The 57,671-nt window shown below is 44.3% G+C and carries 52 protein-coding genes and 3 tRNA genes (1 of these 55 only partly in view); 30 read left to right on the plus strand and 25 right to left on the minus strand.

Annotated elements, in window-relative coordinates:
- Positions 1–181: 181 nt before the first annotated feature.
- The 8 genes from gspF to RH96_RS00300 form a co-directional block, all read right to left on the minus strand.
- Complete coding sequence (gene gspF, locus RH96_RS00265) at positions 182–1,384, minus strand: type II secretion system inner membrane protein GspF (RefSeq protein WP_010195833.1); 1,203 nt, start codon at positions 1,382–1,384, stop codon at positions 182–184.
- Between the two features lie 91 nt (positions 1,385–1,475).
- Entirely contained in the window at positions 1,476–2,540 is a 1,065-nt protein-coding gene (locus tag RH96_RS00270) for a hypothetical protein (RefSeq protein ID WP_010195835.1), read from the minus strand.
- Between the two features lie 329 nt (positions 2,541–2,869).
- Entirely contained in the window at positions 2,870–3,805 is a 936-nt protein-coding gene (locus RH96_RS00275) for a helix-turn-helix domain-containing protein (protein WP_010195837.1), read from the minus strand.
- A 663-nt stretch (positions 3,806–4,468) separates the two neighbouring features.
- A tRNA-His gene (locus RH96_RS00280) sits at positions 4,469–4,544 on the minus strand.
- A gap of 40 nt (positions 4,545–4,584) precedes the next feature.
- Positions 4,585–4,661, minus strand: a tRNA-Arg gene (locus RH96_RS00285).
- A 109-nt stretch (positions 4,662–4,770) separates the two neighbouring features.
- A tRNA-Pro gene (locus tag RH96_RS00290) sits at positions 4,771–4,847 on the minus strand.
- 228 nt (positions 4,848–5,075) lie between these two features.
- On the minus strand, positions 5,076–6,632 hold the full coding sequence (locus RH96_RS00295; RefSeq protein WP_010195839.1) for an McrC family protein: 1,557 nt from the start codon (positions 6,630–6,632) through the stop codon (positions 5,076–5,078).
- 27 nt (positions 6,633–6,659) lie between these two features.
- Positions 6,660–8,141 (minus strand): McrB family protein, encoded by a 1,482-nt coding sequence (locus RH96_RS00300; protein WP_010195842.1) that lies wholly within the window; start codon positions 8,139–8,141, stop codon positions 6,660–6,662.
- A 352-nt stretch (positions 8,142–8,493) separates the two neighbouring features.
- Here RH96_RS00300 and RH96_RS00305 point away from each other — a divergent pair, with 352 nt between their 5' ends.
- Complete coding sequence (locus tag RH96_RS00305) at positions 8,494–9,219, plus strand: DUF4442 domain-containing protein (RefSeq protein ID WP_010195844.1); 726 nt, start codon at positions 8,494–8,496, stop codon at positions 9,217–9,219.
- A 295-nt stretch (positions 9,220–9,514) separates the two neighbouring features.
- The gene (locus tag RH96_RS00310; RefSeq protein WP_010195847.1) at positions 9,515–10,003 is read left to right on the plus strand and encodes a RidA family protein; all 489 of its coding nucleotides are present in this window, start codon (positions 9,515–9,517) and stop codon (positions 10,001–10,003) included.
- Positions 10,004–10,124: 121 nt separating this feature from the next.
- On the opposite strand, the gene gspE is transcribed toward RH96_RS00310, so the two are convergent.
- On the minus strand, positions 10,125–11,663 hold the full coding sequence (gspE, locus tag RH96_RS00315; RefSeq protein ID WP_026037034.1) for a type II secretion system ATPase GspE: 1,539 nt from the start codon (positions 11,661–11,663) through the stop codon (positions 10,125–10,127).
- Between the two features lie 404 nt (positions 11,664–12,067).
- On the opposite strand from gspE, the gene RH96_RS00320 reads away from it, so the two are divergent.
- Positions 12,068–12,889 carry a thiazole synthase gene (locus RH96_RS00320; RefSeq protein WP_010195851.1) on the plus strand — a complete coding sequence of 274 codons (822 nt, stop codon included), beginning with the start codon at positions 12,068–12,070 and terminating at the stop codon, positions 12,887–12,889.
- A gap of 311 nt (positions 12,890–13,200) precedes the next feature.
- Positions 13,201–14,592, plus strand: a complete 1,392-nt coding sequence (locus RH96_RS00325) for a WS/DGAT/MGAT family O-acyltransferase (protein ID WP_010195853.1) — start codon at positions 13,201–13,203, stop codon at positions 14,590–14,592.
- A gap of 164 nt (positions 14,593–14,756) precedes the next feature.
- Here the strand turns inward: RH96_RS00325 and RH96_RS00330 are convergent, their stop codons facing one another.
- Together RH96_RS00330 and dxs are read right to left on the minus strand one after the other, a co-directional pair.
- Complete coding sequence (locus RH96_RS00330) at positions 14,757–15,584, minus strand: inositol monophosphatase family protein (protein ID WP_010195855.1); 828 nt, start codon at positions 15,582–15,584, stop codon at positions 14,757–14,759.
- A 329-nt stretch (positions 15,585–15,913) separates the two neighbouring features.
- Positions 15,914–18,004: a 1-deoxy-D-xylulose-5-phosphate synthase gene (gene dxs / locus RH96_RS00335; protein ID WP_010195857.1), complete on the minus strand. Its 2,091-nt coding sequence runs from the start codon at positions 18,002–18,004 to the stop codon at positions 15,914–15,916.
- A gap of 529 nt (positions 18,005–18,533) precedes the next feature.
- On the opposite strand from dxs, the gene ribA reads away from it, so the two are divergent.
- The 3 genes from ribA to RH96_RS00350 all read left to right on the plus strand — a co-directional run bounded on the left by ribA (position 18,534) and on the right by RH96_RS00350 (position 21,163).
- A complete protein-coding gene (ribA, locus tag RH96_RS00340) occupies positions 18,534–19,208 on the plus strand; it encodes a GTP cyclohydrolase II (RefSeq protein WP_010195859.1) in 675 nt (224 codons plus the stop codon).
- Between the two features lie 8 nt (positions 19,209–19,216).
- Positions 19,217–20,311, plus strand: a complete 1,095-nt coding sequence (gene hemF / locus RH96_RS00345; RefSeq protein WP_081501559.1) for an oxygen-dependent coproporphyrinogen oxidase — start codon at positions 19,217–19,219, stop codon at positions 20,309–20,311.
- A gap of 375 nt (positions 20,312–20,686) precedes the next feature.
- The gene (locus RH96_RS00350; RefSeq protein ID WP_010195862.1) at positions 20,687–21,163 is read left to right on the plus strand and encodes a c-type cytochrome; all 477 of its coding nucleotides are present in this window, start codon (positions 20,687–20,689) and stop codon (positions 21,161–21,163) included.
- Positions 21,164–21,300: 137 nt separating this feature from the next.
- Here RH96_RS00350 and RH96_RS00355 read toward each other — a convergent pair whose 3' ends face one another.
- From RH96_RS00355 to RH96_RS00365, 3 genes are all read right to left on the minus strand, one after another.
- Positions 21,301–22,290, minus strand: coding sequence for a mechanosensitive ion channel family protein (locus RH96_RS00355; protein WP_010195874.1), 990 nt, complete (start codon positions 22,288–22,290; stop codon positions 21,301–21,303).
- A 70-nt stretch (positions 22,291–22,360) separates the two neighbouring features.
- The gene (gloA, locus tag RH96_RS00360) at positions 22,361–22,939 is read right to left on the minus strand and encodes a lactoylglutathione lyase (RefSeq protein WP_010195877.1); all 579 of its coding nucleotides are present in this window, start codon (positions 22,937–22,939) and stop codon (positions 22,361–22,363) included.
- Positions 22,940–23,182: 243 nt separating this feature from the next.
- Positions 23,183–23,821 carry a carbonic anhydrase gene (locus RH96_RS00365; protein WP_026037038.1) on the minus strand — a complete coding sequence of 213 codons (639 nt, stop codon included), beginning with the start codon at positions 23,819–23,821 and terminating at the stop codon, positions 23,183–23,185.
- A 648-nt stretch (positions 23,822–24,469) separates the two neighbouring features.
- Here RH96_RS00365 and potA point away from each other — a divergent pair.
- From potA to RH96_RS00390, 5 genes are all read left to right on the plus strand, one after another.
- A complete protein-coding gene (gene potA / locus RH96_RS00370) occupies positions 24,470–25,744 on the plus strand; it encodes a spermidine/putrescine ABC transporter ATP-binding protein PotA (RefSeq protein WP_010195880.1) in 1,275 nt (424 codons plus the stop codon).
- Positions 25,744–26,631, plus strand: coding sequence for a spermidine/putrescine ABC transporter permease PotB (gene potB / locus RH96_RS00375; protein WP_010195883.1), 888 nt, complete (start codon positions 25,744–25,746; stop codon positions 26,629–26,631). Before potA ends, potB begins: the two co-directional genes overlap by 1 nt.
- Entirely contained in the window at positions 26,631–27,437 is an 807-nt protein-coding gene (gene potC, locus RH96_RS00380; protein ID WP_010195885.1) for a spermidine/putrescine ABC transporter permease PotC, read from the plus strand. The genes potB and potC overlap by 1 nt, the downstream gene beginning before the upstream one ends.
- 93 nt (positions 27,438–27,530) lie before the next feature.
- Positions 27,531–28,421 carry a LysR family transcriptional regulator gene (locus RH96_RS00385; RefSeq protein WP_010195886.1) on the plus strand — a complete coding sequence of 297 codons (891 nt, stop codon included), beginning with the start codon at positions 27,531–27,533 and terminating at the stop codon, positions 28,419–28,421.
- Between the two features lie 264 nt (positions 28,422–28,685).
- The gene (locus tag RH96_RS00390; RefSeq protein WP_010195888.1) at positions 28,686–29,105 is read left to right on the plus strand and encodes a hypothetical protein; all 420 of its coding nucleotides are present in this window, start codon (positions 28,686–28,688) and stop codon (positions 29,103–29,105) included.
- 129 nt (positions 29,106–29,234) lie between these two features.
- Here the strand turns inward: RH96_RS00390 and crcB are convergent, their stop codons facing one another.
- The 4 genes from crcB to RH96_RS00410 all read right to left on the minus strand — a co-directional run bounded on the left by crcB (position 29,235) and on the right by RH96_RS00410 (position 32,143).
- Positions 29,235–29,606, minus strand: a complete 372-nt coding sequence (crcB, locus tag RH96_RS00395; protein ID WP_010195891.1) for a fluoride efflux transporter CrcB — start codon at positions 29,604–29,606, stop codon at positions 29,235–29,237.
- Positions 29,607–29,661: 55 nt separating this feature from the next.
- Positions 29,662–30,720 (minus strand): tRNA (adenosine(37)-N6)-threonylcarbamoyltransferase complex transferase subunit TsaD, encoded by a 1,059-nt coding sequence (gene tsaD, locus RH96_RS00400; RefSeq protein WP_010195893.1) that lies wholly within the window; start codon positions 30,718–30,720, stop codon positions 29,662–29,664.
- Positions 30,721–31,143: 423 nt separating this feature from the next.
- Complete coding sequence (locus tag RH96_RS00405; protein ID WP_010195895.1) at positions 31,144–31,659, minus strand: c-type cytochrome; 516 nt, start codon at positions 31,657–31,659, stop codon at positions 31,144–31,146.
- Positions 31,660–31,768: 109 nt separating this feature from the next.
- Positions 31,769–32,143, minus strand: a complete 375-nt coding sequence (locus RH96_RS00410) for a hypothetical protein (RefSeq protein WP_010195897.1) — start codon at positions 32,141–32,143, stop codon at positions 31,769–31,771.
- A 700-nt stretch (positions 32,144–32,843) separates the two neighbouring features.
- Here RH96_RS00410 and rpsU point away from each other — a divergent pair.
- Together rpsU and RH96_RS00420 are read left to right on the plus strand one after the other, a co-directional pair.
- Positions 32,844–33,059: a 30S ribosomal protein S21 gene (gene rpsU / locus RH96_RS00415; protein ID WP_010195908.1), complete on the plus strand. Its 216-nt coding sequence runs from the start codon at positions 32,844–32,846 to the stop codon at positions 33,057–33,059.
- A 238-nt stretch (positions 33,060–33,297) separates the two neighbouring features.
- Positions 33,298–33,747: a GatB/YqeY domain-containing protein gene (locus RH96_RS00420; protein WP_010195911.1), complete on the plus strand. Its 450-nt coding sequence runs from the start codon at positions 33,298–33,300 to the stop codon at positions 33,745–33,747.
- Positions 33,748–33,823: 76 nt separating this feature from the next.
- On the opposite strand, the gene RH96_RS00425 is transcribed toward RH96_RS00420, so the two are convergent.
- Positions 33,824–35,383: a M48 family metalloprotease gene (locus RH96_RS00425; RefSeq protein ID WP_037032880.1), complete on the minus strand. Its 1,560-nt coding sequence runs from the start codon at positions 35,381–35,383 to the stop codon at positions 33,824–33,826.
- 636 nt (positions 35,384–36,019) lie between these two features.
- Between RH96_RS00425 and RH96_RS00430 the strand changes: the two genes are divergently transcribed.
- The 4 genes from RH96_RS00430 to thiS all read left to right on the plus strand — a co-directional run bounded on the left by RH96_RS00430 (position 36,020) and on the right by thiS (position 38,464).
- The gene (locus RH96_RS00430; protein WP_010195916.1) at positions 36,020–36,487 is read left to right on the plus strand and encodes a sulfurtransferase TusA family protein; all 468 of its coding nucleotides are present in this window, start codon (positions 36,020–36,022) and stop codon (positions 36,485–36,487) included.
- Between the two features lie 237 nt (positions 36,488–36,724).
- Complete coding sequence (gene rpoH, locus RH96_RS00435; RefSeq protein ID WP_201574459.1) at positions 36,725–37,588, plus strand: RNA polymerase sigma factor RpoH; 864 nt, start codon at positions 36,725–36,727, stop codon at positions 37,586–37,588.
- Positions 37,589–37,653: 65 nt separating this feature from the next.
- Positions 37,654–38,028, plus strand: a complete 375-nt coding sequence (locus RH96_RS00440; protein WP_010195922.1) for a DUF423 domain-containing protein — start codon at positions 37,654–37,656, stop codon at positions 38,026–38,028.
- 235 nt (positions 38,029–38,263) lie between these two features.
- Complete coding sequence (thiS, locus tag RH96_RS00445; protein WP_010195929.1) at positions 38,264–38,464, plus strand: sulfur carrier protein ThiS; 201 nt, start codon at positions 38,264–38,266, stop codon at positions 38,462–38,464.
- A gap of 367 nt (positions 38,465–38,831) precedes the next feature.
- Here the strand turns inward: thiS and hpf are convergent, their stop codons facing one another.
- Both hpf and rpoN read right to left on the minus strand, forming a co-directional pair.
- Positions 38,832–39,212: a ribosome hibernation-promoting factor, HPF/YfiA family gene (gene hpf / locus RH96_RS00450; RefSeq protein ID WP_010195932.1), complete on the minus strand. Its 381-nt coding sequence runs from the start codon at positions 39,210–39,212 to the stop codon at positions 38,832–38,834.
- 360 nt (positions 39,213–39,572) lie between these two features.
- A complete protein-coding gene (gene rpoN / locus RH96_RS00455; protein WP_010195934.1) occupies positions 39,573–41,273 on the minus strand; it encodes an RNA polymerase factor sigma-54 in 1,701 nt (566 codons plus the stop codon).
- Positions 41,274–41,677: 404 nt separating this feature from the next.
- On the opposite strand from rpoN, the gene RH96_RS00460 reads away from it, so the two are divergent.
- The gene (locus RH96_RS00460) at positions 41,678–42,592 is read left to right on the plus strand and encodes a nitrilase-related carbon-nitrogen hydrolase (RefSeq protein WP_010195936.1); all 915 of its coding nucleotides are present in this window, start codon (positions 41,678–41,680) and stop codon (positions 42,590–42,592) included.
- Positions 42,593–42,651: 59 nt separating this feature from the next.
- Here RH96_RS00460 and RH96_RS00465 read toward each other — a convergent pair whose 3' ends face one another.
- The 4 genes from RH96_RS00465 to lptM all read right to left on the minus strand — a co-directional run bounded on the left by RH96_RS00465 (position 42,652) and on the right by lptM (position 46,553).
- On the minus strand, positions 42,652–43,677 hold the full coding sequence (locus tag RH96_RS00465; protein ID WP_010195939.1) for a tyrosine recombinase XerC: 1,026 nt from the start codon (positions 43,675–43,677) through the stop codon (positions 42,652–42,654).
- A gap of 6 nt (positions 43,678–43,683) precedes the next feature.
- Positions 43,684–44,571 (minus strand): diaminopimelate epimerase, encoded by an 888-nt coding sequence (dapF, locus tag RH96_RS00470; RefSeq protein ID WP_010195942.1) that lies wholly within the window; start codon positions 44,569–44,571, stop codon positions 43,684–43,686.
- A 196-nt stretch (positions 44,572–44,767) separates the two neighbouring features.
- On the minus strand, positions 44,768–46,144 hold the full coding sequence (gene lysA / locus RH96_RS00475; RefSeq protein ID WP_010195944.1) for a diaminopimelate decarboxylase: 1,377 nt from the start codon (positions 46,142–46,144) through the stop codon (positions 44,768–44,770).
- 94 nt (positions 46,145–46,238) lie between these two features.
- Entirely contained in the window at positions 46,239–46,553 is a 315-nt protein-coding gene (gene lptM, locus RH96_RS00480) for an LPS translocon maturation chaperone LptM (protein ID WP_010195946.1), read from the minus strand.
- 880 nt (positions 46,554–47,433) lie between these two features.
- Here lptM and RH96_RS00485 point away from each other — a divergent pair.
- From RH96_RS00485 to kbl, 11 genes are all read left to right on the plus strand, one after another.
- Entirely contained in the window at positions 47,434–48,666 is a 1,233-nt protein-coding gene (locus tag RH96_RS00485; RefSeq protein WP_010195949.1) for an acetate/propionate family kinase, read from the plus strand.
- 132 nt (positions 48,667–48,798) lie between these two features.
- Positions 48,799–50,946, plus strand: a complete 2,148-nt coding sequence (gene pta / locus RH96_RS00490) for a phosphate acetyltransferase (RefSeq protein WP_010195951.1) — start codon at positions 48,799–48,801, stop codon at positions 50,944–50,946.
- A gap of 345 nt (positions 50,947–51,291) precedes the next feature.
- Complete coding sequence (locus RH96_RS00495) at positions 51,292–52,227, plus strand: nicotinate-nicotinamide nucleotide adenylyltransferase (protein WP_010195953.1); 936 nt, start codon at positions 51,292–51,294, stop codon at positions 52,225–52,227.
- A 129-nt stretch (positions 52,228–52,356) separates the two neighbouring features.
- Complete coding sequence (rsfS, locus tag RH96_RS00500; protein WP_010195955.1) at positions 52,357–52,770, plus strand: ribosome silencing factor; 414 nt, start codon at positions 52,357–52,359, stop codon at positions 52,768–52,770.
- A gap of 226 nt (positions 52,771–52,996) precedes the next feature.
- Complete coding sequence (locus RH96_RS00505; RefSeq protein WP_010195957.1) at positions 52,997–53,764, plus strand: MOSC domain-containing protein; 768 nt, start codon at positions 52,997–52,999, stop codon at positions 53,762–53,764.
- Between the two features lie 199 nt (positions 53,765–53,963).
- A complete protein-coding gene (locus RH96_RS00510; protein WP_010195960.1) occupies positions 53,964–54,227 on the plus strand; it encodes a HicA protein in 264 nt (87 codons plus the stop codon).
- Entirely contained in the window at positions 54,220–54,705 is a 486-nt protein-coding gene (locus RH96_RS14685) for a type II toxin-antitoxin system HicB family antitoxin (protein ID WP_010195963.1), read from the plus strand. The genes RH96_RS00510 and RH96_RS14685 overlap by 8 nt, the downstream gene beginning before the upstream one ends.
- A gap of 26 nt (positions 54,706–54,731) precedes the next feature.
- Positions 54,732–54,983 carry a hypothetical protein gene (locus RH96_RS00520; protein ID WP_010195965.1) on the plus strand — a complete coding sequence of 84 codons (252 nt, stop codon included), beginning with the start codon at positions 54,732–54,734 and terminating at the stop codon, positions 54,981–54,983.
- Positions 54,984–55,099: 116 nt separating this feature from the next.
- Positions 55,100–55,981 carry an N-acetylmuramoyl-L-alanine amidase gene (locus RH96_RS00525; protein ID WP_010195967.1) on the plus strand — a complete coding sequence of 294 codons (882 nt, stop codon included), beginning with the start codon at positions 55,100–55,102 and terminating at the stop codon, positions 55,979–55,981.
- 44 nt (positions 55,982–56,025) lie between these two features.
- Positions 56,026–56,772 carry a pyridoxine 5'-phosphate synthase gene (locus tag RH96_RS00530; RefSeq protein WP_010195968.1) on the plus strand — a complete coding sequence of 249 codons (747 nt, stop codon included), beginning with the start codon at positions 56,026–56,028 and terminating at the stop codon, positions 56,770–56,772.
- A 235-nt stretch (positions 56,773–57,007) separates the two neighbouring features.
- Positions 57,008–57,671: the 5' portion of a glycine C-acetyltransferase gene (gene kbl / locus RH96_RS00535; RefSeq protein ID WP_010195970.1), read on the plus strand. Its footprint extends 527 nt past the window's final position; only the first 664 of its 1,191 coding nucleotides appear in the window; its start codon is at positions 57,008–57,010; its stop codon lies beyond the right edge, outside the window.

The raw sequence follows: 57,671 nt of genomic DNA on the forward strand, positions 1-57,671 counted from the left end.
GCGCTCATATTGTCATCATAGCCAGTATTCAGTAACGGCTGACATTGATGAGTATAATGTTGACCCGCTTTCACTATAGCGTGGTGCTTGAGTTTGCCATAGCAAAAATGTGGCTCAGTCAACAATATACAACAGTAAGCAAATCTTAAGAAAGCTGGCGCAAGGTTTAGAAAGATATTAGCTAGCCTGCCAAATCATTCATATTCACAATCGGTAGCATCACTGCCATCACAATGATCATGACCACCACACCCATCAACACTAACATCAAAGGCTCAAGTAGTGATAGTAAAGTACTGATAAAGTTGGTGGCTTCCGCTTCTTGCATATTGGCCGCGCGGCTGAGCATGTTTTCAAGCTCGCCTGAGTTCTCGCCACTTTTGATCATCTGCACCATCATCGGCGGAAAGTATGAGGATTTTTCTAGCTGACTGGATAAGCTTGAGCCTTCTGTCACCCTATCGGCAGCAGTGATAATGGTTTTTTGAATATGCAAGTTGGTCGCAACGGCAGCACCAATGTGTAGTGCCTCAATCAGCGGTACACCTGAGCGCACCAATATCGCAAGGGTGCTGGCAAAGCGTGCCGCATTCAGACCTTTTGATAGCCGCGCCAATATCGGCAGTCTCAGCACGACACTATCTATCGTCAGCTTACCTGCTTGTGTCTGGGCAAAGCGATAGAACAAAAACGCCGTTCCTGACAATACTAGTAGCATCAGCCACCACCACTGGGTAATGATGTTCGATAGGCTAAGCACGATTTGGGTAATCAAAGGTAGTGCTTGCTCAGACTGCTCAAAAACCTTGACGATTTTGGGCACCACGAAGCTCATTAGACCCATGATTACCCCGACTGCCATTACCATGAGCACAATCGGATAAACCATCGCGCCTTGGATTTTCTTTTGCAGCGCAAAACGGTTTTCGGTGTAGTCTGCTAGCTGATTCAGGATCAAATCCAAATGACCGGACTTTTCCCCAGCAGCAATGGTAGCGATATATAACGGTGGAAAACTGGCCGCTTGCTGCAACGCACGGGCGAGGCTCAAGCCCTCTAAAACATGCGAACGCACGGCAAGCATTAAGGATTTGATATGGGTTTTTGGCGATTGCTTGGCGACGGCGGCCAGCGTTTCTTCAAGCGGAATACCAGCCGCGAGTAATACTGATAATTGACGGGTGAGGAGCGCCAACTCATAAGCCGATGGTTTTTTATAACGGCTTTTATGTTGATTTTGTCTGTCATTGACCGCACTGACCTCAACGGGTGTCCACTGCTTATCGCGCAGCTGCTGGCGTACTTGTCGCGCAGAATCCCCTTCAAGTAAGCCTTTTTGGACACCGCCGTGGTCGTCGAGCGCTTTATAATGATAAGCGGGCATAGCAGCGGATATCCTAAAGTAGTCAAAAAAGGGTTGGATTAGTGCGTAAATATCAGTGCTTAAATAACGGCTGGCTTAGATAAAAAACCACTTAAAACAGGGGCGTTGAGTCGTTATTATCAGGCATCAAGCCTTGTAATAATAAAACATCCAGATGCTGCTGTTGCAATTTTTTATCAAAATCATTCACTTCAGCGATCAACATTCTCTCAATGCGTTTGTCACTGGCAAAAACACTAAGCCGCGCACAGATGACTGCCAGCTGATAGATACGTTTTTTACAATAACTGTCTAAACCTTGTAGCAACCGCACCATATGCGGGGTTTCAAGGCTGGCATACTCATAATCGGCAACGACCTGCGGACCAAGCGACGTCACGCTATAGCTAACAGATAAATGGGCGCAAAAATAACAACTGAATAAATAGCCGACGACATGACCGATGTAATAGCCACGGTCATAGGTAAAACTACTGACGCCAAAGTGACTGAGTACATAACTATTGAGGCTGGCTTGCTCTAAGATAGGCTTGCCGTGTTTAAGCTTGCCAACCGTCGCGAAACGCAATGGATTGTGACCATCCTGCATGGTTAGCTGCCAGCCCGCTGGCTGCTGTGCGGGCATATGACGCACGATATCTGCGATAATATCATCAACCACATGCAGCTGCTGCCAAAGCCTTTCAAGCGCATCAGTATCCATTAGACCGCGCTTATCAAGCTGCTGGGCGAGTAGATACTGTTGATATTCGGCGAACTGTGCTTTTAGCGTTTGCACCAAATAAGTGGGTCGCGTGGCGGCAGAAGCCATATAAAGTAGACGCGTACGTTCGTGCTGGGCACGATACAGCGCCACACGCTGCTCGGCAATATTGGTTTCGTTGACAGCAGTTCTGTTAGTCTCTGAGTTTTCGATACCTGTGCTGTCAATCCTTGCGCTTTCACTCCCTACATTTTCAGAAGTGGGCAAGGTAAATAATGCCAACAACGCTGCTTTATCAGGCAAAATCGCTACCTTATTTTTTAGCTTATCTTCTGACAGAGGCTGATTGTGTCCGATATCATTTTTATCGATACTGCTGCTATTTTTGGCAAGCGTAGAAGCGCCTTTTTGGTCATACGATTTTGCAGTTGGTTTTGCGGTCGGTTCAGTCATAACACACCATCAGCTTCAAAAATAAACATCGCTTGAGTCACCAGATATCACTGCCAGACAGCAAAATATAAAGCGCTAAAAACAAGTGGTCGCACCTAAGCGACTCATCACTCCATAGTACCTGAACCTAAACGCATTGTCAGCTTTACAACAGCAAAAGACTCTTAATCAAATGACGCCATTTAGGTTTCGTTATCGAGTGAGAATATTCAGTATTCAAGCATATATAAAACAAAAAAAGCGTTAAGGTCGAATATTCAACCTTAACGCTTTACGAGGGTGTTTTTGCGATGGTGTTTTTGCGAGGAGATTAAAGACGCTGTCAGACACTAAGCCAGCAGCTGTCTTTGGTACTGCTGGCGATAGGCTTTTGGCGACACCCCGTAGACGCGCTTAAAGGCTTGGCTAAAGGTCGAGTCCGACGCATAACCGACCAGCTCACTGATACGGCTGATACTGTTTTGCTGCAAACGTAAATAACGGGCGGCCAAACGCAAGCGATAATCGATTAAGTAGGTCAGTGGCGGCATACCGACAGTATCTTTAAAGCGCTGAGCAAAGCTGGAGCGTGACATGCCAGCGACCTCAGCAAGCGTCAGAATCGTCCAATTTTGGCTGGGTGCATTATGCATCACGGCTAGTGCTTTGGTTAAAAACGGATCTTTCATCGCCTTTAACCAATTGTCTGTTGCCTCAGGTATGCTTTCGATATAAACGCGCAAACACTCAATCATCATAATACTTGCCCAATGATTGATCACTGCCGTTTTGCCCATGCGCTCATGCTGAGACTCTAGGGTTAAAAGTTTAATCTCTACATCAATGACCTCAAACCGCCCATCGGTGTCATTATTGATCTCAGGCAATATCGATGGCAACACCGACAATAAAGGATTAACCATCTCTTTGTCGTATTTGCACTCAATCAGTATCAACGACGACTTCTCATCGCCGTCACTTATCATATCAAGCGTATTGTCTTTGCAATTAGTGAGCAGCTCATCCAACGGCTTTGCAGCATCCCCATGATGACTCAGCGCATAACTGACATGTTGATAAGCATTGGGAACCATGATGATGTCGCCAGCATGTGCTTCTCGTAAGCCATTGCCCACATCGATACAAAAGCTACCTGACATCACCAAATAAAATAGAATGGTGTCTTTTCTGGTCAGTGAATACGACCAATTACCAGAACCATTTAAACGATAATATTTTGTTTCAAACAAATGCACATTTTGTAGCAATACACTCAGTGCGTCCATCAATGACTTCCTCAATAATCTATGGCAGTTGATCTTAACCCTGCAAAATAAACCACCTAAGAGATATTACACAAGAGAAATCACTTATCGTGGACTGCGCTTAAAGTTATACGTACGCTACACACATATCGAACCCGAATTTGTAGAAAGACCGTCCTTTATTGCCTCTGTAGAAATATTTAATATTAGCAATATTAATAAGGCTCAGTACTCTAAATTAGCCAGCCTCACCCATACCATCAAATCATTATTCTAAATTTTTAATCAATAGTTTATATTTACTTAATAATGAGCAGTTTACCCTAAAATAAGTAGGGATATATGACTAAATAAAAGCCAAGCCCTATCAAAATTAAGCCCTGTCAAAATTAAGCCTTTAAAATTAAGCCTTGTCAAAACTAAGCTTTGTCAAAATCAACTGTGCTCATAAAATATTGGTGACAAAATACTGATGAGAAAATTAGCGACTAATAAATCCGCTGGTCATTTAAAAACCAACACGGCATGAGTGAAAAGTAAGGGGCGATACGCGATCGTCTAACCAGAAGAAAATGGTCAGAGAGTTGAAAAGATCAAGAAACAAAAAATGCAGACGAAAAAAAATGCCAACGAGGGCAATCAGTATGTATAAATAAGACAAGTAGAAAATAGTACTAAATAAAATGGGGCGACTGATGGGACTCGAACCCACGACAACCGAGATCACAACCCGGGGCTCTACCAACTGAGCTACAACCGCCATAACTATTTGCCAAGGAAGGCAAGATTTGCAGGCTAAATGGTGCGCCTGGCAGGATTCGAACCTGCGGCCACCTCCTTAGAAGGGAGATGCTCTATCCAGCTGAGCTACAGGCGCTCTTAAAGGACTTTTACAAATTTTGATCTGCTTATAATATTAAAAACTTATAACATCAAAAACAATATCATTATACATAAAAAAAAGCCTGTAAGGCTCTTAAAATAGATGGTCGGAGTGATAGGATTCGAACCTACGACCCTCTGGTCCCAAACCAGATGCGCTACCAAACTGCGCCACACTCCGAAATTCTCTATTATCACGATAGTTAAGTTGATTAATTCGTTATCGGCAATGCCGCTAACTGCTTAATGTTCCTCGCTATCGAGGTGCACATATTAAGGGGAAAAGACGATGCTGTCAACACCTATTTTCAATTAATTTATAAATTAACCAAATTTTATTGAAATTGTTTTGAATAGCCGTTTTTCGTTGCGAGTCATGGTTAGTGAAACACAGCAATGATAGCCTCTATCATTCTTGCAGGAGCTTACCGTTCAACGTGCCACTCAAGACATCAAAAGGCACAAGCCACAGCTTTGCCACGTTTGAGGGATTGCTATCCCTATCGCTGCTTCCTTGAACTTGTTGTCTGAGTGCTACCGGTTGCCTGATGTTACCTTGCACCGGATAGACCAACCACACCTGCCCTGCTTGATACGCTTGCGCATAACTGGTCAACTGATAGGCATCACTGGCACTGATCGCCCCTGAATGGCTCAGATGCTTCCATTTTATGTCGATAACATGGCTGTAGTTACGCGTTTTTTTTGCGCTAGCCGTGCCATGGCTATTTTTATAGGGATTTTCCACATAATTTTTATCATGATAAACATCATCGTGATCTGGTGTCTGATAAATAAGTAAATCCGGACGAATAGATAAGCATGCCTGCCCTTCTGCATCATTTAGCCACACGCTTTGTGCTTGATGCAGTGCTTTATAATTTAAATTTAATTGCTCAAACATCGACGCGATACGTAGGCTTGCCCATTGCTCAAAAGCTTGATTCATATCAATCAATAGACACAAACGTGGTCGTGATGAAGATTGATGAGAGGATAAGTTGGTATCAAGACCGCTGCCTGTCTCTATATTTGACTGCTGCAATAGCCAATAAGCCAAATCTAGCAATTGCTGGGCGGCGTTTGCTTGTAGCTGACTCAGGGGTTGCAGCGCTAGTTGGCGCTTTGCTTGCTGATATACCGACTCTAGTTGCTGCCGCTCATGGTAATTAAGCACATGCACTGATTGCCAGAGCTGTATGGATTTTGGTGGCATGGCTGTTTGTAGGAGTGGTGCCAGCCATACCAATGCACTCTTGATCACGCGATTGCTCAGCATGTCTTGACTCAACACACTGCGCTCACAGACGAACTTATGCGGTTGTACGCTATTGCGGCGCAGTTGCTCTTTGATCAACAGCCGACCTTGTAGCGTTGCTTGGTTATCCACCTGAGCCTGATAATGCTGGGTCGGTTGATAATGCGCCAAACGCTGTAAAAACTGGTGTGCGAGCCAATCCGACAACGATGGCGCGCTTAGCGGCAGCGGCGTCACCTGCGCGTTAAATTGACCTAAGTTTTTTGTATTGGGCAGTTTACTATGGTATTGGTTACTGGTATTAATCAAATCGGACAGCATATTTTGTACCCATTGACGGGCTTGTCTGATATCGCTAGCGCTATTTTGATGAGATTTAAAAGACTGCTGCTGTGGCGTGCGACTGGTAGACGCTGAGGCAATCATCTTGGGCAAAATCTCAAGCGTCATACCGCTGGGCAATAACACTATGCCAATATAATGACCGACCTTTAGCTGCCATTGTCCCTGCTTGCGTTTGATAGTAAATACGGCAAACTCTTGCGCCATCAACCACTGAAAATCAGACGCTTGCAAAAAATCATGAACCGTCAAACGCTGATGCTCAAATACCGTCATGATATTGGTATCAAGCGCCTTCATAGTAGTGCTATTAACATTATTGACGCTACCATTCGTAGTGGCGTATGCGACGCTATTGATGAACACTTGGTAACCTTATTAATATAAACGCTATTAATATAAACGCTGGTAGACAGCTAGATTGGTAAACTCGCCTGTCCTTGCGAGAAAATCTTCATTAATCTTGTAGCTACCAGTATGCATCGACTGTCCTAAAAAGGCATTGTGGCCGCTAAATAACTGACTTGGTGTCATAGTATTCGTCTGGTCATTTATTTCGTCATCCAAATGCTGACTAATTGCCGCTTGACTATCTTGTATAAACTGCGCCTTCATCGGCTGCTGCTCATCTCTGAACACGTACTGCAAGATAGCGACTTGCCCGCCCGCCGCTTGTGCCAACTGTGGAATGATTTGTTCAATCAATGCGGTCTGTAGCTGCGCCAAACTCTGTACACCAAACAGAAATGCATGACCCAATTGTGCCTCAATCCCCAACGTTTGGCTAATGCGATTGTTTAGACCTGTCAGCAATTTGGTCAAATCTATGGATGCTGCTGACTGAGTGCTTTCTAAACTTTGATTGGCGTTGCCAAAAGCGGTGATAATCGACAACAGTTCTGGCTTTGGCGGACAGTGAATAAAGCGAAAGCGCCGCCGCAAAGCCATGTCTAATGCCGCTAAAGAATGGTCTTGGGTATTCATCGTGGCGTAGATATCGACATTGGCTGGCACACTAAAAGCGCGCCCAGAGTAGGCCAAATTAACACTCATAGCGTTTGCCGTGCCAGCTCGCTTATCTGCTTCAATTAGGCTGAGTAGCTCACCAAATACCCGTGAGACGTTGGCACGGTTAATCTCATCGATCAGCATGGCATAGCGCCGTTTAGGGTCACGCGCTGCACGCTGACAGAGCTTGAGGAACGCGCCATCTTGAATGGCATAGCTCATCTGTGCTTGGTTATTGACCGTCTGATGAGGACTCGTCTGACCAGATGCCTCCATAACGGGGCGAATACCTTCAACAAATTCTTCATAACCATAGGCCTGATGAAAACTGACCATACTAAAACGCTGGTCACTAAAAGCATGGTGTTGGCTTGCGGTATTATCATGCTGCGCCTGCTGAAACTCCGCTAATTTCTGTGATAAATCCTTTAGTAATGGCATGCTCTCAGGGAGCAAATACCATGCCCCGCTATTGTCTTTATCAAAGTAGGCTTGGCTAGCACGGTTCTTGTACGTAACCGTTTTTGAGCTGGTGGGACTGTGCATTTGCAGCACTGACCATGCCGTGTTACTTAAGTTTTTCTTGCGCGCATTCTGTGCGGCTTTGGCGACAAAAAATTCATGACTGACGATTTCAGGTACTTTTACGAGGTCTTGTTTTTCAGAGTGAAAATCTAAAAACACCAAACATACCACATCACGCCAGCTTAGCGTTTGTAATAACTGTGCCAGCAAATCAGCCGCGTTTGCTCTCGGCAAGTAGTCGGTATATTGCTGAGCAATTTGGAGCAACTGGTAGGTTTTACCAGTACCAGCGACGCCAGTATAAATAATATTGGTCGGCTCATGAATCTCTCTCTCAGGCATAACGTCATCCAGCATCCAAAATGGGTATCAAAAAAATAATAAAATTGTGCTAAAATACCACTATTACAGCATGGTTATTTTTACAGCTAGCAGCTTAATCTAACAGATAGCTTCGTCTAAAAGTATTTCACAAGCTCTCATCACTCCTAATTATCCCTGATTACCCTTAATTATATGGCTACGTTACTGGCATTTTATAAGCGCGGTAGTTCATGCTAATAATAGTAGTGACACTTAGGTTAAGGTAATATGGTCGCAATAGCGGTGACGATAACCTCTACCTCACTTGCCACTATCATGAAAATTTATCATGCTAAAATCTCATCTAACTGACCTAAATAAGGAATTTTGTATGTCAGGATTATTAAAAAGACTCCCTAGTAAGCTGACCAATAAATTGCCAGCCAACAACACTGACAGCACAAGATCGCCAGTCGAAAAACCCAATAGCACTCTTAAGCCCGTAAACAATCAATTCACCAAACTCTTATCGGTGACTAAATATTTACCCGCTGGCGCGCGCTCTACTATTTTATCCAAAGCTTTTGGCAAAGTGGTGCCGTATGTGGGCACGACGGGCGTCTATTATGAAACAGTCGACCCCAATCAAGTCGTGGTCAGCTTGAATAATAACAAAGCCGTGCAAAACCATATTGGCTCTATCCACGCTGTTGCCATCACTTTACTGGCTGAGACCGCAACGGGCTTTATTTTGGGCTTGAATCTACCTTCTGACCGTGTATTACTGATTAAATCTTATTCGATTAATTTTTATCGCCCGATTAAAAAAGGTCAAGTGGCCGCAGTGGCGACCTTGTCTGATGAGCAACGCTTGGACATTTTAAACACGCCAAAAGGCGAGATGGTTATTCCTTGCGTGATCCATGACCGCGAGTCTGACAGTGATCGCGACCCTATCGTCGTTGAAATGCTATGGGCTTGGGTGCCGAAATCAGAGTTAGAAGCACGTCGCCAAGGACAAAACAATAAGTCCAAAACTGAGACTGAGCAATCTAGTGACTCTGTTACTGCTTCCACAACAGACGACACTACAATCGAAAGTGATGATAATGCTTAAAGCAAGCGAGAGCCTAATCGTGACTGCACTATTTGGCTATTTTCTGCTTTACCTATAGTAGACCTCTTGCAAAAGTACCGTTTCCTTGACCTCCGATAACGGAGTATCAAGGGCTAGCAATGACTTATGCAAGAGATCTAGTATCTATAGTGTACGTTTGATTCATAAGCTTATACCATTCACAAAAATAAGCGTAGCCAGAAAGACGAGTGAACGTACTACTTATTGTAGACTAAACGAGTTTGACGCAGCTAATCGTACTTTTTGAGTTTGGTATTATAATAAGGAGACAACGATGTCCACACATAACTATAAGTTTACTACCAACCTATCCAAGGCGCTTTTAGTAGCTGCGTGCTCATTAGGATTTGCCGTTAGTGCCAATGCCGCGCCCACAACTAATAGCGCAAGCATGACTAAATCTAGCCCTGTCTTTTTGGGTGATGGTGGCAACTATCCGTTTTCAGAAGCGGTACGTGTCGGCAACACTTTATACATGTCTGGACAAATCGGTTTTAAAGATGGCAAATTGGTCAAAGGCGGGATCAAAGCGGAAGCAAAACAAGCTTTAGACAACATCCATGCCACGCTACTAAAATACGGCTACCAAAAGTCTGACATCGTCAAATGTATGGCGATGCTGACGGATATGGACGACTTTGATGATTTTAATAAAGTCTATAAAGCTGAATTGGCTAAGCCCTACCCTGTACGCTCCGCGTTCGGTGTCGCAGAGTTGGCCGCTGGTGCTAGCGTTGAAGTCGAGTGCATCGCTGCAAAATAGTAACGCTATTAAAAATAAGCCAAACTGGCTTTTTTCATGACGCGATTATTGAGTCAATTCACCTAACTTTTGACTCAATAACCGTTCTGCTTTATACAGTCACTCTTTATACAATCACGCTTTATACAATCATATCATCAGTGAGTGCGCTTTCTTTGGTCACTCGCAACACTTCTTCTAACGTTGTCCTGCCTGCAATGACTTTACGCAACCCATCAGCACGTATCGATGGTGTCTGCTGGCGTGCGTATTCTTCTAGCTCGTACTCCGCCGTATTACTATGAATCATCCGTCGCAAGGTGTCGTCAACGGGAACGACCTCATATATCGCGGTACGACCTTTAAAACCCGATTGATTACATTTATCGCAGCCCACTGGTTTGGGTAAATTGATGACCTCAGCTGCCAAACCTTCAACACCCAACGGTATGCCAATTTCTGTAAACAATTTTGCCTGTTCGCTATCAGCAGGCTGCCACGTGTGACAATGCGTACACAGCGTACGTACCAAACGCTGGGCGACCACACCGATGAGCGATGAGGATAATAAAAATGGCTCTACACCCATATCTTGCAAGCGTGTCACCGCACCGATGGCAGTATTGGTGTGCAAGGTTGATAATACCAAATGCCCTGTTAACGACGCTTGTACTGCGATTTCAGCGGTCTCTAAATCGCGAATCTCACCAACCATCACCACATCGGGATCTTGACGCAACATCGCGCGCAGACTCTTGGCAAAGGTCATATCAACTTTATTATTGACTTGTGTCTGCCCAATACCATCGAGCTGAAATTCAATCGGATCTTCTGCGGTCAAGATATTACGGGTTTGATCGTTGAGGTCAGTTAAGGCTGAGTATAGCGTGGTGGTTTTACCCGAACCTGTCGGCCCTGTGACCAAAATAATGCCATGGGGACGATGAATTAAGCGTTTGAGCTCGCTATAATCATTATCAGAGAGCCCCAAATAGGTCATGTTAAGGCGACCCGCTTGTTTATCGAGCAGACGCATCACGACCCGCTCACCAAAGCTCGATGGCAAGGTCGATACCCGCACATCTACTTCTCGTCCTGCTAAACGCAAACTGATACGCCCATCTTGTGGTACGCGCTTCTCAGCGATATCGAGCTTTGCCATGACCTTAATACGCGAGACCAATAGCGGTGCCAACTGGCGTTTTGGGGTGATGATTTCTTTTAACTCGCCATCGACGCGAAAGCGCACAACCAGACGTTTTTCAAAGGTTTCGATATGAATATCTGAGGCGTTGAGGCGAATCGCTTCGGACAGCAACGCATTGATCAGCCGAATAATAGGCGCATCGTCTTGCTGATCCATCAAGTCTTCAGTTTCAGGTACGCTATCCGCTAAACTATCGAGGTCAGGATGATCTTCAAGCCCAGCAGCGATATGCTGTGATTCGCCCGTATTGCCTGCATAAGCGGCATTCATGCGTCTTTCAAAGTCATCGGCGCTGACGCTTTCGTAAGTCGGCACACCACGTATGCCCTGCTGCTGTAAAAAACGCACCGCCTCATTAATCGCTGACAACGGCGTGGCTTTGGTCAGCACTAAAGTCGGTGGCAGCTCAGGATCAATAGCAAGAATGACCAAGAGTTGATGGCGTTTGGCAAAACTGTACGGCAGTTGCATCATATAGTCGACCTGATAAATAGACATAACGTCAGAAATAAAAGCCTTTTCATGCTTCACAAAGGCATTGTGCACCTAATTGACTAAAGCAAAAAAGACTGCAAGTAAGCGCGCATGAGTTTGTTATAATAGCATTTTGTTTTGAGCGAGTAGCATTTTATGTGGCTGGCTTATTTGCTAACCGTTTTATACTCAATAAGACTACCATGTGATTTCTTATTTTGCTGACAATGCGTTACTATTAGTTAGTAATTAGCCAGTTAGTAATTAGCCAGTCAGTAATTACTAACTACGAGTTAACGGCTATTAATTAATAACTAGTGATTAACACTCGCTTCTTAACGGCTTACATTGTTAACGCTATTTTTTTGTCCAACCCTGCACCCTCGCTATTAGGATTCTCAGTTATGTCACAGGCTTCCACTGCTACCATCCCTATGCCACTTTCCCAAGACACCTTCACTGTCGGTAGTCGTACATTTTCGTCGCGACTGTTGGTCGGTACAGGCAAATATAAAGATATGACTGAGACAGGGGCTGCCATTGGTGCCTCAGAAGCAGAAATTGTCACCGTCGCCATTCGCCGCACCAACATCGGTCAGAATAGTGACGAGCCCAACTTGCTTGATGTGATCTCCCCTGATAAATACACCATTTTGCCCAACACTGCGGGCTGTTTTGACGCTGAAACCGCGATTCGTACTTGCAAGCTTGCTCGCGAATTATTGGGTGGACACAATCTGGTTAAGCTGGAAGTGTTGGGTGATGAAAAAACCCTTTATCCTAATATCATGGAAACCTTAAAAGCCGCAAGAGTGCTAATTGATGACGGCTTTGAAGTCATGGTTTATACCTCGGACGATCCAATTGTCGCGCAAGAGCTTGAAAGCATGGGCTGCGTGGCGATCATGCCGCTTGGTAGTTTGATTGGCTCGGGTCTTGGTTTGCTCAATCGCCACACCCTTAGTCTCATTATCGAAAATGCAAAAGTGCCCGTGTTGGTTGATGCGGGTGTCGGCACGGCTTCTGACGCAGCGATTGCTATGGAGCTTGGCTGCGATGGCGTGTTGATGAACTCAGCGATTGCCAATGCTCAAAACCCAGTGATGATGGCTCATGCGATGAAGCACGCTGTGTGGGCAGGACGTCAGGCTTTCTTAGCTGGTCGTATGCCGATGCGCAAAATGGCCACTGCCAGCTCACCGCAAACAGGCTATTTTTTCCAGTAGCTGTCGGCTGGGTTGCTGGTTGGCATAGCGTTTTTAATACATATTTTTGATGAAAAACCAGTGATAAACTAATAAGATAGAAACCACATAACGCTGATGGGTGCCATGACATTTTATTAAATCATGGTTTTAGTAGCCATCCAAATAGCCACTTATTGATGATGGTCAGTCCACAATAGTATCGATACAATAAGACTGAGTGTAAGCGATACCTTACTTAGTATGGCTTACGAGGTTGTCGCTGTAGCGATTTTATAATGGGCAGACCATATATCTTTTATTGAAAACTTATCGCCATAAAAGGATTTATTATGCGACTACTCACCGCTGTTGACCAGTTATTCTTACTTCTTGAGTCGCGTAAACAACCCATGCACGTGGGAGGATTGTTCTTATTCGAGTTACCACAGGATGGGCAAAATGAGGATGGTGACTTTGTCAATCAGCTCGTGCAGCAGATGCAAACCGCTACAGTACCCCCAAGCTTTCCTTTCAACCAAGTACTAGACAGACTGTTGTTTTGGAAAGAAGATGAAGAGTTCGATGTGGAGCATCATTTCCGCCATGTCGCGCTGCCCAAGCCCGGGCGTGTTCGTGAACTGCTTATGTATATCTCGAAAGAGCATAGCCGTTTGCTAGATCGCGCCATGCCTTTGTGGGAATGTCATATTATCGAAGGTATTTTGCCTGAATCCGAGGGTAGACCTGAACGTTTTGCCTTATATTTCAAAATCCATCATTCATTAGTCGATGGTGTTGCAGCCATGCGTCTGGTCGAAAAATCCTTATCACAGTCCCCCACTGAGCCTGTCAGTTTACCGATATGGTCATTGATAGCACGTCATCGTAAGTCAGTGGATAAGTTATTACCCGCTGACCGCTCTATAACCAGTATCTTAAAAGAGCAATTATCTACCATTAAGCCCGTCTTTACCGAACTGCTCGACAACTTTAAGCATGGTGATGATGAAGGTTATGTCGGTACCTTTGATGCACCCATGAGTATTCTCAACCAACGTATCTCAGCCTCACGGCGTATTGCCGCTCAATCTTATGATATGCAGCGCTTTCGTGTCATCGCTGATGCATTTGAAGTTAACGTCAATGACGTGGTATTGGCTGTCTGTGCAGGCGCGCTGCGTCGTTACTTGCTCTCCATGAACGCCTTGCCGACTAAGCCATTGATCGGCTTTGTACCTATGTCTTTACGTTGCGATGAAAGTGCATCGGGCAATCAGATTTCATTTTTGATGGCAAATTTGGGCACGCACTTAGACGACCCAGCCAAACGTCTACAATTGATTTATAAGAGTATGAATAGTGGTAAACGTCGCTTTAGGCGCATGAATAAAGCGCAAATTATCAACTATAGCGCGATCGCTTATGCGTGGGAAGGCATCAACGTACTGACGGGTTTATTCCCTAGAAAGCAGGCGTTTAACCTCATTATCTCAAATGTGCCCGGCTCTAAAAAACCATTATATTGGAATGGCGCACCGCTAAAAGCACTATATCCAGCCTCCATTATCGTTGATGGACAAGCGCTGAATATCACGCTTTCTAGCTATCAAGATAAGATCGAATTTTGTATTACTGCTTGTAGCAAGCTGCTACCGCACGTTCAAGACATGCTAGGGTTACTTGAAGAAGAGCTAATCTTATTAGAAGGTATTAGCGAGGCCAAGACTGTAGCGGTAAGTTAATAAAGTATTTTAGCAATAAAAAATGTAAGCTATTACGCAATAAAAAAGCTGGCACCATGATGGCGCCAGCTTTTTTATGTCGAAAACTTGAAGGCTAGGAATACAATATTACTGACTCATCATTTGAGCACATATCACGCCATCACAAGTTTATCGATGATTTACTATACCGCGTCACCCCATATTGGGACGACCACTTGCATCAGTGGTTTTAGCAGTTTGATGTTGCACGCAAAGATAGAGCCTGAAGTCATTGAGTCGTGTGCACCAGTATGATCGACGACGACACCACGCGCCTCAGTGACGATAAGCTCACCAGCAGCGATGTCCCACGGCTTGATAGACATCTCAAAATAACCATCGAAACGACCAGCGGCCACATAGCATAAATCAAGTGCCGCTGAGCCTAAACGACGAATTTGACCGCCCGCTTCAGAGACTTTCTGTAGGCTTTCAAAATGCTCTTTCGCATAAGAAACAATCTCACCATTGCGCTTACGCTCAAGTGGATGACCCGTAGTAAATAGACCACCGTCAAGCGTTTTGCGTTCGCTCACTTGCATACGGCGATTGTTCAAGCGCGCGCCTTTACCGCGGCTAGCAGAGAACATCTCATCACGGACTGGATCATAGACCACGCCATGTTGAGTGACGCCTTTATGCTGTACAGCAATCGATACGCAGAACTGTGGTACGCCATGAACGAAGTTTTTGGTGCCATCGAGCGGATCGATAATCCAGCACCAGTCAGCGTCTTCGCCGCGACCTTCTTGCATACCAAACTCTTCACCCAAAAACGAATGGTTTGGATAGCTGGCTTTTAGCGTCTCAATCGTCAGCTCTTCACTGAAACGATCAATACGTGTGACCAATCCATCAAGTCCTTTTGACTCGATGTCCAATTCGATTTTGTGGCGGTTTTGATGCGCATATAAAATCTCTTTACCAACTTTTTCAGCAGTACGTGCTGCGATGACGACCATGGGTTCCATAAATAACCTATTTGCTTGATGAATGAATATAAAAATAAGACTAACTTTGTGCCCACAACATGCCAATTAGACTAGCCGCATCACACCACATCTATGCGATTTAAAAACGTGTCTTTTATAAATAAAAACTTATAAACGACAACCGCATTATACTAAAATTGTTCGATAAAAACGAAAAAACCATTACGCTCACAAAACCAACCATTATTTTGGTGGTCGTCACGAACTGCGCAAGTTGTAAAAAAGTCAGCACCCACGGCTAAGTAGGCGTTATATCTATTGATCAAGCTATCTGTTTTTTTACTTAAACAGGTCGTTATCAAAACATTTTACGATAATAAGTTTTGTAGTTGGCCAACCACGCCTTGGACATCTAAACCACAATCAGCCCATTGCTCAGCTTGTGAACCATGCGCGATAAAGCGATCAGGGATGCCAATATTACAGACAGCCGGACGACTATTTTTAAAGGCTAGCGATTCGTTAAGCAAATACTCATTGACTGCACTACCCGCGCCGCCCATCGTCATATGCTCTTCTAAGGTCGCGATATGCGTGATACCTTGCTCAATTAAGGTTTCGAGCAATTTAGTATCTAACGGTTTTACCCAGCGCATATTGACCACATGCACCTGACAGTCTGGCTCTGCATTTAGTTCTGAATCATCATTGGTGATAGCTTGCGCTGCTTGCTGAGCCGTCGCAACCATCGTGCCAAATGCCAGTAGCGCCAGTTTTTTAGGCGCATTGTCGTTACCTAATACCGCTTCTACCACTGCTTCGCCGATGTTATAAGTTTGTGCTGGCTGAGTAATAATAGCCCCAGTACCGACACCGCGCGGATAGCGTACGGCTGTACAGCCTTGGTACTCATAACAGGTATTGAGCAAATGATAGCATTCGTTCTCATCTTTTGGCGCGGCAATCAGCATGTTGGGCACGCAGCGTAAAAAGGCAAAATCAAACACGCCTGCATGAGTAGCGCCGTCTTCACCAACCAGACCCGCGCGATCGATAGCAAAGGTCACATCAAGGTTTTGCAACGCCACATCATGAATCAGCTGATCGTAACCACGTTGCAAGAACGTCGAATAAATCGCCACGATAGGTTTAACGCCTTGGGTCGCCATACCAGCGGCCAGCGTCACCGCATGTTGTTCAGCGATAGCAACATCAAAAAAACGCGTTGGGAAATGATGAGCAAAGTCGATCATCCCCGAGCCTTCTTCCATAGCAGGCGTAATAGCCAACAACTTATCGTCTGCCGCCGCTTTATCACATAAGAACTGACCGAATACTTGCGAGTACTTTAAGGCAGGCCTAGTTTTTGGAATGTCAGCTTTTGGAATATTAGTTGCTGAAACTTTGCCTTCTGTAGATTTTGCTTCATCATCTTCAATAGGCAATTTACCGATAGCATGATAGCCAACTGGATCTAATTCAGCTGGCGCAAAACCTTTGCCTTTAGTGGTATAAATATGGACTAACACCGGACCTTTTACTTGCTTGGCAAGCGACAATACTCGTAGCAGCTCAGGCACATTATGTCCGTCAAAGGGACCAAAGTAAGTAAAGCCAATTGCTTTGAATAAATTGTCTTCTAGCTGCGGCACATCGCGCATTTCTTTATGGCGTTTACGGCGGTCAAACGCTTGCATATCAGGGCGCTGGCATAGCACTGGCTTGCCTGCATCAGAGATATCAACTTGATAGCCTGATTCCCACAGCATGGCTAAATGCCGTGAAAAGCCGCCGATAGAGCAAGATATCGACATATCGTTGTCATTTAAAATAACCAACAGATCAGCATCTTGTTGCACTGCATCATTCATGGCTTCAAAAGCCATACCACCGGTCATCGCACCGTCACCAATAATACAAGCCACGGTTTGCGCGCGACCTTGGTAACGTAGCGCCAGACTCATGCCTAGACCAGCTGAAATGGAAGTCGATGAATGCCCAACGCCGAACGTATCGTAAGCTGACTCAGCACGCTCAGGAAAAGCGGTCAAACCGTCTTTCGAACGAATCGTTCCGAGCTTATCGCGGCGACCTGTCAGTACTTTATGCGCATAAGCTTGGTGACCCACATCCCAAACGATCTGATCTTGCGGCGCATCTAATAAGTAATGCAGCGCAATCGTCAGCTCAACCACCCCCAAATTTGCACCGAAATGTCCGCCACTCTGACCAGCTGAATACAATAAAAAAAGCCGCAATTCATCAGCCAAATTAATAAGCTGCGCGGTAGTAAATTTTTTCAGATCAGAGGGCGTATTGATCGCATCGAGTAGCGGTGTATGAGGACGCACACGTGGAATCACTGCATACGTCTGTTGCAGACTGGATAGCTTAGCAGCAGACTCTATGGCTGACGCAGATACTGACTGAGACTGTGGGGAATAAGGTGACTGCTGCATAAACCGTACGATACCTACCAATCTGCTGACAAGGGATTACCCTAGAATATTACTATGGTTATCAATAACTAAGTGGCGTTAATAATAGTGGCGTTAATAATAGCAATAATCACGACACCATGATGGATGTCATTGACTATAAAATTACTGATAGCGCTCATCGCTTATATAATGACGCATAGCAATAAGTACGCCGCCATAATAGACGACGATGGTCTTAACGCTGTGACACCAAGTATTGCTATTATGCCTCATTGTCTGGCATCAATATCAGACGTTAGTGACGACATAGTAATGTAAGGGCAAAGACTTGTCACTGTATCCGTTAAAATAGTATGGCATAATAGCATTATTTTTTAATTGTCGCTTTAATCATCGTGCGTCGTCTGTGAACTTTGTGTGTTTTTATAATAAGCGCTATAAACACGTTGTATTCACGAACTGGTTATACTGATAACCTCTTAACCATAATAATATGGCTATGCCAAAATCCGCTACCGCCTCGATGATCGGCTCATGTAGGACATTAATGTCATATCAATTTATCACCAGCGCCACACTACCTACTCGTCACGGCGAGTTTGATATTCATATCTTTGAAAATGAAGACGGTCAAGAGCATGTGATGCTGACGGTCGGTCTGTCTGTGGTTGAGCAAAATAAAGACGCTGTCGGTGTCTTGACGCAAAAGCAGGACACGCTAGCAGAACGACCTATCCCATTGGTGCGTATTCACTCTGAATGCTTGACCGGTGATGCATTTAGTTCATTGAAGTGTGACTGTGGCCCCCAGCTTAATACAGCGATGCAAGCGATACAAGAAACCGGTTACGGGGCAATTCTTTACCTGCGCCAAGAAGGTCGCGGCATTGGGCTGACCAATAAAATCCGTGCCTATGCGCTGCAAGATCAAGGGCATGATACCTTAGATGCCAATCTGATGTTAGGCTTGCCTGCTGACGCGCGCGTTTATGATATGTGCAGCCCGATGCTCGCCCATGTGGGCGTTGATGCGGTGAGACTGATCACCAATAATCCAGACAAAGTTGCTTATTTGACTGCCCATGGTATCGATGTCGTGGAGCGCGTACCATTGGTCGTTGGTGTTAATGACATGAATGCAGACTATCTGGCCACCAAGCGTGATCGTATGGGACATTTACTCGATAAAGAATTCAATACCGCAATACACCTGAATAAATAGATATTTTTATGAACAATCAAAATTTAGACAACAATGCAAACCCCTTAACTACAGACTTTGCAAACCTAGAATCGAAGAACCTAGAATCGAAGAACCTAGAATCGAAGAACCTAGAATCGAAGAAACCGGAATCGAAGAAACCGGAATCGAAGAAAACAGTCACTCCGACCAGCGATGATATCACGCGCGTGCGTGCGTTTTTAGTCGATTTGCAAGCGCGTATTTGCCAAGCGTTAGAAGCACAAGAGCGCGACGGTGGAGGTACGGCAACTTTTGTTCCCGACGATTGGGAGCGTCCTGAAGGCGGCGGTGGTAGGTCCTGTGTATTGGCAGACGGTGAGGTGATTGAAAAAGCGGGAGTCATGTTTAGCCATATTCATGTCCATAACCTGCCCGCCTCAGCCACCGCGCGTCACCCCGATATTGCAGGTCGCAAAGCACAAGCCATGGGTGTGTCATTGGTTGTTCACCCCAAAAATCCCAATGTCCCTACCAGTCATGCCAACGTACGCTTGTTCATCGCCGAAGCCGAGGGCGAAGCGCCCATCTGGTGGTTTGGTGGTGGGTTTGATTTGACCCCGTTCTATCCAGTATTAGCCGACTGTATCCATTGGCACCAAGTCTGTCACGACCTATGCGCGCCCTTTGGCGACACTGTCTACGCTGACTTTAAACAATGGTGCGATGAGTATTTCCATTTGCGGCATCGTGATGAGCAACGCGGTATCGGTGGTCTATTCTATGATGATGTCAATACTGACAGCCGTGGCTGGGATTTTGAGACTTGTTTTAACTTTATGCAGGCAGTCGGCAATGGTTATCTTGACGGCATTTTGCCGATCTTTGAAGCTCGTAAAGAGACGCCTTATACCGAAGCGCAGCGTGAGTTTCAACTCTATCGTCGTGGTCGCTACGTCGAGTATAATCTGGTCTACGATCGTGGCACGCTATTTGGGCTACAGAGTAATGGACGTATTGAATCAATTCTAGTCAGTATGCCGCCGCTTGCCAGCTGGCATTATCGATTCGAGCCGGAACCTAGCACACCTGAGTTTGAGTTAACCGACTTTTATTTAAAACCGCGTGAATGGTTAGCGCTATAGGTGTTGTAAATATCACGGCATTCATACTTTTTGAGAGTATTAAGAAGGCCAGCTACTATCGCTGGCCTTTTTTATTGTTCGTACTGTTTAAACAACCCACTCTCTCGTCGTTATTGTAAAAAATATGTTGTGTAACTACCATACAATCGTCAAAGCCAACCATAACCAAGTTAAGTTATGCTTATTTAAAATATTACGAGGATATAACAACTATATAATTCCCATCGCCCAGATAACCGTTACAATAGAAGGCATTCTTTATTAGCAACTGTGCTCAAAAGAATTTTAGGCAGTATTTTGTATAACTATATTTTACGACAAAGCGAGCGTTTGTAATCGCGCTTACTATTAGCCAAGTTTAAAGGAGTAAGTCATATGGCACAGGTTTATACCAACAAATCTTTCAAATCTCTGGTTAGCATTACTTTGATGGCAGCTGCACTGAGTCTAACGGCCTGTAGCACCTCAACAGAATCTAACCCTGACGTGCAAGCGCGTCAAGACACCATGAAAAACTGGGGCGATGCAATGGGCGTCATGGGTGATATGGCAAAAGCACCTGACACCTTTGATTCTGAAGTATTTAAAGAGCAAGCGGCGTTCTTGGCAGAAGATGCCGCTAAGCCTTGGAGTCATTTTGAAGATCCAGAAGCGGTAGGTAATGCTACTGAAGCGGTTTGGTCTAATGCGGATGAGTTCCGTGCAGAAGCCGATAATTTCCAAAAAGTCACCGCTGAGCTAAGCGCTACCGCACAAACTGCCACTAGCATGGATGACGTTAAACCAGCCTTTGGTCAAGTTGGTGCAAGCTGCAAATCATGTCATACAGATTTTAGAGCTAAAACTGAATAAATACCCGTTGATTGATAGTAAAAAAACCGCCGTATCCTTTGATATGGCGGTTTTTTTAAGGTCGTTTGAGAGATCGCTTACTTACGCAATAGATTTGGCGAGTCTATCGAACCAACAAAATTGCCTCATCAGTTCAACTACTCTGTCGCGGCTTTATTAACATCAATAGCTTGTTGCTCATTTTGTTGCTCATTGATTTTATTGACAATCGCTTTCACGGAGGGGTCACTCAAATCGATGGTACGTATCGGGAAAGGAATATTCACGCCTGCTGCATCAAGGGCTTTCTTAATTTCTACGATCACTTGATGAATAGAGGCAACTTTATTGGCCTGTGTACCATCTTCAATAAACCAGCGCACCATCAGATCCATAGACGATCCGCCAAATCCCGTTGCAATCACGCTTGGCTTAGATTTAGTGGAAACACTATCCACTTTATCCAATGCCTGCATAATCTCAGCTTTCGCCGCTTCGATATCATCTTCATAACCAATGCCGACCGCCACTTGTAAACGACGCTGTTTGTAGGCGGTATTGACCGTCAATGCTGAGGTATATAAGTCTGAGTTTGGGATAACGACTTGTCGACCATCATAAGTCTTGATGGTAGTTGCACGGATTTTAATATCCTCAACTGTACCCTCATATTCACCAGAAACGATCTGATCGCCAATACGAAATGGCTCCGAGATGAGTAGCAAAATACCCGATAGTAAGTTTTGAAAAATATCTTTGAAAGCAAAACCAATCGCGACCGAACCAATACCGAGGGCGCCAATCAGCTTGGCAGGCGTAAATCCTGGTACGGCGATCACCATGGCAATCATAAAGCCAATAAAAATAATCAGCGCGCCGCCTACCCGTTGAAACACTTTGACCAAGTTCTGATGCCGACTACGACTACCCAGCAATTTGTAGACGATTTTTTTGAAGACGATTGATAGAAACCAAAAAATCAGAACAACGATAATCGACGCTACAAAGTACGGAATACGCTCAACAAAGCCGATAAATATTCCATTCGCCGAATCAATAATACTTTGATAAGTAAAAACATCAGTCGTTGTCGCTGAGTTAATCGTCGCTGGAGCAGCAGTAGTAGGGTTTGCCTCAGGGCTGGGCATGCAGGGATTACTCCTTAAATTATTGAACTTTTTTATTCATTAATGCTTATATTTTTTAACTGTCTAACATCTAGCGCATCAAATCTGCTTGTACGATTTCAATCCAGTAGCCGTCGACGTCTTTGATAAAGGCGATGTTTTTCATACTACCCTCTTCTGGACGTTTTTTGAATTCGACATCATTTTTATCAAACCAAGCAACGGCCTCATCTAAACTCGGTACGCTAAAGCAAATATGACCAAAGCCTTGTGGTTCGCCATTGCCATCATGATAGCTGAAGTCAGCCTTTGTCTCAGTACCGTAATTATGGGTCAATTCTAAAATTCCACGTTGACGAAACGCAAATATTTCTAAGTCGTCACCAGCGGGCAAATTGTCCCGCTCACTCTCAGTTAACTGGGCTAAAAAGTATAAATCAAAACCCATGTCAGGGAACTTTTTTACCGCCAACAAGGTCATACCAAGAACACCAGTATAAAACGCTAATGATTTTGCAGGGTCTTTCACGCGTAGCATCGTATGGTTAAAAGTAAAGCCAGTGGTTTGTGCGGCAATCGACTGCACACCATCAGCTTTAACACTGTTTGCGGGCTGCGCGACCATTGCTTCATTATGCACATTTTCTGAATGGGACACTGAAGTAGACATGTTTATCCTAATAGTTGAAGAGTTATTAATATTGAAAGACCAGAAAATTATGGTTGTCATGATTGGCTTGACACTCTCATCATAATAAAAAATCGCGGGACTAGTGATAGGGTTTTGTAAGAGCTGATAGTCTATACAGTCAATCAATAGGGATATTTATATGAAATAACTCGGTGTAGCCGCACAAACCATACATCAAATAAGAGTAAGGTAGGCGCGACTTTATTAATAAAAAAATAACTATTAGCTATCCAAAAATCGTACTTTTCCTGTCTCTAAATCATACTCTGCACCAACGACCAATAACTGACCACTGCTGGTCAAATCCTCTAACGCTCGCGAACCATGCTTGAGCTGACTGACCGACATGCGCACGTTGGCACGTATCGAGCGATCGACCAGTTCATCAGCATCGACATCTTGCCCATTGGCAGTGGCGAGCTCATGAAGGTTGTAGACACTTGGGCGAATACGATCAACGATAGATTGCAAGTTAGGTGAATAATTCTGCTCAGGGTTAATCAATGTTTCAACGCAAGCCGTGACAGCGCCGCATTTTGAGTGTCCAAGTACCACTACCAATTGCGTGCCAAAGGCTTCGGCTGCAAACTCAATTGAACCAATCTGCGATGGTGCAACCACGTTACCCGCAACTCGTATAACGAACAAATCTCCCAAACCTTGATCAAAAACAATCTCGACTGGTACTCGTGCATCTGAGCAACCCAAAATAATAGCCAATGGATTTTGATCCTTGACCAACTCTGGACGGCGCTGCATATACTCATCGGTACTGGTGAGGCTATCAACGTAGCGCGCATTACCGTCTCTTAGTAGTTCGAGTGCTTCTAGACCTGTTTGTGGACGAGTATCATTAGGCATAAAGGGTCCTTGATTATCAAATGATTGGAATAATAAATCTCTGTTTTTGACCATGGCTTGGCTAGGGCGTGTCTTCATTTCAAAAATGGTGATAAAAATGAGATAAATTGCCGTCAAACAAGAAAAATAGCGCAGATAATATCGGGATATTAACCAGCTATTTGACGATGTTTGGCAAGATTTAGCCATTTTTAGCCCATTTAAATGACTATCGAGTGAATTGAAGACACGCCCTAAGCATTTTGCCATACACAGCCGGCTCATTTTATTTCTTAGCCACCAAATGATTGTATAGGAATAAAAGCAGAAAAATAATAAAAAAATCGCTTTTAATCTCGCTAGGGCGTGTCTTCATTTCAAAGACGATTATAAAAATGAGATAAATTGCCATCAAGTGAGAAAAATAGCATGGATAATCTCGGGATATTAACCAGCTATTTGACGATGTTTGGTAAAATTTTATTTTACGATAAAGTAGCATCGCTAACTTATAACGAACTGGCACTGACTTATATCCAAGGTTTGTTATAATACGCAGCAACCGAACCCTATTGATACCCATCGTTTATCCTCATACCAAACCACCTTGAAGGCAGTGCTTTAGACGTATAGCTGTACTGAGATGTTGGATACTTAGGAACCAACCTTATGACCGAATCACCTTCAAACACGCACCAAGCTGCGGCATCAATCGACACGGTACTGCTGCAACTGACTGGTATAAAAAAAACCTATGACCAAACCGAAGTACTCAAAGACATCAATCTCGACATCAAGCATGGTGAGTTTTTGACCTTGCTTGGCCCGTCAGGCTGCGGCAAGACGACATTGCTACGCTTGATTGCCGGTTTTGAGCAGCCAAATGCTGGTGCTATCTATCTAGATGGCGTGCAGATGTCAGGCTTGCCAGCGGATAAGCGTCCGGTCAATACGGTGTTTCAGCAGTATGCCTTGTTTCCGCATATGACCGTCGCGCAAAACGTGGCTTATGGTCTTAAAATTAAAAAAGTGCCTAAAGATGAGATTAAAACGCGCGTGAGCGAGATGCTAGCAATGGTGCAATTAGAGCATCTCGCCAATCGCAAACCGCAGGATTTATCTGGTGGTCAGCAGCAGCGTGTTGCCATCGCACGGGCGGTCATTAATCGTCCTAAATTATTGTTACTTGATGAGCCACTATCGGCGCTCGACCACAAGTTGCGTTTGCAAATGCAGTCTGAGCTTAAACGGCTACAGCGTGAGCTGGGCATTACTTTTGTCTTCGTCACCCATGACCAAGAAGAAGCACTATCGATGTCAGACCGTATTGCGGTGATGAAAGACGGCACCTTTCAGCAAATCGGCACACCTATCGAGATTTATGAAACGCCCGCGAATTTATTTACTGCCAAATTTATCGGTGAGACCAATCTATTCAAAGCAGAAGTCAAAGGCGTCTACGCTGACCAACCAGATCGTGATGGCAAAGTCACCAACGGACGTATCGAAGTCGAAGTCTGTGAGGCACAAGTGCAAGACGGCCCAACGACGTTACGTAATTTACGTCGTCCTGATTTTGCCAATGATGTGCAAGTAGGCGACATCGTCAATTTACTACTGCGGCCTGAAGATTTGCGAATTTATGATCCTAATGATGATGTCCATACTGGACTGTTTGGCCGAGTGATTGAAAGTAACTATAAAGGCAGCACTTTAGACTCTATTATTGAATTGGCAAACGGTCATATTATCAAGGCTTCTGAATTCTTTGATGAAGATGATCCAAGCTTTGATTATAAATTGAATGAAGCGGTCAAGGTCTCATGGGTTGATGGCTGGGAATGGGTGCTACCAGATGACAATTCACTTGATCCCTCAATTGACCATTCAACCGCCAACTCAAGCGAACATCAAGGCATGTCTGTGCAAAAGGATGTCAGCTAATGGCACGTACTAGCCGTTTCAATTTGGGCAGCAAAAGTCCTTTTCGTACCGCAACGCTGTGGTTGATTTGGGGTTGGTTGCTTATTTTTGCCTTATTACCCAATATTCTAGTCATCGCTGTTAGCTTTTTGACCCGCGATAGCAGCGCTTTTATCAGCTTGCCAGTCAGCATCGACAGCTATGTACGCATAATTGATCCGTTGTATTTTGAGGTGTTTGTCCATTCATTATGGATGGCAAGTATCACCACGGTTATCTGCTTGCTGCTTGGTTATCCTTTTGCGTGGTTGGTCTCTAAAGCCAAAACTCGCTGGCAGCCGCTGCTCATGATGCTATTGATATTGCCGTTTTGGACGAACTCTCTAGTACGCACTTATGCTCTCAAGTTATTGTTTGCTAATAATGGTTTGATTAATAAATTCTTGCTAGCGATAGGTGTGATTGATACTCCTATTGATATTTTATACACGCAAGGCGCGGTCATAGCGGGACTGACCTATTTGTTATTTCCTTTTATGGTATTGCCGTTGTATGCGGTCTTTACTGACTTGCGCAATGACATGCTACTCGCGTCGCAAGATTTGGGTGCATCGAGAAGGCAGACCTTTTGGCATGTGGTGCTACCACTCACAACACCAGGGATTATCTCTGGGGTACTGTTGGTGTTATTGCCAGCGATGGGTATGTTCTATGTGGCCGATATTTTGGGCGGCTCGCGCAATTTACTGGTTGGTAATATTATCAAAAACCAATTTTTGGATGCGCGTGATTGGCCGTTTGGCGCAGCGGCAAGCGTATTATTGACCCTAGCGATGGCGGTATTATTACTCGCCTATCGTGCCAGTAGTCGCCGCATTGGCAAGACTGACTTTAATGAGGTGGCCTAATGTCTTATAGATCACCGAATAAAAAAACTCGTACGCTTAAGATTGGCAGTATCGCCGCCAAAGGCTATCTCGGGCTGATTTATGCCTTGCTATATCTGCCCATTATCGTCCTAGTCGTGATGTCTTTTAACAAGTCAAAAATCGGCTACAACTGGGATGGCTTTAGCTTAAAGTGGTACGAATCACTATTTAATAACCAAGCCATGCTCGATGCATTTTGGCACTCTATTGTATTGGGATTGGTTGCCGCGACTGTCTCGACTTTGATAGGAACACTCACTGCCCTAGCCTTACACCGCTATAACTTTCGCGGTAAAGGCTTATTAAATGGTCTACTATTTGTCCTGATGATGTCACCTGAGATTGTACTCGCTATCTCATTATTGGCGCTGTTCCTACTAATCGGTTTGCAGTTGGGCTTTGTCTCACTGCTATTGGCGCACATTACTTTTTGCCTGCCGTTTGTCGTCATTACTGTCTTTGCACGCTTAAGCAGCTTGGATGAGCGCTTGATGGAAGCGGCGCGCGACTTGGGCGCCAATGAATCGACGATGGTACGTACCGTGCTGATTCCCGTTATTTTGCCAGCAGTAATGGCAGGTTGGTTGCTCGCCTTTACCTTATCGCTAGATGACGTCGTGGTTTCAACCTTTGTCACGGGCCCTAGCTATGAGATATTACCACTCCGAATTTACTCGATGGTACGGGTAGGACTCAAGCCAGAAGTTAATGCTATTGGTACACTATTATTAGTCGCTTCTTTGATATTGGTCATTATCTCACAGCTACTGTTACGCAAGCGCTAGCTGTCGATGGCTCATTAATCATACGCTATGAATGAAAGTCAGTAACATATGTACTATAATGAATTTTTCTCAACTTAGCAGGCAGGTTGTCTTATGCTAGAGCTCCGCCATCTTAATACGTTAACTGCATTACGAGCGCATGGTTCACTTGCTGCGGCTGCCGATGAGCTGCATGTGACAGCTTCTGCGGTCTCGCATCAGCTAAAAGAGCTAGAGAATTATTACGATATTAGCTTGGTCAATCGCCGCACGCGTCCGCTGACTTTTACACCAGCTGGCAAGACGGTATTGGCATTGGCAGACAGCATTATGCCGCAGGTTACCCGTACCAAATCTAATCTGAAACGCTTGGCACACGGTCAAGCAGGTAGATTACGCCTAGCATCCGAGTGTCACAGCTGCTTTGATTGGCTAATGCCGATACTCAATCATTATCGCCGCGAATGGTCAGATGTCGAGCTGGATTTTGCGACGGGTTTTGAGCCTGAGCCGCATCATTTATTAATAGAAGGTGATATTGATCTACTCATTACCACCAGTGATTTACCGATAGAGGGCATCAGCTATCAGCCGTTGTTTGAGTATGAGAGTCGCTTGGTGCTATCACCAACGCATGATTTGGCGGTGCGGAAGCTTATTGAGCCGACTGATTTGACTGAAGAGACCTTGATTGCCTATCCGGTAGAGGCCAAGCGTCTCGATATCATTGCCAATTTTATGACGCCAGCTCAGGTCAGTTTTGATAGTATTCGTACGACAGAGCTGACTGCGATGCTGATTCAGCTGGTTGCTAGTGAACGCGGTGTGGCGGCCTTACCTGATTGGGTCGTTGCTGAATATGAGAAAAAAGGTTGGGTCGTCTCGCGACCGCTGGGTGATGGTGTGCATTGCCAGCTGTATGCAGCGACACGCACGTCAAGCCAAGATACCGCTTATATGCAAGGGTTTGCGAGTTTGCTACAAGGAATAGTAAAGCCGGTTTAATATTTCGCTATTTACTAAATTATTCCAGTTAAGAAATATCGTCCGCTCTCTTACGTTATGACGAGCATTATGGTAAATGACGGTTCCCTAGTGAGGACTTGAAGCTTCGGTTTTAGGTTAGTGGTATCAACGTTTTAACTTGCTGAGATAGTCACAGTGTACTTCATGGTGTACTTACTGAGCCTAGCTCGATGGTTTTTTGATTACTCCTTTGTAGTGGCATAATACACTTTACTTTAAAGCCTTAAGGCATTGGGAGACTTTATGAAAGTTAAGTTAAGAGATATTGATGAATGTGATGAGTTTTATAGAAAACTTATTGGAAATGTTCGTCTTAGTCACGAAAAAGTATATGAGGTTATAGAGATTCAAAGGACATCTTATCGTATCGAAAACGATGAAGGAGAACCAGGATTATGTGATAAACGTATCTTTAAAATTCTAGACCCCAGTATCCCTAAAGATTACATATATCAATTTAACTTTGATGATAGTGATGAAACTCATGAGGATGAAGAAGGTTTTATATGGAGAAATTTTGAAGAAGAATACAACATAACTCCAAAATGCTTTGCTCAAAGAGCTTTTTTCGATTTCTATTTTGATAAACATGCAGAGCAAGTTGCTATTTATAATGAATACATAAAAAGAAGAAAGGCGTCAAATATTAATAAAATTTTTTAGTTTTAAATAGCTATACCCTATCGGAACCACCTAAAAGGTGCCAAAAACCAATTAATAGATCACTTAAAATAGACTGCAATAAAAGAACTACTCAAATCAGACCATTAAGTGAGTAATATCTATCGAAGGTTACAAAATCAGCTTAAACAAATAAAAGCCAAGCGCCGTTGCCAATAATGTCAGTCCCACATGTAAACCGATGAGCGCTAATCCTGCCAGCAAACGGCCGTCATTAATAAAGGTGAAGACCTCCGCGCTAAAAGTGCTAAACGTTGTCAGCCCACCCAAAAAACCAGTGATTACGAACAGTCTCACATTGTCAGACAAGCCGCTACCCATCCGCCCGAACCACACTAGAGCGAGCCCTATTAACAAGCCGCCCAACACATTAGCGCCCAACGTACCTAGTGGTATCCAATGATGCAGCGGATTAAAGCGCGCAAGCCAGCCTCGCAAACACGCGCCCAGTGCGGCGCCTAAACCAATCGCAATCCACTGCATAGATCATCCTTAGGCTTAATAAAGGTTAACGAATAGCGTATTGAGAAAGTCACCTTTAAACCGCTGGTAGCTCTGTCATCGGCCAACGCGGCACGCAGCTCACCGCCAAATCATCTGACTGTCCCGCTTGCAGGCGCTCGTAACCGGCATAAGCAATCATCGCACCATTGTCCGTACATAATGCTGGCGGTGCATAATGGACAGTTGCGTTTATTTTGGCTAGCTCAGCTTCTAATGTCTCGCGCAAATGGGTATTGGCGCTGACACCACCCGCAATCACCAAACGGTTCATCTCTGCTTGCTTGAGCGCTTTGATGGATTTTTTCACCAGTGTATCGACCATCGCGTGTTGGAAACTGGCAGCGATATCCGCGCGAACTTGTGGGTCGCTATCCGAGACATTACCCGAACCACCTGAGCATGGCGTGTCTTTGATTAGGTTATGCACGGCCGTTTTCATACCGCTAAAGGAAAAATCCAAACCACGATGTAACATCGGTCTTGGTAAACTGTAAGCATTTGGGTTGCCAGTCTCTGCCAGTTTGGCAATATTGGGACCACCAGGATAAGGTAAGCCCAACATTTTGGCGGCTTTATCAAAGCACTCACCTGCCGCATCATCTATCGATTCGCCCAATATCTCATACTGACCCACACCACGTGCGGCGATAAGCAAAGTATGCCCACCAGACACTAAGAGCGAGACAAAAGGAAAAGCTGGAGGGTTTGCACCCATGAGCGGTGCCAACAGATGACCTTCCATATGATGGATACCAATCGCAGGAATGTCTAAGCCATACGCCAAGCTGCGTCCAAACAATGCACCCGTCATTAAAGCACCAATAAGCCCGGGGCCTTTGGTATAAGCAATAGCATCAATCTCGCTTTTCTTGACGTCGCACTGCTCGAGCAACTCATTAAGCAAAGGCACCAGCTTGCGAATATGATCACGGCTGGCAAGCTCAGGTACAACGCCGCCGTAGAGTGCATGCAGCTCTATCTGTGAATACAATACCTGTCCAACCAGACCTTGATTGTCACTGTTCATTTTCTCACTATCAAAAATCGCCAGTCCCGTCTCATCACAAGAGGTCTCTAAACCCAATACCTTCATACTTTTGCCTTTATACCTTTGTTTTCGAGCTGCTTTTTGCCGTTTTTTTATCTTACATCACTTTAGGAATTTGAATAGCGAATAAAATAAGCCAAATACTATTTCTAGGGCGTGTCATCATTTAGATTGTGAGACTTAAAATGAGGAAAATTGCAGCCAAACAAGGAAGAAATTGCCGTAAATATGAACATATTGACAAGATTTCTGACGATGTTTGGCTAAATTTAGCCATTTTAAGACCACTAAATGTATTCATGTGCTAATTGATGACACGCCCTAGTTCAACAAATGATTTTCGCACAGTCAGTCATATTCGTTAAGGTTGATATCAATAAAAAATAGGCATAAAAAAACCGCCATTGTCAGTCACAATGACGGTCAGTTTAACAAATTTCAATGGCTAATATATGCCATTAAGCCTCATTAGCTCACAGATGCTAGCATATAATCAACCGCTGCATGGACTTGCGCTTCAGTGACGCCATTTACCGCTTGCGCTGGCATCTTATTAAAGCCTTTAGCGGAGTGACTATACAGCGTTTCTTTATCCTTGGTCAGACGAGCCGCCCAAGCTGCCGTATCGCCATATTTTGGCGCATTGAGCAAGCCAGCAGCATGACAAACCTGACAGTTTGACTCATACAGTTTAGCACCAGTATCAGCAGCCAGCACTTCAGGCTCAGCAGCAGTTTCAGGTGCTACCGCTTCTTCAACCATCATGTCGGTAGACTCTGTTTCTGCTTCAATCACAGGCTCAGGCGTCGTGATTTCAGGTTCTGCTACGACTGTTTCTTCAACGGCAATATCAGCAGGTTCATTGGCTGCTATAGTCTCTTCAGTGGCCGTGTTATCGCCACTACAAGCACTCATTGCGAGTATCACGCTCATACTGATTACAGACAATCTCAGTTTCTTCATATACGATTGTATATCAATCATGGTTTTACCCTTACTTAATAAGTCTGTAATCGGCTAATAATGCAATATATAAGCTCAAAATACTTGCCTATACTACTAATGACTGTCTAAGAGTTCGTTCAGCACTAACTTATTCAGCAGTGGCTGCCGCTGCATCTTCAGTAGCCATATCAGTGCTGTCAGTAGTCGGAGCAGCGGCTGTATCAGCACTATCGGTAGCCGTTGCTTCTGCCATATCAGTGTCAGCCATACCGGCTTCAGGAGTAGTAGCACCATCGACTGCCGTACCATCTGCAGTCATATCCGCAGCTGGCATCGGGGCGGTTTCTGGAAACTCCATTTCTTCAGCAGGTGGGCCATTTTTGATCGCAAGTGCCGCTGCTTCATCAACGCGATCTTTTGCATATACTTCATGCTCTTTGTCGCCACCACAAGCGCTTACGCTCGCACCCAAAGCAACGATAAACGCTGTGCTCAACACCGTACTTAATACTGTTTTTTTCATGCCAACATCCTCAATAAAATACACACAAAACGGTTCATATGCTTACTAGGGTCTATTTGATATTCAAACGTGGTGCTGGCAGTCACTATTTTTTAGACAATATGCAGTGAAATTGTTGAAGCCTAGTCATTCTAGGTTAAACCATTTCGCCATATATTGGCAAAAAATAGCCCTGCCCTCCACTCAAGCACAGCTCTTGCCTTGCGAACGGGCAAAGCAGTGCTTTGCTCGATCCGTTCTCAAGGCTGATGCTAAAATTACTCCAACCGTTGCTGAAAACCTAGCTAAGGTCTCGACATTATCGTCGGTTTTCGCCTAGTTTGGGGTAACTTTAGCCATCAGCAGCCCTAATATTTGAATATCAAACAGACCCTATAATATGGAAATTATCATAGCATAAACTCCAACCAAACCGTTATAGACTGTAGGGACTTTTTATTCACGGTAAATTTTGTGCCCTGACTCAATCTAAAGCAAGACAGTTGCGCTGAAATACTCATCTAAGCAAATAACATATAGACAATAAACCATTAAAATCGTTGACTTTGTTGGTATTTTTTATTAAAATACCTGCCCTTGTGCTAATGCGCAAGAATTGTCCTAGTTTGAGCTGATGCCTGTAATCTTGAGATATTACGGCTAAATACTAATACACAGCCAAACTAATGCCCTTATATCTCATCCTAATCGAGGAGTCTTCATGCCTGCAGTTAAGGTTAAAGAAAACGAACCAGTAGATATCGCTATCCGTCGTTTCAAACGTGCTTGTGAAAAAGCTGGCGTATTATCAGACGTACGTAAGCGTGAGTTTTATGAAAAACCAACGCAAGTACGCAAGCGCAAAAAAGCAGCTGCCGTAAAGCGTTATAAAAAGAAATTACAACGCGAAACTATTCGTACCACTCGTATGTACTAATCAGTAATCTGATTTAGTTACGTACAAGCGCTACACTAACGCCACTGTTATCCATTGATATCAGTGGCGTTTTTTATGCTACAATTTTTGTTATTACTGCTGATACATTTTTTATCAAAGCCACTTTTTTTATTAAAGCCACTTTTTTATTAAAGCCCCGATCAGCAGGTTTTGCTCTAAAAACCTAACAGACAGCATATGACAAATAGCATTTAACAGATAAATAAGGATGATAGCAGTGAGCCAACTTAAACAGACTTTATCAGACAATATCAAAGTTTCCATGAAAGCTCGTGAGCTTGAGCGCGTTAAGGTATTACGTAACGTACAATCAGTCATCAAGCAAATTGAACTTGATCGTCAAATAGTGCTCGATGATGCAGGCGTACTAGAAGTTCTACAAAAGCAGCTTAAACAACGTCAAGAATCGCTTGGCATCTTTACCGAAAACGACCGTGATGACTTGGCAACCAAAGAGCAGTTCGAGATCGATATCATCAATGAGTTCATGCCACAACAAATGAATCAAGACGAGATCATGGCATTGGTAAATGCCGAGATTGCCACGCAAGGTGCTACTTCTATGCGTGATATGGGTAGTGTGATGGGCGTGCTAAAGAACAAAACCGCTGGTCGTGCTGACCCTGCGCTCATCTCTAAGCTGGTAAAAGAAGCTTTGCAAGGTTAATATTTTTTATGGTCAACATCGTTGCTTGAGACTGATGTGCCGTAGCTGTAAATGATGAACAGATAAACACAACCGCCTAAGGCTTAAAGTCTTTGGCGGTTTTTACGTCTTTGATTTCTGCATTGATGCTCGCCAAAAGCGGACGCGCACTATTTGCTTGCGCGGTCGTTTGCATGCTTTCAGCCAATCGTTTGGCCTGCGTTAAGGAAGTAAGCGCACTTTCATAGCGCCCGTTCCAGAGCTGATCATGGCTGCGATAGCGCAATGCGTTGATTGTCGCGATGTTGGCTAACTGCGGGGAGTCAGTCGTTTTGGCAATTTTCTCATTGGCAAGTTGTAAGCTTTGCCATGCATAACGATCGCTTGGTTGCTGCTGGGTCAAAGGCTTTAACAGGGCTTGTGCTTTGGTCGGCTGATTACTGTTCGTCAACGCTTCGGCTAAATACAAGCGCAAATCACGACGCTCAGGGTAAACACGCTGCTGACGCTCTAATACTTCGGCGGCTTGCTGCCATTTGCCTTGTTCGCTCAGCATTTGGCTATGCGTAATCGACAACAATGGCTCTAATGACTGGCGCTGCACCGCTGGTAACACGACAAGTTCCGCCAATATGTCATTGGCATCAGTAAAGCGTTGTTGCTCGCTATACCAAGTCATCAACGCCAATTTGGCTCCTAAGCTGTTTTTGGCAGCCGCTGTCAGTGTGGTCTCAGATGCATGCTTACCTGTACTTTGGACGCGCCAATAAAGCAAATCAAACTGCACTTGATGACGCTGCTGCTGGCTTAATGACATGGCGGGATACTGCTGGGCGCGGCTCTGTGATTCGCTCAAACGTTCATTGCTTAAGGGATGCGAACGTACAAAACTGGGCAAAAACAGATTGGCTGTCTGATTAAGTTGGCTTTTTTGATTCATCGTGGCAAAGAATCTAGGCATCGCGCGTGGGTCATACCCAGCTTGGGTCATAATTTGCATCCCTACCCGATCGGCCTCGCGTTCGTTGTTACGACTAAAAGCCATGCTGCTATTCATTAGTGCTGTTTGGCTGCCCATCAGTACTGCTGCTGTGGCATCACCATCGACCGCTGATGCGGCAATCGCGGCCAGCATACCGCCTATTTGCATCAGCAAGGCTTTCTTACGTTCATCAACGCCACTCTCATAATGGCGTTGGCTAATGTGCGCCACTTCATGAGCGACGACACTAGCCAATTCATCCATACTACTCGCAGCCAGTATCGTCCCTGTATTGATGCCAATGACGCCGCCTGGCACTGCAAAAGCATTAATACTGGGATTGTCGATGATCACCAAGCCCAAGGGCGCTTGCTCACGCGCTTGTGCATTGAGCCGCCACGTCATTTCTTTAACCGTTTCTTGCACCCAAGGATCATGCTCCATTTTTGCGCGACCATTGATACGTTGTAATGACCACTCGCCAAGCAGCTTATTTTGATACTGTTCCGCGAAGCTCAGTCCTTGCCCGCGTAAGTTGGGTAAATCTAGCGCTTCTGCCGCTGGTGTTTGCCATGAGTTATAGGCAAATGGCGCAGCAGAATTTTCGCTACTATTGGCGCCAGTTGTCAGAGCCAATAATACAGCCGATAGCCCTAGTTTTATTGCATGAGGCATAAGCAAACGACCTGTTTTTTGTTTGGATACAAACAATATCATTTTCTGTATATCCTTAACGATGGCGCACTCATTCAATATATTGCTGCCTTGTCTATAGTCGGTTCAGTATAATTTGGATACAAGGAAGGCGAGTGAAAGTACTACAAGTAGTAGACTAAGCAAGCTTGACACCGTATCCAATTTATAGAGGATTGACTATACCAAGCAGTGACTGTTTATTAGAATGATACAGATGCGCATCTTACCCGCTTGATAATAACGTAATTTTGACTATACGAGCTTGTTTATACAAGGTCAATTCTAGTCTGTATTTAGCTACCAATAACTCGGCTGTGCGTCACTATTGTGCAACATGGCAATGTAATTATTGATGGTCAATTTTTGGTTTGATTGTTGATAGCATTTTTAGCTGTCAGCCTTGAGTAGTCATTCTAGTGAGCCAAACATTACGATGACTATATTCAACTGCAACTGCATCGCGGCAATTTGCTATAATAACGAATGGTGGCAAAATGTCCACACTAGTGCCGTTTACTTAATAGACCCAACATATTGATAAGTTAATATTAATAAATATGGTCGATTAAATTCTCTACGGCTACCAACTCAAGTTTTAATATCTCAAGGTCTTTTATGTCTGCTGACAGTCAGTTAATTACCGCACAAGGGTCTTACTCTGTTTGTTTGTCAGCAAGTTTGCCTGATACGCAGCAGCATGTTATTAAAGAGTTATTAGACTTATTGCCTACTGGTCATATGGGTAATATGGAGTTGGATGGCACGACAGGCTCCGCTCAACTGATCCTCAATATAAAAAGTTGGATAGACGGGCGTGGACTTGCCTGCCCGATGCCGCTGTTAAAAACCAAAGTGGCACTACGCGATGTAGCAGCTGGCGAGTCGTTATATGTTGTGGCAACCGACCCTAACTCGAAAGCGGATATCACCGCTTTTTGTCAGCAAAGCCAGCAAGCTAAAACGACGCCTAGTTTGGGATTAACGATGAGCGAAATGACCGACAAAGTACTGGTTGATGGCGCTACATCACAGCGTTTCGATACAATATATCACTTCATCATTACCAAAACTGATAGCAACTAAGCGTCGCTATCCTTTACAATTACAACAATAAAGATTTTTATCTGACTGTTTGTTTATTTAACCAAGGTCAAGAATATGGCTACTACCGCTAATGATGCTGCGAAAACACGTAAAAAAGATGGCGCAGCGCCTGAAAAAAACGAAGCGCGCGATGCAGCCCTAAAAGCTGCTGCTGCGCGTCCACCTTATGATGCTAGTGCATTTGAAGATACGAGCACTCGTGACTTAGTGCCAGCGATGCCGACGCATCTGTCAGCGCCTGGGGTCAATCTGGGCGCGTATATCAATACTGTGCATCAAATCCCTATTTTAACCCCGACGCAAGAGCAAGAGCTTGCCCATCGCTATTATGATGAAGGCGACGTAGAAGCAGCACGCTTGCTCGTTATGTCGCATTTGCGCTTTGTGATTCACATCGCGCGCAGTTATTCAGGCTATGGTTTACCACAAGCGGATCTCATTCAAGAAGGCAACTTGGGGTTAATGAAAGCCGTCAAGCGTTTTGATCCGAATAAAGGCGTGCGTTTGGTTTCTTTTGCAGTGCATTGGATCAAAGCGGAAATTCACGAATTTGTGATTCGTAACTGGCGCATTGTAAAAGTCGCGACCACCAAGGCGCATCGTAAGCTTTTCTTTAACTTACGCAGTCTTAAAAAGACCAATAACCAACTCACCCTTGAAGAAGCAGATGCCATCGCCAATGACTTAAATGTCACGCGTAAACAAGTGCTTGAGATGGAATCCCGTCTCACCTCTTATGACGCCTCTTTTGAAGCGCAATCTAGCGATGATGACGATGGCCGTTATGCGCCGCAGCTGTTTTTAGAAGACGGCATCGATCCTGCTGAGATGGTGGAAGAATCAGATTGGGAAGAAAACAACTCATCGGCATTGATTGCAGCGATGGATACCCTCGATGATCGTTCACGCGATATCGTTGAGCAACGCTGGCTGTCTGAGCAAAAATCAACCTTGCACGAATTGGCAGCGGTTTACTCTATCTCGGCTGAGCGCGTACGCCAAATCGAAAAAAATGCTATGGATAAAATCCGTGAGGCGATGACTATCGATAGTGTCATTTTACCCAATGACATTCAGTAAATCATTTCCTATGCGCTATTACCGCTGCGCTATTGACAGGCTTGAATAATAATACGAGTTTTCGCATGGTAAATTGGATAGGTATTGCAGCGATCAATATGGCCATTGCTGTTGGCTTAGGCGCGTTTGGGGCACATGGCCTCAAAGGTATGGTCAGCACTCAGCAGCTTGAGTGGTGGCATACGGCAACACTCTATTGGTTTATCCATGCCCTCGGTTTATTGCTGGTCGGTATACTTGTCCGTCTAAATTATACGACTCAGACGAGTGCATGGTTGCTACAAGTTGGCGTCATTATATTTGCTGGTAGCCTATATGCGATGACATTGGGCGCACCGCGTTGGTTTGGTGCAATCACACCTATTGGAGGTGTTTTGATGATTGCAGGTTGGCTGTGGTTTGCTGTCTCAGCGTTCCGCTTGAGCAAGGTAGCCAGCTAAATATAGTCAAAATATCCTAAAAACGCGACGGTACTGCTGATATCAATTTTTTGTAGCCTCTGTCTGCGTAGGCACAGCAAGCAAGAAAAATTGATATCAGCAATGAGTGATGGTTCGATATTACTTTTCACTGACTACAGTAAAGTGATTAACAGCTGCGAGAAAGATAGATAATAATGATGTGACTGAACGATATGGTAAAAAAAGGAATTTTAACAATTAAGGAGTACATTTTATGAGTACCATTAGCGTTAATGGTAAACATCTACAGACCACCCATCAGACCGTTCAATTGGTTATCAATGAGCTAGGACTTAGCGAAGGTCGCTATGCGGTTGAAGTCGATGGAGATCTGATCCCAAAGAGTGAACTTGGTCAGCTACGTATCACTGAGGGGATGAATATTGAAGTGGTACAAGCAGTTGGTGGCGGCTAGTTGTTCATTGGATAGCGACCTCCAAAATAATAATTGAGCAACATCAGTAGCTACGACAAGCAAAAACTTATTAATAACATCCTCTCTTTCGTTAAATGATGACGGGATGATAAGCAATAAAAAGACCTCAACGTTAGATACGTTTGAGGTCTTTTTTATTGCTTATTACGTCGTTACTCAATCAATGGGCTATTTATATTATTTATTCATATAGTCGATTCAATTTAAAAGTAGTACAAGGCAACCGAGTGTAGATGTATATGTGATACTTCAAGCGAGGTTAACGCTGTAATACTTTTATAGTGGAATGACTATACTATTTATGGGTTTATTAGCCACTATATATTGAGCATCAATCATAATAAAACTAAACGGCTGGCGCTACATCAGCGGTACTGAGATCTTCATAGCGTCCGTCACGCCCTGCACCCTGAGTCTTTTTACGCTCTTGACGGGTTTTATACTTACGTACTTGTCTATCAAGCTTGTCTGCCATCTCATTAATGGCTTTATACATATCATCCTCAAGCGCTTGGACAAACATTTCTTGACCTGAGACTCGCATAATCGCTTCGGCTTTATGGCTCTTTTTACCACCATCACTTGCGCCGCTATTGTCTAGCGATAAGATCACTTTAATACTTTGTATCTGATCGAAGTGACGCTCTACTTTTTCAAGTTTTTCGCGAACCGCTTTGTCCATTGCATCGGTAACACTGATATGGTGACCACTGATAGAAACATTCATATTATTGTCCTTTTATTTATGACTTACAATCAACAGATGAAGTGGCATTCCTACCCTTTTCATCTTGCCTTACCAACGACCGCTACGAAATTTTCGGTAAAAGTTGACGTATCCTTGTATTGCCAATTTAGTATCGCCATTTTTTTACCAAAAAAAATTTTACGTCGTTTTTGTCCTTGGTATGACTCTAATTTGTCATGAAAACCTGATAGTAGCAAGACAGTAAATTGTAATTAAATGTAATAAAAACTGTTGTTTCTTTCAGGGTTCTATATAATCAAAAAATTTTATTTTTTATATTTATAATAAGGTATATTGAAATTTTCCTGACTTTTAGGATAAGTCATTGAATTATGACAATTAATATTTTTGTTTGCGTTGGGCAGATGAGCCAATATTCATCGCTTCACGATATTTGGCCACCGTTCGGCGAGCAATATCAATACCTTCAGAAAGCAGCTGATCTTTTATGCGATTGTCAGACAGCGGTTTTTTGGGGTCTTCATCCGCTATCAGCTTCTTAATCATCGCGCTGATAGCCGTCGAGGAGATGTCGCCATCGCTACTACTGACATGCGATGAGAAGAAATGCTTGAGTGAAAACAAGCCTTGCGGTGTCAAAATGCTTTTGCTAGTGGTCAAACGCGAGACGGTCGATTCGTGCAAATCAACCTCTTCAGCGATGACTTTTAAGATAAGCGGTTGCATGGCCGTCGCGCCGTGCTGCAAAAACTCTTGCTGATAGCGCACGATACTGGTCGCTACCTTTAACAGGTTTTGATTGCGCTCTTCGATACTACGAATAAACAGCCGCGCATCGGTGAGATTTTCACGCAAATATTGATTATCAGGGCTGTCATCGCCACGTTTGACCAAATTGGCATATTCTTGATTGACCCGTAGTTTTGGTAATGTCTCAGGGTTCAGCCGTACCTGCCAGCCATCTATTTGTGCAGTAGCATTGGCTCTGTTGCTATTATTGGTGTTCTGAGTATTGTGGCGACGGATAGGCGTAACCAGCACATCAGGGATGTCATAACTGGCAGGCGGTTGAGCGTAATCTGGCTGATTACTTTGAAACAGCAAACCTGGCGAAGGGTTTAAGCCGCGCAGTAAGTTAAGCGCAGGGGTAATGTGCTCAGGTGCCAACCCTGTCCGTTCAGTCAGCGCTTTGATATTATTACTGACTAAATGCTCACTGGCGGATAGTAACGCTTGCGCCTCTTTGAGATAGTCAGTATCAGCATCGAGCTTGACCAGCTGAATCGCTAGACACTCACTCAGATTGCGCGCACCGACGCCCAATGGATCGCACGATTGAATAACGCGCAGTACTGCCATGACCTCATCATGCTCAACGCGCTCCTCCCATTGATAAAAGCTCGCCATGGTCTCAAAGCTTTGTAACAGCTCATCAATATCAAGGCGCACAAAGCCCATATCATCCATCGAGTCCATCAGATATTCTGCAATCAGCATGTCCGTCTCTGAGAGACGCTTAAAGTTAAGCTGCCAACGCACATGATCCTGTATCGTGGCGCAGGTAGCACCTTGATAGCGATCAAACTCATCATAATCTGATTTTGCTAAAGCACTAGAAGCACTCCCAGCACTAAAATGACTGGCATCAAAACGGTCAGTATCAAAGCGACTATCGTCATCACTGTCTAACGCTTGATAATCTGTCGCACCCTCATCGATACCTGACTGCTGTAGTTTATCGAAGCTATCCGCTGAACCATCACTATAATCGCCCGTACTATCATCGTCATAGCTGGAAGTAGTAGATGACGCGGTAAATGAATCAGCGCCAGCAGCTTGGTTCCAAGTATCGAGGGTTAATGGCTCGCTAAAATCATCCACCATCGTATCGTTACTGCTCTCGTATTCGTCTTCTTCATCCTCGATACGTTCAAGCAGTGGATTACTATCCAGCTTGGCCTGAACCTCTTGTGCGAGCTCAAGACTAGAGAGCTGCAACAATTTAATGGCTTGCTGCATTTGCGGGGTGAGCTTTTGTGACGTACTTAACGTGGTCGCCAATCCGAACGACATACTCATAGGTAGCTTATTACACTCCAATCGTGGTGATATAGTCTGTAGTTAATCCTGTATAAATCAGATACGGCGTTGGGCTTGCTTAGTCTACTGTTTGTAGCACTTTCAATCGCCTGCTTTGTATCTAAATTATATTGAACCGACTATACATTATGCTGATTAAGGTCGTGAGTTCAAATTATCAGGTCATGACGATAGCATTTTTTGCCACAATTTTGCTATGATAATTTATACCCTATGCGCACGAGCTTTTAATACCTTTCTTATAAAAATACCGAGATACAGATTTTACTGCCTAAATGAATCAAGATTTCAGCACATATAACCTGTTAATAATGACAAACTTATTATGATGAGAAAGATGAGATAAACGCCTTGTCAGCTCAAGAATAACTGAGGAGCAAACTATGAATAGTCCTATAAATAATACGCAATTTACCATTGCTGCGATCCAAATGAACAGTCAGCAAAACACGGATAACAACTTAGCAGATATAAAAGCCGCCATCATTGATGCCCGCGCCCAAGGTGCTCAGCTGGTTGTGTTACCAGAAAACTGCTGCAGCATGGGTGAGCAGCTTGCCACTGCTGAGCAATTTGATGTACTATCAGCGACGTTGGCGGATTACGCTCGTACCTACGGTATTTATGTGCTGGTCGGCTCCCTGCCCTGTGTTTATCGCCCAGACGGCATGGTAGTACCTGATGGTAGATTGCGTCAAGTCAGCCAGCTGTTTGCCCCTGATGGTAAACGGGTAGCACGCTACGACAAAATTCATTTATTCACAGCGACGGTGGCAGATAAGCAAGGCAACTATAATGAAGCCGCTACGTTTGAGCCGGGTACACAAACCGTCATCGCACCGATTGAGGTAAATGATGCCGTTTATCAACTGGGGATGATGGTTTGTTTTGATTTGCGTTTCCCTGCCTTGGCGCAGCGTTTGCGGCAAGCGGGTGCTGACATATTGAGCGCGCCGTCAGCCTTTACTTATTTGACGGGGCAAGCACACTGGTCGCTGTTGCTACGCGCGCGGGCGCTAGACAGTCAATGTATGGTCATTGGCGCAGCACAAGGCGGTGACCATCTCTACAAAAATGGGAATACACGGCAGACGTGGGGACATACCGCCATCACCGCTTTTGATGGCACTATTATAAATAGCTATGATGATAGTGCACTGAGTAAGCAGTCTATGGGCAAAGAAGCTGTTGTTCAAGAACAGCAAAATTATGAAATAGTCTTGGCAACTTTTGATAAGTCTGCTCAAGCGCAAGGTCGGCAAAAGATGCCTATCTTTGACTGCCATCGTTTGGCTTAAGGATAGCGCTGGTTTGTTTACATAAGCTGCTTTAGGGTTTGAATGTCAGTCTTTAAACTTTACGTTGAGTCTTTATTATTCTGCGCATGAGTCGCGCGCGGATGGGCGCGATCATAGACTTGCGTAAGCTTAGCAAAATCCACATGGGTATAAATTTGTGTGGTGCTAATGTCGCTATGCCCAAGCATCTCTTGTACCGCCCGCAAGTCGCCGCTGCCCGACAGCATGTGCGAGGCAAAGCAATGGCGTAATAGATGCGGATACATATTTTGCGCAATGCCTGCCCGCGTTGCCGCGACTTTTAGACGTTGTTGCACTGCTCGCGTTGACAAGCGTGTGCCCAATTTTTCACTGATAAATAACGCGGTGTCCATCTGCTCTACCCACAGATTACGATGCGGTAGATAGCGCGTAATCGCTTCTGCTGCTTTGACGCCAAATGGTACTAGGCGCGTCTTATTGCCTTTACCTGTCACTCGTACCCGCAAATCAGACAAATCCACATCTGCCATATCGAGCGCGACCAACTCGCCGACACGCAGACCGCTGCTATAAAGCAGTTCAAACATCGCTTTATCACGCAACCATAAGCGCGCTTGCTCCGGCGTATCAGGGATTTCTTGATCCAGTAGTTGCGTCAGTAAATCCACGTCAGCGATCGATGGTAGTGGTCGAGGACTGCGCTTAAGCTGATAGCCAGTCGTTGGATTGATGCGTGCCAAATCCTCCTCGATCAACCACCCATAAAAATGGCGGATGGCGGACAGCTCTTGCTGGACACTAGCAAGTGCCAGCTTATCTTCATCGAGTCGTTGGCTGATATGCTGGGCAAGTTGACGCTTATCACAGCGCGTCCACGTCAAGCGCTTGCCGCGTAAAAACAGCGCCAGTTGGTTCAGTCCCGCAAAATAAGCGGTCAATGTATGAGGTGAATGATTGCGCACTGACAAAGTGTTCAGCCAACGATGTACTGGTGCGAGCAGCTCTCGTAATGCAGCATCTGACTCGATAGTGGCGGCCAGCTCAGCGGATAGCCATGATTTTGACTTCGAATCTACTGTAGGTGCTGTAGGCGCTGTCGTCATTGTCTATCAGCTATCAGCACTGGGCTTGATGCCCGCTTGCGCCATCAGACCATCTGGGCTAAATACGCCCTCATAAACAAATGCCGTTGGCCCCGTCATCATGACCGAATAGCCCGGCTGCCATTTGATAATCATGCTACCGCCATAGAGCTGTGCGCGCACATCTTCGCCTTCATCGAGCCAGCCTTCACGGATACCGACCGCCACTGCCGCACATGCGCCAGTACCACAAGCTTGGGTCTCGCCGACACCGCGTTCATAGACACGTAGACGAATATGACGCTGGTTCATCACTTGCATGAAGCCGACATTGACACGATCGGGGAATGCCGGATGTGACTCAATGGCTTTGCCTAATGTTTCAACATCGGCATCGAGTACGTTGTCGACTTTTATAACGGCATGCGGGTTGCCCATATTGGCAACATAGAGCTGCACAGGCGTCCCATTAACGTCTAGGTGGTAAGCGTTTTGGATCTTGGTGGTGGCTCTTGGGGTAAATGGAATCTCGTTTGGCTCAAATTTCGGCTTGCCCATATCGACTTCTACCCAACCATAACGATCAGTGGTCAAAGAAATAATACCGCTCGCTGTCTCAACACGCAGACGCTGCTTAAATGACAGTTTACGTGCTTGTACAAAACGCGCAAAACAACGTGCGCCATTGCCACACTGCTCGACCTCGGTGCCATCAGTATTAAAAATACGATAACCAAAATCGACATCAGGGCGCATGGGCGGTTCAACCACGAGCAATTGATCGAAGCCAATGCCCAAATGACGATCACCCAACAACTGCACCAAATCCTTGGTTAATTCTAAGCGCTGGGTCACCAAATCGATGACCATAAAATCATTGCCCAGACCATGCATTTTTGTAAATTCTATGAGCATATCCTTGAGTCCTATCCTATTTTTATGTATGTGTTATATTAGCACGCTGTCAGATACAATCATAATTATCACCGCCATCAAATACTAAGTTATATTTATCCTTTAAAACCAATATCTTGATAAAGCTCTGTCATAAAAAAACCCACTATCAGTACGATAGTGGGTTTTTTTATATTCAAATGTCATGGAAATACTACTACTCGGCTTGCCACAGCGTTTCGTCTGCATATAACGCTTCAATGGTTTCGCGTTTGCGAATCAGCTGATGGCGATCATCGGCTACCATGACCTCACTAGCACGCGGACGCGAATTATAATTGCTACTCATGGTAAAGCCATAAGCACCAGCACCCGTTATCGCTAAAACATCACCTGTAGCAAGCGACAACAAACGGTCTTTCGCTAAGAAATCCCCTGTCTCACAGATAGCACCAACGATATCCCATGGCTGCGTACCGTCAGTGTCTAGACCATTCTGTGGTAACATTTCAGGAATCACGGCCATTTCAGCTTGGTATAAAGCTGGACGAATCAAATCGTTCATCGCGGCATCAACAATGGCAAAATTCTTATGCTCGGTTGGCTTTAATACGTCCACTGTGGTCAATAAGATACCGGCATTGGCCACAATACTACGACCCGGCTCAAAGAATACCGTCAGGCCAAGCGCGCTTAATTTAGGCAATAACGCCTCGGCAAACTCATCGATAGACACGGGCGTTTCATCAATATAACGCACACCCAGACCACCGCCCAAATCGATATGGCGTAGCTCGATACCTTTGTCGCGCAGGCTATGCACCAGTTCAATAATTTTATCCAATGCTGCGACAAATGGCTCAACCTCAGTCAACTGCGAGCCAATATGACAATCAATCCCGACGATATCGATATGCGATAATTCTGCCGCTTGTTGGTAGACAGCAGCCGCATCTTCGTGAGTGATGCCGAACTTGTTGTCTTTGAGACCTGTCGAGATGTAAGGATGAGTCTTTGCATCGACATTTGGATTGACGCGTAACGAGATTGGCGCAGGCTTATTAAGTGACTTTGCGACTTCATTGATTAAGGTCAGCTCGCTGATAGACTCGACATTAAAGCAACCAATACCTTGGGTCAGTGCGTATTCGATGTCGCCATAAGTTTTGCCAACGCCTGAGAATACCACGCGAGATGCAGCGCCACCAGCAGCCAGTACACGCATCAGCTCACCGCGAGAAACGATATCAAACCCAGCACCTGCCTCTGCCAAAATACCAAGCACGGCCAGATTAGAGTTGGCCTTAACCGCATAACAAACCTGATGCTTTAGACTGGAAAAGCTATCCGTATAGGCTTGATAGACGTCTAATATCGCCTGTTTTGAGTAAACATAACAAGGCGTGCCATAATGCTTGGCCAACGCTGCGACACTAACTTGCTCCATATATAAAGCGTCGTCGCGATAGTGCAGTGCTGGTAAGTGGGCAGTTAAAGCGTTAGGGTCGATATATAACCCTTGCTCAGTCTGGATGGTGACTGACTCACCAATAGTAACATCGGTTACGCCTGCGTGTTGCTCAGAATGACTCATATAAACATCTCTAATTTCATCAGGTTATCAAGGGTAAAGGTTGTCGGTTGAGACGAGCCAGAACAGCTCTTTGACAAACAATTTTTCTATAAAATTAATAATCGTTAATATCGGTACTCGGTTCAGGTAATACTTGCTGCTGTTCTAGGTAGCGCGTTTTTTGATAGTCATCATCATCGACACTAGCGAAGGCAGCGTCTTGTGGATTGCTGGTACTGTCGATTTTATCGGTACTCTCTTGCACGGTCTGGCTACTGGAGTCTACTAAATACAAATCGCCTTTTTGCCCGCAGCCTGACAAGCCCAACATCATGGTACTGCCAATAATGAAAGTATAGAAGACACGGCGGCTACTGCTAACCAATACGTTAGTAGACTCAGGCTTGGAGAAATGGGGTTTAATAAACATAGAATAGATGACCTTTAACATTGCAATGGTGTGGAGGCGCTAAAAACAAGCAGTATTAGGGCTTGTCTTCAATTCAATCGATAGTCATATAAATGGGCTAAAAATGGCTAAATCTTGCCAAACATCGTCAAATAGCTGGTTAATATCCCGATATTATCTGCGCTATTTTTCTTGTTTGACGGCAATTTATCTCATTTTTATCACCATTTTTGAAATGAAGACACGCCCTAGTAAAAACCAAATTAAAAATCGAGCACCAAAACAGGAGGATATGACAAGGTTTTAATCATAGCATTATTCTATAAAGCTGTGCGCATAGTGGCTATTAATAATGACCATTCATAATGGCTATTCATGGTTGCTATTCATGGTTGCTATTCATAGTAATTGTGAATCACTCAAAAATTTATTAAGCGTTGGTATTATTTTGAGGGGTTACTTTATTTTGGATGTACTACATTACTTTTAGAACTATTACGAGAGCACCATTTTAGTTAGTAAATAGCGATTTGGCAGCTTTTTGACAAACTTTCTTACAATTTATATTGCTCATAGTTTTAGTGCTTTAGCAGCTATCACACTCCAATGATACTCGGTGCACAGTTGTATTAATTACACGCTCAGTACTGAACTTAAACCTTATCATGGTCGTGGTATAGGCACAAAAATATGTTACATTATAGCCCGACCTTGCAGCTGTGACGAGCGCGCTAGCAAGCGCCTCATCGACACTCGACAAGTATGGCCGTGCAAGAATGACCAAAATCAGCCCTATTTTTGTTTGACGGATGTCAGCATAAATACGGCTGGTTTTTGTTTATTTAATCCGTGTTAATCTATAATGATTCAACACTTATAAAATATAATCTAAGGATAGAGTATGAGCGCCAGCCTGACCACCACTTTTGATGATAAAAACTCTGACACATCAACCCTGACCAGTCCTACTTTAGTCCTTAATTGTGGCTCTTCTTCTATCAAATACGCATTGATTAGTGATGACAACTCTACTCGTATTACTGGTCTTGCCGAAAACTTAGGTCTGGATACTGCCCGTATCAAACACACCACTCTAAATGGCGAAAAACTCGAAATCTCTATCCCAGGTGGTCGTCATAAGCTGGCGCTACAAAAAATCCTTGAGCTATTAGAGCAATATCATTTCATCGCGGTCGGTCATCGCGTGGTACATGGTGGCCGTGAATACTCTGAGGCGGTGCGAGTCGACGATCATGCACTCGCAGAAGTAAAGCGCCTCAAGATACTGGCACCACTACACAATCCTGCCAATGCCTTGGGTATCGAAGCGGTGCAAGCCATTTATCCTGATATGCCGCAAGTCGTGGTGTTTGATACCGCCTTTCACCAAACGATGCCGCCCGTTGCGTTTCGTTATGCCCTGCCAAAGTACCTGTACGAAGAACACAAAATCCGTCGTTATGGTTTTCATGGCACCTCTCATGCCTATGTCTCAGAGCGTACCAGCCAAATCACGGAGTCTAAAGGGCCACATGGTTGGCTAACAGCACATCTCGGTAATGGCTGCTCGGTGGCTGCCGTATACGATGGCAAGAGTCTCGATACCAGTATGGGTCTGACCCCACTCGAAGGTCTGATGATGGGTACGCGTAGCGGTGATGTCGATCCTAGCTTGCACATGCATCTAAAGCGTCAACTCGGTATGAGCTTAGAAGAGACTGATAAAATGCTCAATAGTGACAGTGGTCTGCTAGGCATATCAGGCTTGTCTAACGATCTGCGTACTATCGAGCAAGCAGCCAGTGAAGGTCATAAAGACGCACAGCTGGCGATTGAGATGTTCTGTTACCGCGCTGGTAAATACCTTGCCAGTCTAAGCTGTGCGCTACCGGAGTTTACCGGTATCGTCTTTACCGGTGGTATCGGTGAAAACTCAGTGACCACGCGTGCCAGCATCTTAGCAGTGATGCGTCATTTTGGTATCAAAATAGATGCGGACAAAAACGCGGATTTATCCCGTGGTAAAGAAGGCAGCTTCCATGCAGATGACAGTAGTATTGAGCTGTGGGTCGTACCAACGGATGAAGAATACCGTATCGCGCAAGAAACGCGTCAGGCCTTGAATTTGGTATAAGCCTATTTAGATATTATACTCAGCGTTTATCATTTTTGATGGTTATAAAAAACATAGAATAAAATGCTCAGTATTTTTTATGCTGCCAATAATAAATCGAAGTCTAAAACAAAATAAATCGTAGGAAACCTTATGCAAACCATTTTACTTGTTCCCATCAGTCGCGGTATCGGTGTGACATCGGCTGCGCTTGGATTGATTCGCGCGTTTGACTATAACGGTATAAAAGCGGGCTTTATGAAGCCGTTTTTGCAAGATGACACCCTTGATAAACAACACAGCTTGGACAGCTCAAGTGCGTTGGCCATGCATGCCTTTGGTCTAAAGCCACCCAAATCTATCAGCCGTCAGCACGTCGAGCGCATGATCGGCGATGACAACCTTGATGATTTAATGGAAGAGGTCGTCGGCAATTATCATACGCTCGGCGATGACTATGATGTGGTCATCTGCGAAGGTTTGGTACCGACCACCGAGACCTCTTATGCCTCACAAATCAACCGAGCAATCGCTCATGCTTTGGATGCCAAGATTATATTTGTCAGTACCGCTGACATCAGCAAACCTGCCTATTTAGCAGACAAACTGGATGTGCACGCCCGTGAGTTCGGTGGTGTCATCGATTCGCGTACGTTAGGCGTGATTTTGATGCGTGTGCAAGATGTGCCCAACACTTTTGACAATCAACCTGTCGCACCTGGGGAAGCGGTCGTCAGCTTGGACCCGAACTTTATGCAAGAGGTTCAGCGCTTATCGCCTTCGTTCAATACCGAAGCGTTTCGCCTTATCGGTGTTGTACCCTTTAGCGATTCATTATCTGTGCCGCGTACATGGGATATTGCTACAGAGCTTGATGCCACATGGCTAAACATTGGGGAAGCCAAAACACGTCGTATCAACCGTATTAGCCTAACGGCGCGCTCAGTGTCACGCGTCAATGAAGTCTTTAAGCGTGGCACCTTAATCGTGGTGCCGGGTGATCGTGATGACTTGCTGCTGGCCGCTGGATTGGCCTGTATCAATGGAATTCCACTGGCAGGCTTGGTATTGACTGGCGGTATCACACCCAGCCCGACGGTTACAGAGCTTTGGCATTCAGCGCTCAAAACTGGCATCCCTGTCATGAGTGTCGAAAGCGACAGCTATGAGACAGTACAGAGCCTTGTACACATGAGCTCTGAGATTCCAAGCGATGATATTGATCGCGCTGAAGAAGTGGCTCGTTATGTGGCTGCGCACTTGGATCTAAGCTGGATTAAAGAATACTTTAGCCGCAATCATGAGCCGCGCTTGTCACCTTCTGCATTTCGCCATCAGTTGGTCAAAAAATCTCAGCAAGCTAAAAAACGCATCGTGCTACCAGAAGGTTCTGAGCCACGTACCGTAGAAGCTGCCTGCATCTGCCAAAGTCGTGGCATCGCTAACTGTGTACTGCTTGCCAAGCGTAGCGATGTCGAGCAAGTCGCCAAAAACCGTGATTTGACGCTGCCTGAAGGTCTAGAAATCATCGACCCTGACAGCCTCGACATGAGCAAATATATCGCCGCCATCGTTGAGCGCCGCAAGGGTAAAACATCCGAAGACGTCGCTGCCGAATACCTAAAGGACACCGTGTACTTGGGTACCATTATGCTTCAGTTAGATGAAGTCGACGGTCTGGTTTCAGGTGCGATTCATACGACTGCCAATACGGTACGCCCAGCATTTCAGTTAATCAAAACCGCGCCGCAGTATTCCTTAGTATCGTCAGTCTTCTTTATGCTATTGCCTGAGCAAGTGGTGGTCTACGGTGACTGTGCGATCAACCCTGATCCCAATGCTGAAGAGCTGGCAGAGATTGCTATCCAGTCGGCTCAGTCTGCCGCTGCTTTTGGTATCGATCCAAAAGTCGCGATGATCAGCTATTCGACTGGCTCATCAGGCACAGGGGCGGATGTCGAAAAAGTCGCCCGTGCGACTCAAATCGTCCGCGAGCGTGCGCCAAACCTAAAAGTCGACGGACCACTACAGTACGACGCGGCCTCTGTCATGAGTGTCGGCAAGCAAAAAGCACCGGACTCACCTGTCGCGGGACAAGCCAATGTCTTTATTTTCCCAGATCTTAATACGGGCAATACCACTTATAAGGCAGTACAACGTAGCGCCAACGTCATCAGTGTTGGGCCGATGCTACAAGGCTTGAACAAACCAGTAAACGATCTATCACGTGGTGCCTTGGTCGATGATATTATCTATACCATCGCGCTAACTGCTATCCAAGCCCATAGCGACTTAATTTAAGCGACTTGATTTAAGCGTCACACGGTTTTCTGATTAAAAGTTTAATGATTAGCAGTATATAACACCGCCGACTGTCACTATGATGGTCGGCTTTTTATTGCGATTTTAATGACAGATGCTCCGTTGCCCACTACAATAGCGCTATAGTCAGGTCAATATAAAAAAGAGACAGTGTGACTGATATAAATTTTTTGTAGCCTCTGTCTGCGTAGGCACAGCAAGCAAGAAAAATTTGTACCAGTCACGCATTATAATGTCGTGTATCTATTTTATTTAGTATCGACTATATCGTCTATTTTTAATCCATCATAACGTTTTCTTATCAGCCATTTGACCCACTTATTTATGCCAAACCTTACCAATGACCGCCTTGCAGAAAATCCTGCCCCTGCCATTCGTGCCTACTTGGGTGGCTCATTTGATCCCGTACACAAGGGTCATCTGCAAATGGCGATGTACGTCTACCAGCATTTATTGCCAATAGCGAAGCAGCAACAGCGCGCACTGCATGTGTCTTTATTGCCCAATGCCCGCTCGCCTTTTAAAAATGAAAGCACCAACCCTAAGCACCGTTTGGCAATGCTAAAGCTCGCAACACTTAATACCCCACTACAGATTGATGAGCTGGAGCTGTGGCAAGCACCGCCCGTCTATACTATCGATAGCGTCCGCACCTTACGGCAGCGCTATCCGCATGACAGCTTGATATTTATTATGGGGATGGACAGTGCACGGAGCTTAGATAAATGGAAAGACGGACTCAGGCTGACGGATTATGTCGACCTCTGGGTTTTTAACCGTGGTGGCTTTTCTGACAGTGATAACAACCTTTTTGACACTAACAACCATCTTGCTGATAAAAAACCAACGATGCAGACGTTAGCTAATCTACAAACCCAGCTGCACGCCCAGCTACCTATTGAAATGCAAAATAAAACCACCGACTCTCCTGCTGAACTGGTCGCGCTACCCACACCCACACCCACACCCACGCAAACTCAAGCAGACAGTGGCGTCTTGAAAAATCCTCATCAAGGTCGCATTTATATAGACCCGCGTCCTATATCGGCCATATCGAGCACTCAAATACGCCAGCAGCTACAACAACTGGGCAATCAACCAAATATAATGCCTTCAGCCGAAGCGCAAATCACATCTATCCCGTCAATAAATGATATCATTGGCAATACTGAATCCAATCCATTCGCTAAATGGCTAAATCCTGCTATTTATCAATATATTATTGCCCATCAGCTATATTCTGCTGCTCAATTCCGTTAAAATTGTCTTATCTTTGTTTTTTGCCTATTATATCTCTATACGTCACTGCCTCTATCTGGTCAGTGCGAGATGGCAAATTGACAATTAACCTATTTATTTTAATATTTACGATTCAAGAGATTAAATTTTATGACCAACACCATGACTGAAGAACGCTTAAAAGAATGCTTAACCGTTGTTGAAACTGCGCTAGACGATATGAAAGCAAAAAACATCACTGTAATGAATGTAGAAGATTTGACAGACGTGATGGAGCGCATCGTGATCGCTGACGGTACCTCTAAGCGCCATGTACGCGCAATGGCTGACAGCGTTGGTGCTGAAGCTAAGCAAGCGGGCTTTATGCCACTTGGCCGTGAAGGCGGTATCGATTCTGACTGGACGTTGATCGATTTGGGCGCTGTTGTCGTCCATATGATGACACCACAAGCTCGTGAGTTTTATGACTTAGAAGGCCTATGGTCATCACCTGAGCAGTTGGCTGAGCTAGTCGCCGTGCCACGCGAAAAGAAAACGGCCGGTCGTCGTAACAAAAACAAATAAGAGTGTTGATTACGATACTCATGTAAAATTGAAAAACGTATTACCAAAAAGACCAGAATCTATATTCTGGTCTTTTTTTATGTAAAAATAAGCAGCTCTGTATCTAGGAGATGTTCTCGTAAATATTCTGAAAATGGTTCAGGATTACGCTAAGATATCAGCAACCAGTCAGCATTACTGCCTCAAAAACAACCAACCATCAGAGCGGCTTATGAGCACAGAACCAATGATATCTACGTTACCAGCAACGGCACAAAGCAAGCCAGACTTTAACCAAGACCTGCCGCTACATATTGCCACCCTAACCTGTGTGCGTGCTGGCAAATCCATGCCATTCACCCGTGAGCAACTGAGTGCCATTGATAAAGCACCCATCAAAGCGCCTGTTGCGGTCAACTTCATGGGATTAACCACTGATGAGCAAGCTGATCGCAAACATCATGGTGGCCCGCTAAAAGCGGTGCATCAACTGGCACCTGCGACTTATGAAAAAATCAATACAGAGTTTGGCCTAAAAGTACGCGTCGGTACATTGGGCGAAAACCTTACGACCGAAGCCGTCAACGATCTACCGGAAATGACTGAGTCTACGGTTTGCATTGGTGACGTCTTTGAATATGGTGATACTGCTACTAGTACCGATGATGTTGATAATTTACAACTGCGCATCGTTCAACCGCGACGCCCCTGCTACAAAATCAATGACCAAATCGGACAGTTTACCAAAGTGCCAAATATCGCGGCATGGGTCAGCAAACAAGGTATCTCTGGCTGGTACTTCCAAGTCGTTCGTGATGGCATTATAGACGCTGATTTACCCGTATATTTGGTTGAGCGCCCTTATCCGTTTGCGACATTAGAGATGCTATGGCAACTGGCAAACTTAAAAGAAAAGTTTGACGCTAATGTGATTGAACCGTGGCTCGCGATTGAGTGTTTGGAAGAGAGTTGGAAAAAGGTGCTTCGGAAGAAGGTTCGGAAGAGTTTAGTATAAAAATTAAAGAATACCGTGCTATCACATTATTTTTATAAAAATAATCTAGCATTTTGCAATGTTATTTTATAGACTATTGTATAAAAAACAATATGTAGTAATTTATTCTCATAAAAACACTATATGTTGTATCTACCACTTCATTTATAACTATGCAACTATAAAGTAGTTGCAAATAACACGACCTATTAGGTACTATATGTCTAAGTCAGAAAAATTAGTTAAAAGATTTAAAACTGTTCCTTCTGACTTTACATGGAATGAGTTTGTCAAAATAATGTCTTTACATGGCTATCTAGTATCTAATGCTAAAGGTGGTTCTGGAAGAAAGTTTGTAAATAAAAGTGCAAGTCTGTCTATGGTTTTTCATGAACCTCATCCTGAGAAAGTGATGAAGAGATGTTATATACGTGAAGTTATTCAACATTTTAATGACAATAAGGTCTGGCTAGAAGATGAGTAATAAACAACATTTTTCTTATAAAGGCTATACTGGTTCAATAGATTTCAGTACAGAAGACATGTGTCTTTTTGGTAAGGTTCAAATGATTAGAGACCTTATTATGTATGATGGTGACACATTAACAGAACTGAAACTATCATTTGAATCAGCAGTTGATGAATATTTAGAGATGTGTACAGAAGAAGGTAAGTGTCCTGATAAACCTTGTAGTGGTACTTTCAATATCCGTATGTCTGAGATGATGCATCGTAAGAGTATTCATGAGTCTAATATATTAGGTATTACTTTAAATAGCTTCATCTCTAAGTGTGTAACAGAATACTTCGAAGAGAAGACGATCAAAGATAGTTTTGTTCTTGTCGATAAAGAAGCCTTTATCAAACAATTTACTCATCCTAAAAATTATTTTACAGTGGGTTCTGAGATTGATTTTGATTATGAGTATTCAATTGAGCCTAAAACATTTACTGTTTCATAAGCTGTACAGTAATAGAGGTAGAAGTTATGACTAAAGATAAAAATATCAAAGCTATATATACAATGACTGAATTAACAGAACTTATTTTAAGAAATGAAGAAATTAACGAGGGTCATTATCTAGCAGTGATTGTTCCTGAGATAACGGGAGGTCAAATCAAATCAAATACTGAAGACAAGTCTACCCAAGGATTGATAATAGAATTTAATGCCATAAACCTCATAAAAGTGAATGAGAATACTGAAAATGCTGTTGATGCTAGTTGCTTAATAGAGTAAGAAGTTTTTAATATATTTAGCGAACAATAAATTTAAAAACTCTTATTATACAAAAGAGGTGAACTTTTTAGTTCACCTCTTTTGTGTTTAGCCTATTTTATAATTCAGAGCATTTCATGGTAAAAAACATCTTCTTAGCATTTGGCCTAACCCTAACCCTGCCCCTGATTGGCTGCGTGACCACAACCTCTCCAGTAGCGACGACCAAAAGCTACATCGTAGATAGTAAAACCTATCAAGCCACTGGCAAAAGTGAACGTATCAAAACCATTGTGCTGCACTATACGGTTTCAGACAATGACAGATCTATCAAGACATTGACCACAGGCAAGGTCAGCGCCCACTATTTAGTGTTAGATAATGACGATAATAAAATTTATAATCTAGTACCAGAAAACGAGCGTGCGTGGCATGCAGGTGATGGCGGCTTTGCAGGACGGACGATATTGAACGATACCTCTATCGGCATAGAAATCGTCAATGCAGGGATTGCGCCTGAATATAAAGATGCGCTAAAAAATGGCAATATCGATTACCATCCTTATGAGCATTATGTGGCTTTTGATAAGTTACAGATTAAAAAAGTCGCAGAGCTGGTGCAAGATATCACCGCCAGATATGACATCTCACCAAAGAATATCATCGGTCATTCTGATATGGCACCCTCGCGCAAAATAGACCCCGGTGCAAAGTTTCCTTGGCAGCAACTGTATAAGCAATATGGCATCGGCGCTTGGTATGAGGATGCTGATAAGCTTGCTTTTATGGATACAGACGCATTTGCAGCGGCAACGATACCTGAGATCAAGCAGCAGTTTCGTGATTATGGCTATCAGATCAATAATAGTGATGAATGGGACAAAGCCAGTCGCGATGTCGTCTATGCGTTTCAGCTACACTTTCGACCTCTGAATCCAACGGGCAAAATAGATTTAGAGACTTATGCTATTTTAAAGGCATTGAATAAGAAGTATGCTGATACCAACGATTTTTATTAACCCTTTCATGTCAACAATAATAAACGAGCTGTACAAGGAATTTTATGAGCACATTGTTTAGCGTAAATTTGAATAAATTGGCTTTAATCCGTAACTCTCGCGGTACTGACTACCCTAACCTGTTGTACTTCGTGAAAAAGCTGATTGACCTAGGGGTCAAAGGCTTTACCGTACACCCGAGACCAGATGAGCGTCATATCAGATATCAAGACGTCTATGATATCAGTGCATTCTTAAAAAACTATCCAGAGATTGAGTTCAATATCGAAGGTAATCCAAATGAGCAGTTCTTAAAGATTATCCGTGAGGTAAAACCGCATCAATGTACGCTCGTGCCAGACAGTGACGATCAACTGACCTCTGATCATGGCTTTGACATCATCACACATCATGAGTTTTTATCAACGTTAAGCAAAGAGCTGGAAGCGTTCGGTACGCGCTGTGCGGTGTTTATCGACCCTGATATCGAACAAATCAAAGCAGTCATCGAGAACGATGTACAGACGATCGAGATGTATACCGAAGAATGGGCGCGCGCCTACAGTAATGGTAAGAGCGATGACAATATTGATTTCGATGAGGTCAAGCAACGCTTTAGCGACTGTATCAACCTAGCCAATCAAAACGGCATTCGCGTCAATGCAGGTCATGATTTGAATTTAGAGAATTTAGCCGAGTTGCTCAGTCTTGGTCATATCGCTGAGGTGTCTATCGGTCATGCGTTTACGATTGAATCACTGGAGCAAGGCATGGATAATGTCGTGCGTCAGTATTTAGCAATTTGTGGATAGTCCATACTAATAAGCAAATAGTTTATTCACTTTACACTCGATGCGGTGATGCTGGGATATATTTTATGCAGCCTCTGTCAGCGTAGACACAGCAAGCAAGTAAAATTTATACCAGTAGCACGGCAATATTGGCATATCAATTTTATTTTAAAATGACTACAGTTTGGTTCTATTAGTAGTCTTAATACCTGCATTATCAATACAAACGCTAATAATATTAAAAAAAGGAATCTTTATGTATCAAGACTTTCAGAAACACCTACAACAAGAAATCAGCGACATACGCGCAGCAGGACTGTATAAAAACGAGCGCGTTATCACCTCCCCACAAGATGCGCTAATCAAGATTGCCGATGGTCGTGAGATGCTTAACTTCTGCGCCAATAACTACCTTGGATTGTCTGACCACCCTGAGATTAAAAAGGCGGCTATGGGGGCCATCGAAAACTCAGGTTATGGTATGTCATCGGTGCGTTTTATTTGTGGAACGCAAGATTTGCATAAGCAACTAGAAGCGGCGATTTCTAAGTTTTTTAATACCGAAGATACGATTCTTTATGCGGCCTGTTTCGATGCCAATGGCGGTGCCTTTGAGCCACTACTAACCAGTGAAGATGCCATTATTTCTGATTCGCTAAATCATGCCTCAATCATCGACGGTGTGCGCCTGTGTAAAGCGGCGCGCTATCGCTATGCCAATGCAGATATGCAAGATTTAGAGATGCAATTACAAGCGGCGCAAGCACAGCGTTTTCGCTTGATTGTCACCGATGGTGTGTTTTCGATGGATGGTAATGTGGCGCCAATGGATGAGATTTATGCATTGGCACAAAAATATGATGCCATGGTGATGATTGACGAGTCGCATTCAGCAGGCGTGGTCGGTCGCACTGGTGGCG

It is taken from the genome of Psychrobacter sp. PAMC 21119, from assembly GCF_000247495.1.
GTDB classification, from domain to species: Bacteria; Pseudomonadota; Gammaproteobacteria; order Pseudomonadales; family Moraxellaceae; genus Psychrobacter; species Psychrobacter glaciei.

Coding starts and splice junctions, on each gene's coding strand:
- lptM (WP_010195946.1), bottom strand. CDS start 46,553: ATGTTTATTAAACCCCATTTCTCCAAGCCTGAGTCTACTAACGTATTG.
- RH96_RS00330 (WP_010195855.1), bottom strand. CDS start 15,584: ATGGAACCCATGGTCGTCATCGCAGCACGTACTGCTGAAAAAGTTGGT.
- dxs (WP_010195857.1), bottom strand. CDS start 18,004: ATGCAGCAGTCACCTTATTCCCCACAGTCTCAGTCAGTATCTGCGTCA.
- lysA (WP_010195944.1), bottom strand. CDS start 46,144: ATGAGTCATTCTGAGCAACACGCAGGCGTAACCGATGTTACTATTGGT.
- rpoN (WP_010195934.1), bottom strand. CDS start 41,273: ATGAGTATGTCGTTCGGATTGGCGACCACGTTAAGTACGTCACAAAAG.
- crcB (WP_010195891.1), bottom strand. CDS start 29,606: ATGCAGTGGATTGCGATTGGTTTAGGCGCCGCACTGGGCGCGTGTTTG.
- RH96_RS00300 (WP_010195842.1), bottom strand. CDS start 8,141: ATGCCTGAGAGAGAGATTCATGAGCCGACCAATATTATTTATACTGGC.
- RH96_RS00385 (WP_010195886.1), top strand. CDS start 27,531: ATGCTAGAGCTCCGCCATCTTAATACGTTAACTGCATTACGAGCGCAT.
- RH96_RS00310 (WP_010195847.1), top strand. CDS start 9,515: ATGTCCACACATAACTATAAGTTTACTACCAACCTATCCAAGGCGCTT.
- RH96_RS00275 (WP_010195837.1), bottom strand. CDS start 3,805: ATGGACGCACTGAGTGTATTGCTACAAAATGTGCATTTGTTTGAAACA.
- gloA (WP_010195877.1), bottom strand. CDS start 22,939: ATGTCTACTTCAGTGTCCCATTCAGAAAATGTGCATAATGAAGCAATG.
- RH96_RS00460 (WP_010195936.1), top strand. CDS start 41,678: ATGAATAGTCCTATAAATAATACGCAATTTACCATTGCTGCGATCCAA.
- RH96_RS00430 (WP_010195916.1), top strand. CDS start 36,020: ATGTCTGCTGACAGTCAGTTAATTACCGCACAAGGGTCTTACTCTGTT.
- RH96_RS00530 (WP_010195968.1), top strand. CDS start 56,026: ATGAGCACATTGTTTAGCGTAAATTTGAATAAATTGGCTTTAATCCGT.
- hpf (WP_010195932.1), bottom strand. CDS start 39,212: ATGAATGTTTCTATCAGTGGTCACCATATCAGTGTTACCGATGCAATG.
- thiS (WP_010195929.1), top strand. CDS start 38,264: ATGAGTACCATTAGCGTTAATGGTAAACATCTACAGACCACCCATCAG.
- ribA (WP_010195859.1), top strand. CDS start 18,534: ATGTCATATCAATTTATCACCAGCGCCACACTACCTACTCGTCACGGC.
- potA (WP_010195880.1), top strand. CDS start 24,470: ATGACCGAATCACCTTCAAACACGCACCAAGCTGCGGCATCAATCGAC.
- RH96_RS00305 (WP_010195844.1), top strand. CDS start 8,494: ATGTCAGGATTATTAAAAAGACTCCCTAGTAAGCTGACCAATAAATTG.
- RH96_RS00405 (WP_010195895.1), bottom strand. CDS start 31,659: ATGATTGATATACAATCGTATATGAAGAAACTGAGATTGTCTGTAATC.
- RH96_RS00505 (WP_010195957.1), top strand. CDS start 52,997: ATGATATCTACGTTACCAGCAACGGCACAAAGCAAGCCAGACTTTAAC.
- potB (WP_010195883.1), top strand. CDS start 25,744: ATGGCACGTACTAGCCGTTTCAATTTGGGCAGCAAAAGTCCTTTTCGT.
- RH96_RS00465 (WP_010195939.1), bottom strand. CDS start 43,677: ATGACGACAGCGCCTACAGCACCTACAGTAGATTCGAAGTCAAAATCA.
- RH96_RS00485 (WP_010195949.1), top strand. CDS start 47,434: ATGAGCGCCAGCCTGACCACCACTTTTGATGATAAAAACTCTGACACA.
- RH96_RS00520 (WP_010195965.1), top strand. CDS start 54,732: ATGACTAAAGATAAAAATATCAAAGCTATATATACAATGACTGAATTA.
- RH96_RS00350 (WP_010195862.1), top strand. CDS start 20,687: ATGGCACAGGTTTATACCAACAAATCTTTCAAATCTCTGGTTAGCATT.
- rpoH (WP_201574459.1), top strand. CDS start 36,725: ATGCCGACGCATCTGTCAGCGCCTGGGGTCAATCTGGGCGCGTATATC.
- RH96_RS00510 (WP_010195960.1), top strand. CDS start 53,964: ATGTCTAAGTCAGAAAAATTAGTTAAAAGATTTAAAACTGTTCCTTCT.
- tsaD (WP_010195893.1), bottom strand. CDS start 30,720: ATGAAGGTATTGGGTTTAGAGACCTCTTGTGATGAGACGGGACTGGCG.
- rpsU (WP_010195908.1), top strand. CDS start 32,844: ATGCCTGCAGTTAAGGTTAAAGAAAACGAACCAGTAGATATCGCTATC.
- RH96_RS00410 (WP_010195897.1), bottom strand. CDS start 32,143: ATGAAAAAAACAGTATTAAGTACGGTGTTGAGCACAGCGTTTATCGTT.
- RH96_RS00525 (WP_010195967.1), top strand. CDS start 55,100: ATGGTAAAAAACATCTTCTTAGCATTTGGCCTAACCCTAACCCTGCCC.
- RH96_RS00325 (WP_010195853.1), top strand. CDS start 13,201: ATGCGACTACTCACCGCTGTTGACCAGTTATTCTTACTTCTTGAGTCG.
- dapF (WP_010195942.1), bottom strand. CDS start 44,571: ATGCTCATAGAATTTACAAAAATGCATGGTCTGGGCAATGATTTTATG.
- gspF (WP_010195833.1), bottom strand. CDS start 1,384: ATGCCCGCTTATCATTATAAAGCGCTCGACGACCACGGCGGTGTCCAA.
- hemF (WP_081501559.1), top strand. CDS start 19,217: ATGAACAATCAAAATTTAGACAACAATGCAAACCCCTTAACTACAGAC.
- potC (WP_010195885.1), top strand. CDS start 26,631: ATGTCTTATAGATCACCGAATAAAAAAACTCGTACGCTTAAGATTGGC.
- RH96_RS00390 (WP_010195888.1), top strand. CDS start 28,686: ATGAAAGTTAAGTTAAGAGATATTGATGAATGTGATGAGTTTTATAGA.
- RH96_RS00320 (WP_010195851.1), top strand. CDS start 12,068: ATGTCACAGGCTTCCACTGCTACCATCCCTATGCCACTTTCCCAAGAC.
- rsfS (WP_010195955.1), top strand. CDS start 52,357: ATGACCAACACCATGACTGAAGAACGCTTAAAAGAATGCTTAACCGTT.
- RH96_RS00440 (WP_010195922.1), top strand. CDS start 37,654: ATGGTAAATTGGATAGGTATTGCAGCGATCAATATGGCCATTGCTGTT.
- RH96_RS00365 (WP_026037038.1), bottom strand. CDS start 23,821: ATGCCTAATGATACTCGTCCACAAACAGGTCTAGAAGCACTCGAACTA.
- RH96_RS00355 (WP_010195874.1), bottom strand. CDS start 22,290: ATGCCCAGCCCTGAGGCAAACCCTACTACTGCTGCTCCAGCGACGATT.
- RH96_RS00270 (WP_010195835.1), bottom strand. CDS start 2,540: ATGACTGAACCGACCGCAAAACCAACTGCAAAATCGTATGACCAAAAA.
- RH96_RS00425 (WP_037032880.1), bottom strand. CDS start 35,383: ATGCCTCATGCAATAAAACTAGGGCTATCGGCTGTATTATTGGCTCTG.
- RH96_RS14685 (WP_010195963.1), top strand. CDS start 54,220: ATGAGTAATAAACAACATTTTTCTTATAAAGGCTATACTGGTTCAATA.
- RH96_RS00495 (WP_010195953.1), top strand. CDS start 51,292: ATGCCAAACCTTACCAATGACCGCCTTGCAGAAAATCCTGCCCCTGCC.
- pta (WP_010195951.1), top strand. CDS start 48,799: ATGCAAACCATTTTACTTGTTCCCATCAGTCGCGGTATCGGTGTGACA.
- gspE (WP_026037034.1), bottom strand. CDS start 11,663: ATGATGCAACTGCCGTACAGTTTTGCCAAACGCCATCAACTCTTGGTC.